We start from the raw sequence: 45,878 nt of genomic DNA, 5'->3' as shown, positions 1-45,878 counted from the left end.
CTCAATCCTCAAAGAGCTGGTATAGAATTGGTTGATCAGATTGGGGAAGGACGACAGGAAGACGTCAGGACGACAGGAAGACGTCAGGTCTTGACTCTTGACAAGGTATCAATCGAGAGTGGGGCGTCGAAGGGGTCGGCTATCGATGTTTGGTATGAGAGCTATCGAATCCTGTAATTGAGTACCTCAAAAAAATCTCTTGGCCTTTAGCTGTCGTTTGCCAGTTTCACCAATGTTCAAGGGTTGAACTTTTCACTCTTCCCCTGCGGCGTGAATTTCGGGAAGCTGCGGTTTACGTTCAGCTCAACCGACTGAAAAGCATTGAGGAATGACGCTTCTGCATGGGGCCCAGTTTGAGAAAATCATGAATTCTTGGACCGACCCCTGCTTAGTCGACTTGGACCGACCCCTGCTTAGTCTACCCTTGGACCGACCCCTGCTTAGTCTACCAATCGTTAGTCTACCATTTGGTGATCCACCATTTGGTATATTTTTATTGACCCCTCCAAGACGCCTTCTACAGTCGGCCCCACATGAACAACCCTTTTGCTTATGGCCGCGTGGTGGATGCCGCCCAATATTGCGCCCGCCCCCAGGTTGAGAAGGCCTTGAAGTCCATGATGGAAGCGGGGCAGAACGCGGTTCTCTTCGGGGAACGCCGCATCGGGAAAACCTCCCTCATCCTGCATGTGGCCAAACGGATCAAAAAAAGCCGGGTGGTCTATTTCGATTTTCTGGCCTGCCATACCGCCGAGGACCTGACCGAACGTATCGCCCGGGGTGTTTTGGAAACGCCCAACCGCAGTTTCTTCAACCTGGCGTTGAAAGTATTTTCCTCTCTCAAACTCACCGTTACCATTGATCCGCAATCGGGTGCGCCTTCGGTTTCCATGGCAGCACACCCCAGTTCCGGCTCGGAAGCCATCGGGACATTGGAAACGGCTCTAGATCGGCTCTACACACTGCACAAGGAAAAGCCGTTGATCGCCGTCTTCGACGAGTTTCAACAAGTCCTTGGCATCCCAGGCGGAGACCGGATCCTGGCCCGTATGCGCAGCCGTATACAAATGCACGCCACCCTCCCCTATGTTTTTTCGGGAAGCATCCGGGAAGACATGCAAAAGATCTTCAGCGATTATAAAAGCCCATTCTACAAGTCGGCGTTACCTCTGGAGATCGAGGCCATCGACAGGAAGCGATTCGACGCTTACCTGGCTAAACGATTTGCCGACACGAATCGGAAGGTCGATCCGCCCGTGTTCGATGAAATTCATGATCTCGGTATCCACGTCACCGGCGACATCCAGCAGATGTGCTGGGCGCTCTGGATCTGCAGCTCGACCGGAGAGACTATCGGAACAGACAAAATCGACGAGGCTCTGGACCAGCTTTTCGCCATGGAGTCGCGCAACTTCGAAGACACGGTGGCCATTCTCGCACCGTCTCAACTCCGTATTCTAAACGCCCTGGCCTCCCACGAGTTTACCGGGCTTTACACCGCGGATTTTAAACAGCAATCCGGGGTCATCAACAACCAGACCATCAGCAAAGCCGTCCAGCGCCTAGAGGACCTCCGCATCCTCTTTCGTTTCAAAGGCCTGCCTCGCATTTCCAATCCCTTTTTTGCTCTCTGGTTAAAACGGAAGTTTTAAGCCATGCGTTGGAAGCCAGGGGAGTGTAATTTCCCAGGCAACGACACAGGGACCTCAAAGATTTTTACGCCACCCATTGGCCTTAAGCACTTCCTCTATCGACACCGGCGCGCCACCGCGACGCTTGCTTTCGTCGGCGGCTTCCATGAAGGCGTGGATTTCGATGGTGTTTTCGAGGGGGACGGGCGATTTGCCGGTTCGGAAAAATTGGACAATCTCTTGAAGCATGGGGACGTATTTTCCTTCACGCCCTGCCTCAGCAATCTGCTTGGTGCCGAAAGCGATTACCCGGTAGTCGGCTTTGGAATTCCGGATTCCATAAAGCACGCCCACGGCACCCGATTTCCATTTACCCGTTATTGCATCATTGTCCGGGGTGTAGCTGCGGCTAACCGTTTCCACTCCTGGACCCATGACGGTGAAGAGCGCTTCGGTGGGATGAATGCCATACCAAAACAGATCGGGGTGATGTTCTTCCAAAGTCGCCGGACCATAGGAAATAGCTCCTTTAATTTCGCCAATGTCGGTTGTGGCAAGTCGGACAATTCCCGGATCAAACCGCAGAGAAGACGAGCTCCAGCAGGGAACGCCATGCTTCTTGGCCAAGCGATAAATCTCAATGGCGTCTTTTAAAGATCCCGCAATGGGTTTGTCGATGAACACGGGCAGTCCCGCCTCGAACACAGGAATGACCTGCTTTAAATGTGGTCGCCCATCCACGCTTTCCAGCAAAACAGCATCCACATGTTTGCACATCTCTTCAATGCTGTCGTACAATTGAACCCCGTACTCTTCCACCAGAGTTTTGGTAAAGCCATCAATGCGGTCGGCGCTACTGGGAATATCGGGACTACCTCCCTTGAATGCCGCAACCACTTTGGCACCGGACACGTGGTCTTCGTTCCCGGGTTCGTTGAAAGATTTGGTAAAGGCTATGACATGCGAAGTGTCCAAGCCGATTATTCCAACTCGAAAAACCAGTTCGGGCAGCGCTTGTTCAAGCGTATTTACAACCTGGGTACCGAGGAGCTGGTATCCCGCCGGGACAAAATGAACATCACCTGTTGCTTTGAACAGGGCGGGATCGAAAGCTGCGGTAAGTGAGCGGAGATCGTTCATGGGGATATTGTGACGGGACATGACTTTCGCGGCGACACGGTTGTACTTGAGTTCGTCTCCTTTGATGCGACCCAACTCATCGTCCGGAACGTAAGAGGTATTTGCCCAAATGAGCTTGGCTCTGGTTTTTTTCAGCCGGGCTACCAGTTTCTCCAAATTGGATTCGTAGACGTCAAGCGTGGTCGAAATGGTTCCCCGGACCTTATCACGTCGCCCTTGATTTTTACTTTCCGGGTGCCGGTAACAGAGGTCGTGCAAGCCCCAGTTAAAATGAATCACATCCCAGTCGCCATCCCCCAACCATTCATCGATCTTCTCCAGACCATTTCCTGTTGGTCCGGCATTGCCTTTGTTGTGAACCACCTCCGCCCTTCCCTGGAACATTTCCACCACATAGGGCGTGTAGCCAATCGAAATGGAGTCCCCGATTATAAAAATGCGGGGCAAAGTTTCTGCAGCCGACAATGACATGCAAAATCCATACCAGCAAAAGACGAAGAGAAGAAGGCGAATGTGTTTCATAGGGTTTCGAAGAGCGTGCTCAAGAATAGCGAGAATGACAAGATTGGAGAAATCACATTTGTTTTCCCTTGTGAGCTTTGATTTCAAGGAGCAAATTTCATACTTCACTGGAATCATCCAACCTTATATCCCCATGAATAATCATACCCTATCTCGAAGAAATTTTGTTAAAACCGCCGGAGTCGCGAGTGCCGCGACCTTTGCCATACTTCCGGCAATTCACGGCCAACAGGCTCCCTCCCGAAAATTGCGCGTGGGAGTCATGGGACTGAAACGGGGATCCGCTCATATCACCGGATTTCAGGCAGTTCCCAATGTGGAGATCGCCTACGTTTGCGACGTAGATAAACATCGCGCCGCAGAAGGAGCCGCTTTGGCAAACAAAGGACAAAAGAACTCGACCAAAATGGTTGGAGACTTTCGACATATTCTTGAAGACAATGCCGTGGATATTTTATCGATTGCTGCTCCCAACTTTTGGCATGCACCGGCAACGATTCTGGCCTGTGCAGCCGGAAAACACGTGTATGTTGAAAAACCCGGCAGCTACAGCGCAGAAGAAGGTGAATTGATGGTCAAGGCTGCTCGAAAGTACAACCGCAAGGTCCAACAAGGTACTCAGCGCCGCAGTTATGAGTCGATGATTGACGGTATGGAAAAACTTCATGGAGGCGCGATCGGCAAGGTTCGTTATGCAAGGACCTGGTATGCAAATACCCGTGAATCCATCGGGCATGGAAAGCCAGCGACCGTCCCGGATTATTTGGATTATGATCTATGGCAAGGACCTGTTCCGGTCAGTCCATATAAAGACAACCTCGTCCACTACAACTGGCATTGGCATTGGAACTATGGGGGAGGTGAGCTGGCGAACAACGGGGTGCACGCCCTGGATATCGCACGCTGGGGGTTGCAAGTGGACTACCCCACCAAGGTAACTTATCTCGGCAGTCGCTACAACTTTGATGACGATCAGGAAACACCGGACACCGGAGTGGCGCAATTTGATTGCGGCGAGGTGGGGGCAACCTGGGAAGGAAGCAGTTGCCAACGACGCTCCGAAGAGAACCTGGCCTTTTGCACCTTTTATGGGGAAACCGGATCAATGGCATTCGATACGGCGGGTTTTAAAATCTATGATTCCAAAGGCAAAATGATCGACGACCGTGCGGGTACACCGGGCGACGTTCCTCACTTTCAAAACTTTTGCGATGCAATCCGTGACGATGTTCCTTTAAACCAGGACATTGAGGAAGGCCAGAAAAGTACCCACTGGTGCCATCTGGGAAACATGGCATACCGGACAAACTCGGTTGTGGAAGTTCATCCTAAAACCGGTCGCATCAAAAACAATCCGGAAGCACAAAAGTTTTGGAAACGGAGCTACCGCAAAGGTTGGCAACCGAAGGTGTAAGCTGAGGTTGAAAGCACCGAGGGTTCAAAAGGTTCCAATCTCGAGAAAATTGTCAGGCGGTATTTTCGCATCGCGACTGAAAGAGAAAACGCACTAGTTGATTAGCAAATTATGGATCCAACAGTAATGACAGAAAATCCTTTCGGGGCTTTGACCTTCATTGACGCACCGGCGTTGCTGACCAACGCATCAAGTGTATTGGCGATGAGTACCATCACGCGCATGCTTAGAACGCGCGACAGGATGCAGGAACTCTTTGCGCTTTCCGAGGCGGATGGGCAATCGGAGGAGGAAGCGGCCCGTTTGATCGGCCAGGCCAATCGAGTGGAAAAACAAGCGATACAACTCCTCCGAGCACTCCACTCCATCTATATTGCACTTGGCGCATTTGCCGGTGCAACCCTGGTAACACTCGTAGGCGCCGGTTTGGCAATATTCCACAGCACAGTCTGGAATCAAATTTCCGCATTCGCAGGAATCGCATTGGGCACTGTTGGAGTAGGTGGTTTAGTCTATGGAAGCATGAATCTCTTGGCAGCAACCCGGCTTTCCCTCTATAATCTCCGAGAAGAGGCGGAGTTGATCCGCGATCGTCAGGGGAATAAGACCAAGCGAATTAATCCTGAAACTGAGTAATTAAAAAAATACATGGTGGTTCCGGCTGTCAATTGAACCAAACTATTCCCAATAATCCGATGAAAGCACTCGTCTATAACGGTCCCTGGGATATGTCCCTGGAGGAACTCCCGAAGCCAGAACCCCGAGCGGGTGAAGTTCTTATACAAATGGAAGTAGTGGGGATTTGCGGAAGCGATGTGCACGGTTTTACTGGAGAAAGCGGACGGCGAACACCAGGCATGGTCATGGGCCATGAGGCCGTCGGAAAAGTTGTGGCTCATGGAACTGGGGTGACTAGTCCTGAATTGGGACGCCGGGTGATAGTTTACAATATTTTGTCTGATGACCCACCCACTCCGGAAGAAGGTGATCCCAGTTTCTTGAACAAACAGGTGGTGGGAGTCAACCTGGGTAGGCGTGGTGCCATGGCAGAATTTCTCGCGATTCCCGCCAGCAATGCCATTCCGGTTCCGGGAAATCTTGCGCCTGACGTCGCCATACTTGCCGAACCCATTGCAGTAGCTACTCACGGGTTCAATCGCCTGAAGGCCAAAGCGGTCCAACTGTCGTCCGTCGCAATCATAGGTGCCGGAACGATTGGATTGTCGGCATTGCTGGTGGCGAACGCCAACGGCGCAAATGCTGTGGCGATTCTGGATATAGTGGCAGACAAGCTGAGAAGAGTCCCTGATTTTGGTGGTCGTCCAATTCTGCTGACTAAAGCAGATCCTCCCCAGATGGTGAGTGACAAAGTCCAGGAAGTTATTGGTACCAAGCCGGACGTGGTAGTGGATGCCGTCGGAAGCGAAGAGTCATTTTCCTGGTGCCTGGCAACCGTCGCAAAAGGGGGAACCATTTTACTTATAGGAAACCTTTCCAAAGAAGTTACGTTGCCACTGCAAACAACGGTGAGTAATGAAACTACTTTAATTGGCACTTACGGGTTTGATAAATCCGCTTTCGAGGAGGCCCTGCAAATGGTTCCAAACAGGGTGCAGCCATTGGCGACTCTGATTGAAGGGCGCTGCAGCCTGGAAGAAACGCCTGAGGTAATCACACGCCTGGCCAAAGGTGAACAACAGGCTCTCAAAGTAGTAATAGAGTTTTAGAAATCCCATGAGATCAGCCATCTTTTCAAGTATTCTGAGCAGCGTAATTCTCCTGAATCTGGTGGCGGGAAAACCGAATCTTGTTTTTATCCTGGCCGATGATTTGGGGTATGGGGATGTGGGTTGCTTTGGCGCGCCAGACATTAATACACCCAACCTGGATCGATTGGCAGAAGAAGGCATCCGGTTCACCTCGAATTACTCGAACAGTGCCATTTGCTCACCGACTCGGGCGGCTTTTATGACCGGTCGGTACTTCCAGCGCATCGGCCTGGAGTGGGCGGTGTGGTATCAGGCTCCGGGCGAAGGGCTGCCACCAACAGAAACTTCGCTCGCAACCATGCTGAAAGCTGCCGGTTATAGCACGGCCCTTGCCGGGAAGTGGCACCTTGGTTACGAAGATGGTTGGCGACCGAATCAACACGGCTTTGATCATTTTTTCGGCTGCCTGGGTGGGAATGTAAACTACTTCGAATATTACGACAAAACAGGGACTCATGATTTATTCCTGAATGACGAGACGCTCCAGATCGAAGGTTACATGACAGATCTGACGGCAGAATATGCGGTCCAGTTTATAGAAACAATGAAGGAGCAGCCGTTCTTTCTATTCGCGTCGTTCAATGCACCTCACTTCCCCTTTCAAGGGCCTGAGGATAAAAAAACGGAATTCAGTTGGAGTGAAGGGACAAGAGAGAGGAATTACATCCCTATGGTAGAAAGCCTCGATACCGCGGTCGGCCGCATCGTGGATGCGATTGATTCTGCGGGTCTCGCTGAAAATACTTTGGTTGTGTTTACGAGTGACAACGGTGGTGAAAAGCTCGCACGCAACTATCCACTTCGGGGAAGTAAAGGCTCCCTTTGGGAAGGTGGCATTCGCGTGCCTGCCATTGCCCGTTGGACCCATCACATTACCAAAGGCAGGGTAAGCGACCACCCGATTCAAACCATTGATTGGTCAGCTACTCTACTTGGACTTGCATCGGCAGTGCCTCCCAAAAATCGACCTTTGGACGGCGTAGATCTGACACCGCTTTTAACCGAAAACAATCAAATCAAAGGCAGCCCGCTATTTTTCAGGCGGGCGCTGGATCCTCATCGAAGTCGAGTGAATTCTCAACGCGCAGTGCGGGTCGGACAATGGAAGTATATAGATGAGCCCGATGGCGGACGTCAGTTATTCGATCTCGAAAACGATATGGCAGAAACGCAAGACCTGATCGACCAACACGCTTCCCGTGCTTTGGAAATGCAAGATCTGCTTGATCAGTGGGAATCTGAGATAGATCCTCCGCTCTATGATCAACGCGCACAGGCTCTAAAAAATAAAGCAGCACGAGACGCCTCAAACTAAGCAATGGTCAATTCACTTAAGCATCCAGCCGTCTGGAAAGGAAACGAGCTCTCAGAAAGAAACGATTGGCTTGGAGATGTGTCCTCTGCCTCCATCGAACACATTCGAGATCAATTGGAAACTGGGGGCGGTGCGGTGCTCTTGCGTGGCTTTCCAGTAAAGGACAAGACAAAGGACAACGCGGGAGAAGCCTTTCGAGAATGGTGCGCCGGACTTGGAACCCTGCTCTCTCAGAACGAAACAGGCGACACCCTGTTCGACGTGGCGGATGCCGGTCTCGGGAAGGATGACCCTCGGACACGTGGCCCCAATACCAACAAGAAACTCTCCTTTCATACGGATCGCTGCGATGTGATCGCTTTTCTTTGTTGGAAACAGGCTAAGGTAGGCGGGGAGAATGAACTGATTAGTTCAATGCAGCTGTACAATCAGATAGCTCAACGACGGCCCGACTTGCTGGAGGAATTGATGCGATCGTTCGTTAATAAACGCCATACGGTAGATCTGGGAAACAAACTTCCCTACGTTGAGCAACCGATCTTCTCTTTTCAGGACGGTCACTTTGCCTGCAGCTTTCTTCGTGTGCTCATCAATCGCGCGCATGCGGATCCGGAGCTACCGAACCTGACACCCAAACAAATCGAAGCCATGGATTTTCTGGAAGCTGTAGCGGAGGAACGCGAATTGGCTTACCATTTTCGTCAGGAGCCAGGAGATGTATTACTGCTAAACAACTGGGTGACTCTGCATCGACGCTCGGCATTTGAGGACCATGAAGAACCCGCAGAAAAACGTTGTCTGTTTCGTGCCTGGTTAAGCATGCCCAACAGTAGACCGCTGGATCCACGATTCGCAGACAACTTTGGTGCCACCGGTGCAGGTGAAGTTCGAGGTGGATTTAAAGTGGGTTAAGGCTATCGAAATTGTAATTCTCGAAGTGCCGTTTATTCAGCGACCTCCCTGAGCATTTTCAAAAGAGCCCGCCTGACTTTTGGTTCAGCATCCACAGCGAGGTAACTTGATTTAGCACGCCAGGTTTCATAGCCGCCCAGAAGGTGCTGTTCGACGGTGGGAAGATAGCCATTGTAGCCATTAGCCAACTCGATCGTGAAGGTGGGCTTTAGAGGGCTGATCTTCTTTATGGCAAGACCGGTTTCAACGAATGTTTCGGTTGGCGTTGCTGCGATACCCAGATCTCCAATACGAAGCACCTGCAACTTAACACTCACGGTATTCGGAAATGTTGCGAGAGCCACTGTTTCATTCGCGTAGATCAGCACTTGATCCGTATAAGGCCCTTTCCCAGCTTCGACCAATCGTGTCTCGGCGATATCGAGTTCGGCTCGAGTTGGTTTGCGAACTCCCAGTTCGATTTCCTGCTCCATCATTTTAAGAGGTACCCAATCAACAAAATCGATGCGATCGTAAGCGTACTTGGCTGACTCGGCAACAGCGGCTGCGACCAACTTTATTTGCTCAAAGGATGGCTTCCTGTCGCGGGGTTCAAAAAAATTGATGTTATTAATGTCCCCACTCGTTCCGTTGGACATGATCCCTACAAAGCCCGACCCCTTGTCAGCTCCCAGTAACAACCCCATCTGGTTGGCAAACTCACCAAAGTAATCTGCCGAAAGCATATCGGGCGGGTTCCAGACGCATGTATGCTTCAGCGATTCCCTGTCCAATACGTTGTGTTAGAAATTCCTGATAGTCTTTGTCCGGAATACCTTGAAACCCCGGATAAACGCAAACCGCAGTATGCGTATGGGTGGCCGCGCCGAGCATGTGGGAAACAGGAATGCCGGTCTTTGTGGAAGCTATAGTTTTTGCAGCATCCCAAATTTCCCGCGGGATCAGGCAGCTGTCTACAATGGCGAAAGCAATTTGAGTTTTCCCGTCATCGAGTACCAGACAACGAGCGTGCAAAGGATCGTGAGCTGATGTAGCCATTTTTGGGGTCATGCTCCCCACCATCGGCACCGGAAATTTCGAAGGCGTAATATCGATGGCATAGGCACCAGCCCGGAAGCTGTCTTCAGCATCGGCGGCAAGTTGGAAAGTGAATATGAGGAACGAAACCTTCACGAGCAATCGGGGCGTAAAGCCCCTCCTACAATTACTCACTCGAACTGTAAGAGCGGCTTTACGCCGCGATCTCATTGGGGCTGCTATAATACTAATCATTACCAAGAAATAATTCATTGTTCATCCTTCAGTTCTTTCAACATTTCCAGCAACGTGTTTCGAATTTTTCTTTCGGCTGTAACTTCGAGTAGACTTGAACGGGCTGTCCAAGTCTCATATCCGCCGAAGCCGTGCTGCTCAATGGTTGGCAGGTACCCGTCAGAACCATTTGCCAATTCAATGGTAAAGGTATCTTTGAAAGGGCTACGTCGCTTAATAGCCAATCCCGTCTCAGCAAAGGTTTCACAGGGAGAAGACACGATAGACAAATCGCCAATTCTTATGGCCTGAAGAATGATTTCTTTTTTATCCGGATATTTCGCCAGAGCCAGAGTCTCTCGAGCATACACTTGTGGATTCGTGCTACCACCAAACTTCTGATCCGGGTTCTTTTCATAATCGTCCCACACTTTTCGAGCCCAGGCTATCTGATTCGGCGATGGCTTTCTTACACCCAGTGAAAGCTCTGTCTCTTTCATATCCAACGTGGCATTCACATGGTATTTGATATCGGGGTACGCGCTCATCACATCCTCAGCCAGACTCTCTGCCACTATGTTCATTTGTTCCCAGGGTGCCACTGGATTGCTTTCTCTTAAATCACTGGAACGAACGTCTCCACTGGTTCCATTTGACATCATGGCAACAAAGGACGGAACACCGCCTTTGGGGTCATCCGACCCCAGCAACGCTTCCATACGTTTTGAGAATTGTCCAAAATAGTCAGCGCTGATGTGCCCGCGCTCGTAACCGCCGACATAATGCGTCCCATAATTGGCAAGTAACGCCAGAGGACGCCCGTCCAGGTGCTGAACCGACACAACAAACACTTCAGGATCTACTGGCCCCGCCGGTTTAACGAGTCCGTCGCCACGGGCGTTCATTTTCACCTGATCCCCGGACTTCCCAAAGGGATTTCCCATATTACTCCCTTCTTTCATGAACCAACGTCGGTTGTGCACAAACTCTGGCTTATTGAACTGCGTCCAGCCAACTTGCGCCGGTGCCAGGTTAGCAATGGCTTGCTGCACCGCATCGGCGATACGACGAATCAGAAAAGTCTCGTAATCATGGTTGAGTGGGTTGCTGTGGAGCCCAGGCATCACGCGCGGAGCGGCATGCGAGTGGGTGGCTGATATGAGAACTCTGCTTGAAGGAAGTCCACACCGCTTCTCAACCAGTTGTTTCGCCTGATCCAGGATAGATCGATCGATCATGGTGTTATCACAAACGATAATCGCCAGACGTTCCTCCCCATCGTCAAACACAATACAACGAGCGTGCAATTCATCGTGTACTTCAACGGCTGGCCCATTTATCGAAATGGTTCCATCCAATGCGATCCCCAGATGCGGGGTAATGTTACTGGTTGCCGCGCCTGCACGAAGCGCTGCATGTATCTGGTCGATAGGTACGCAAACCAGGCATCCTAGAAAAATAATTTTAAGAAGTATCTTCATCGGGTTGTTAGAAAAGCTATGAGATCCGCCATATCCGTTTTGCTGATGATGCCTTCAAGACCCACCGGCATTAAGGAAAGACCTTGGGTTTCCAGTTTGACCAATTGATCACGTGAAATGATTTCCGAATGACCTCCTGCGATTTTAAATTCCATAGCCGTTGAAGTTTCCGACGAGATTAAACCTGAGTAGCTCTGGCCGTCCCTGGTTTGAACTGAGTAAAGAGCCCAACGTTCTTCGACGGCACGATTTGGATCCAGAATATCTGAGAGCAACGCATCAGTGAGTTTAAATCGAACGTCATCGAGAGTGGGGCCCACATCGACACCTACATCACCGATGCGGTGACAAGTGCTGCAGGCAGCCTTTTCGAATACCGCCCGACCACGTATTGGATCTCCTGCGTGTTGATTCACTGCAGACGAATAATCTGCGATCACTTTGGATCGGTCTTGATCCATCGCACCGAATAACTTGTAGGCGAGTGCTACGATTTCTTTGTTTTCACGGCGATGCATTCGCCACCGGTGGAACGCAGGCATAATGGCAGGATTAATCTCACCTTGTTGCATACGCTTCATGAGCTCGAGTGCTGTTTCATCGTTGGTGGACATCAACTCCAAAGCTTCGCGGCGAGGGATCGGCCCGAGTGACTTCCATTCGTCGAAGTAAAATTGGGCAACCTCCTTTCGATTGAGTCGGGATAATAGCCTGCATGCCAGGGATTGAATTTCAGGAGGCTCCGATTGAACAATCAACTTCCGTGCGACCTCGAAAATGATTTCCTTTCCCAGCTCCTGAACCAATGAAAGAGCCCCCAAACGTTCCTCAGTTGGCAAACTTCGATCCATAGCCACAACAGAAGCGGAATCAATCGTAGCCTGAATGCCAGACAGGTTATTTTGAGTTAACGGAGCTGGTGGCTCCTTCAACAAGGCAGCCATAGACTTGGTGCGGAGTGAACTGCGTTTGAGACCTTGAGAAAGACCTTCGACGATGGGAGCGTCAGTGGGGCGAGGGTTTCCTTTCACCACTTGAGCTGCTACTTGGCGTATGCCCTCCAAATCACCCCGCGCCCCCATTTCGGCAGAAAATTCTCTCAAAAATTCCGCCACCTCATTTGTGGATTTTTCAGCAAAACTGCTTTGTCCATCAAGCGCTTTAAGGATTGAGACCACCATTTCTGCTGTCGGTGGATTGGCTGCGGACAGAATTGCTTTTCGAAGCCACGGATCAGATAGGCCGCCGGTCATGAGCGACTTCAGCGACGCCTCTGAAAAGGTTGAACCCTTTGCCTCGGTAGATCCCAAAGCCAGGATTGCGAGAAAACTAACCCGTGACGGTCGCGATCCTGCCAACCCCGACAAGCGATTGGAATGAACAAGTGGATCGGCCAACCGGATGGCATTTTCAACGACACCGGGTTCGGGGTCGTTGAGTGCAGCAGCGATCTGTTCATTTGAAAGAGCACCCAAGCCATGCAAGGTCCATAAAGCATGGAGACGTCCTTGAGCTGAGGAGGAATGTTCAAAGACGTCTTTGATTTTCGGAACCATTTCGTTCGCGTCTCTTTCAACAAGTAGCCTTTGAGCATGAATGCGTTGCCAGCCAATCGGGCTTTCCAAGAGTTTGACCAGCTCGGAACTCTTCGTTGGCAGTGGTTCAATTGCAGGGGAGACTCCTCCTTTGGAAACCAGACGCCAAATTCGACCATGATCGAGCCCGGCTCGCAAATAATTCGTTTCCTTGAAGTCCTCCGGGAAAAATTTGGAATGATCGATGAAACGCCGGTACATATCACAAATGTAAAGCGCACCATCCGGGCCGTTACGAATTTGAACCGGTCGGGTCCATTCATCGGACGAGGCCAGAAAATCCCGTTTATCCCCTACCCGCTTCGCAACGAAGCTGGCGCCATTGGGAAGTAATTGGTTGCGGGTCACCAATTGCCCAGTCGGGTCGCATACAAATATGTTCCCGCTTAGCTCCGGCATCAAGTGACCCCGGTAAACTCCGAGACCACAAGCAGCGGTATGGGTACCCAAATGCGCAGAGGACGTCGTGTGGCTGATATGTATGGGATATATCGGCGAAGCCTGAGGCTGAATGTCCTCATATCCAAGAGTTATGCCAGCAGCCGGATTGCGTTCCAGAGCTTCTATTGGCATGACAGGATGAATGATCGGATTGCGATTGGTTGTAAAAAACCGTCTGCCCCAATCATCCAATGAACCTCCAAATTGCCCTCGACCCGTGGTGACACCGATTTCGTTTTTACGAGGATCGTACCGCAAATCGCGGCCACGAAACTGCATTGCTTCGGCCGGTGAAGCGCTCGGGTAGATCTCGGTTCCTTCGAGTCCGTTGTTTAAATAAACGGTGTTGTCCAATCCCCATCGGGGCGAGGAAACCTGCAATTGATTATGTCGAGGTTCATTGGAGGTAAACAGTGATTGTTGTTCATCAGCCATCCCATCTCCATCGTTATCCTTCAAAAACAAAATAGCCGTCCGTGTTGTGATTAAAAGACCTCCATTCATAGGAAGCATACCCTGCACATGATCCAGGTTATCCGCCCAAGTTGTCGCCTTGTCCATACGCCCATCGCCGTCTTCGTCTGACAGTAAACGAATACGGGACATCAAAGGACCTGTTTCAGTTGGTAAGGGATAGTCACCCATTTCGGCAACGAACATTTGCCCCTTCTCATCCCAGACCACGTCGACTGGATCCCGCACAATCGGTTCCGCCGCGACGAGCTCAATATCGTAATCACCATCAATTTGCCAGGCTGCCTGAGACTGTTCCGGTGAAAAAGGAAAGCGCCTTGGAAGAAGGCTCTCACCCGTTTCAGAGATTCCAGTATCTGTGGACGGAACCTCGGGAACCCAGAATTGCTTGAAACTATCGAGCGGCCAAAGTTCAAAACGTCGGATGAAATACTCCGCTCCCTGTGTTTGGAGAGCTACTGCACCTTGCCTTCTCCCGGTATCCGTCCATTGCTCGACAGGGTGGCCGTTGAGCAGGGTACTTATTTGTTCGCCCCGACAGATGACTTCCAGACGATTCCATTCCCCCACCGGATTCTCAAGATCGTTCTCTTTTAGAAATCCCCGTTCATCTTTCCATTTTGTTGGCTTACGGTTCTTTCCGAAAACTCCAGTGGTACCTTCTTTGAGAAGAATAGCGACACCCTCGTTTGCGGGTTGAGCGTGAATCAACAGTCCGCTGGACCGTGCTTTGTCTGCCCGTTTGCCATAGCTGTGCTCACCCCATTTAAATTCAACGACCAGATGGAAGTCCTGGTAGCTCTTGTGTGTCGAAAGAGACCCCCATCCTTTCCCGCTGACATGCAGCAAACCATCATGGAAGGACCACACTTCCTCCTGTTGATTACTCAGGGAGAGTTCAGAATCGATGTAGAAAGCAAAACCTTCGATTGCCGATTCACCCAGTAAATCAATCGGTTTTGTTGGAACGGTCGATTTTTGTGCGAGTACGTCGCAAGAAAGAAAAGGAAGGAAACTTAAAATCAGGGGTAAATATTTCATCAGGGCTGCTGAAAGTTATCATTGAGGCATCGAAGCGGGGATGTCACTCCAATGATTTTAGAACCTGAGGTTTGGGATTGGGCACATGACCACGCGTTCGTTGACCACTACCAGGTCGATTGAGATCGCCCAAATCGTTGCGACCTTTCTCTGCAAGTAATTCGAGTCGTGCGACAATATCCGGATGTTGATCGGCCTTATTGTTTTTACTGCTTATGTCTTCTACCACATTAAACAATAGAGGTTTGGTAGGACCGGTGTCAGATCTGGGAAAGTGCGGATGGCCCAACGAATTATCAATGGAGACAAAAAGCTTCCAAGGACCTGAACGGACGGCTTGAAGTTGATCACGTTGGTAGTAATAAAATGCCTCATAAGGCGTTTCACTATTTTGCTCACCGAGAATCAAGGAACGTATATTATGACCGTCGATAGTTCGATCCGTCGGAGGATTCGATCCGGCTAAACGAGCGAAGGTTGGAAGAAGATCCATGGTGGTGGAGAGTTCCTCGCAAACGGTGTTGGCCGGAATTTTGCCAGGCCACCAAAAAATAGTCGGGACCCGGAAAGCACCCTCGGCAGTGGTATAGCCCCGCCCAAATAAAGGAGCGTTAGTCCCTCGATAAGGCCCGTTGGGTGTGGTGGTCATCGGAGAGCCGTTATCGGAGGTCCATAGAACCAGAGTATTTTTATCAATGCCAAGCTCGACGAGCTTATCGAGTATTTGTCCAAGAGACCAATCCAACTCTTCCACGGCATCACCCCAAGGACCTGCTTCGGATTTGCCGCGAAACTCAGGCGACGCATAAGGCGCACGAGTGGATCCCGGCATCGCCTGCGGCATGTAGATAAAAAAAGGCTGATTCTGATTCGATTCGATGAAATCGAGCGCGCGTTCCGTGTAGCGCTTGGTGAGATAATCACGGTCGACTGGCGCTTCGATAACGTGCTCGTTTTCCATGAGAGGAAGTGGCGGCCACACCGAACCGTCGGGCTCCCAAGTTCGGGCGGTCATGTCGTCGGAATAGGGAATTCCAAAATAGGAATCAAACCCTTGTCTTGTTGGCAAAAACGGTGGCTGATCTCCCAGATGCCATTTGCCAATGCAGGTTGTGGCATAACCTTGACCCTTGAGAATCTCGGCTACCGTAATCTCCTCGGGATTTAGTCCATAAGGAGAAATGGGGCGAAGCACATGCACGTCCCGTTCATTCTGGTGCATTCCAACTCTTTGAGCATAACAGCCAGTCATGGCGGAAGCGCGGGAAGGGGTGCAAACACCAGCAGTCACACAGAAGTGTGTAAACTTCCTACCTTCCGCCGCCATACGATTCAGGTTCGGTGTCTTTATTGTTGTGGCTCCAAACGGTTCGATGTCTCCGTATCCCAGGTTGTCGACATACACAAAAATGATATTGGGAGGATTTTCGTTTTCAGAAACAACGGAAAGAGCTTCTTGCTTTTGACATGAAATAGTCAGAAGACCCAACACGACAAAAAAGAAAATCGATAGTATTATCCTTGTGGAATTTGTTTTTAGGAAAGGTGCCATGGTTTGAGCCTTTATTCAAAGCGAACAAGTAGCAGTGGGCGAGACCATTTCTTAAAAAGGCAAAATGTTTAACCTATATCCGCGGCGATTTCTGGTCTTTCAATTTTGGCCAAAAAAGGTACTGTACCGAATTTCATGAAGTTCACTCTTTTCAGCTTAGTTTTCGCGATTGTGGCTTTACCTGTGGTCGAAGTACCTCTTTTGGGGGAGAATTCTGACACGCTAAAACTGCAATTGAGAACACGTGCGAAAAGTCCAGATGGGCGAGCGTCCGAAAACCAGGAAATCAACGCCGCCAATTGGGCACCTGAAAAGACAGCTATGATCATTTGCGACATGTGGGACGATCACACGTGCAAAGGTGCTGCAGCGCGGGTTGCTGAAATGGCACCTTCAATTAACCATTTCGCAAAAACCGCCCGTGATCGCGGCGTGTTCGTGGTTCACGCACCGAGTGGTCGCATGGATTATTATCAGGACACTCCCCAACGACAACGAGCAGTCAACGCGCCCGAGATGAAGGCCTCCGTGCCGATCCAGTGGAACAATTGGGACCCCGACCGGGAGGGACCGCCGATGGAAGAAATATTTGAAGGTGGATGCGCCTGTGCGGAGCCCTGTTACAATTTCGAGGTAGACGAAAGCGGATTCCGGCATTGGAAACGTGGCCCAGAGCTCCCCTGGACCCGGCAAATAGATACGATCGAAATCCATCCAGAAGATGCGATCAGTGATAAAGGCGAGGAGATTTATAATCTGTTGCAGCAACGAGGCATCGATAATGTGATCCTCTTAGGCGTCCACACCAATATATGTGTCAGTGGCCGTCCCTTTGGCTTACGCCAGATGACTTACCACGGGAAGAACGTAGTGCTTGTTCGAGATTTGACGGATGGCCTTTTTCAACCTGTTGATTCCGATCTGGATCACATCGCAGGGAATGAGCTAATCGTAAAACACATTGAGGCATCAGTCGCTCCAACCATGCTGTCATCGGATATTACCAATACGCCTCCTTTCAAATTCCAGCAGAATTAAGAAGGCAAAAAGGAAATTTTCCAAACTGCCCCTAAAGCCGCCGCCCACGCACATTGGTAAGTCGGCGATTCCGATCCTCTTTTATCCAGGAAATCGACTTTGGCAAAAAAAGGAGCTCAGAGCCAAAGTGATTTACCTGGAGCAATTATGCAGGGGAACTCAGGGGATACCCGAGGCTGATAGTCCAAAAACTAAACAACCTCCCATTATAAATCCGATAATAAAATAGATTTTGCGACGGATAATACTTTGTGCGGTCCATGACAAAAATTCAAACACAGGCAAGGGACCAAGGAGTCTGGAAAAAACAGACATCCAAGAATATTGATTGATGAACAAACCAGTAATCAGCGGCATTGGGAAAAGGATCGAATATCTGCTTTGGTAACACAAACAAATTGCTTGTATACGCACCATGATTAAGCACTAAGGGAATCCCCCAGGCTGTTTTCATTCCCGATTGAAACGACCAGAGGTCTCAGAGGAATTTTTCAATATCCAGGCTCTGAATACACGTGAAGTTAGCCCTGAACTCTTCCAGCATTTGGTCTCTTACACCCGTCGGCAGCTTTGCAACCAATTTGTCGATCTCTTCCTGATGCGCACGAAGTTCGGCATGTTCCGATTTTTTGGGCACTTTCGCCTCAGCGGCAATGTCCTCGCCCGGAAATGATGCAGCCAGGGTTTCCGCTTGAGCGTCAAGACTGGCCTCCAGGGATTGAGGCAATTCGTTCTTTTCGTTTGATTGAGGCGAATCCTCAATCGCTTCAATAGCCGGAGCCGGTTCAGCTATTTTTTTTTTGATCGGACGCTTCCGGAGCGGCCTTGGCGATTCCCGAGAGTTCCTTGATCAAGGAGTCAATGGCCCTCGTTCGGCTCTCCTCGACAGCACGAAGCAATGTCACTTCAAAATTAACCGTTTGAGATAAGCCCATCTTTACACCGCCTTCACCCCGGTGTAGGGCATCATTCATTCGCATGATGCATTCAACGAGAATGGGAGGGCCTAAAAGGGATGTCTTTCCTCCATTGCGGATACCATCAATGAGCACTTCCCGAAGGTAGGTCTGCAAATCAACCAGAATTCGATAGAGGTCTTTTCCGCCCGAGGCAAATTCTTCTACGGTGGATAGGATCGCCGGGAAGTTGGCCTGGGCAAGCAAAGTTGCGAGCCTATGAATCTGATCCTGGGAAGCGAGCCCATACACTTCCAGCACATCGGCTTCATTTATACTTTCGCCACAAAAGGAGATGAGCTGATCCAAGGTCGATTGCGCATCGCGCATTCCCCCATTAGCCAAACGGGCAACGGATTTCAGCGCAGCGTCGTCGATCGTGATTTTTTCAGCCTTGGCGATCATTTGCAACTTATCGCAAATCACCTGGTCGCTAATCGGTCTAAACTCAAAGCGCTGGCAGCGACTAACGATGGTCGGCAATATCTTGTGAGCCTCCGTGGTCGCAAAGAGGAACTTAACGTGGGATGGTGGCTCTTCCAGGGTTTTCAACAATGCATTGAATGCACCGGTCGAAAGCATGTGTACCTCATCGATGATGTAAATTTTGAAAGGGCACTGAGCCGGCGAATACTGGCAATCCTCTCGAAGCTGGCGGATTTGCTCCACCGAATTGTTGGACGCACCATCAATTTCTATCACATCCATACAGCTGCCATCCATGATGGATTTGCAGATATCGGAACTATCATCGGGTGTTATGGATGGACCGCCCTCGCAATTGAGAGCTTTGGCAAACATACGCGCTGTGGTCGTTTTTCCAGTGCCACGAGGACCTACAAATAAGTAGGCGTGCGCAATACGGTTGGACGTGATGGCGTTCTTAAGAGTCCTCGTGATATGGTCTTGCCCTACAATTTCATCAAATTGTTGGGGCCGCCAGCGGCGAGCAATGACCTGATATCCGTCTGCCATAAAGTGATTGAATCCAAAGAAATTAAAAAAGTGACCAGGTTACCCACGGCTAGCACGATCATGACTACCGTTGCTACCTTCCGGTCCTGGCGGAGTTCGTCTGTCGAGCACCCATGGGACCCGGCCAAGGATCAAGGTGGGAAACACGGCCCCCTATTTCAACTCCCTTTTTAAAAATATTTGTCCGGGCGTTTTCAGACTGGATTGTAACCTGGAGTTCACTGAAACTAATTAAATGTTGGAAGAAATAACCCGCAGGTACCAATCCGCTCTAAACTACTTCGAAACTCCAGGTTTCCAGTGGGAAAGCGGCATCATTCTCACAGTGTTGCTTGTAAGCTTCCTTTTGGCATCCTTTTTAAAGAGGACTCTTTACAAAAAACTAGGTAATTTGCCCTCGCCATGGATATCGAAGACACTGGTGCCCGCGTTTGTTCCCCTTACGATGCCAGCAGCCTATATCCTGATCTGCTCAATGGTGCAGGGAGGGATAATCCAAAAGGGAATTGATGACGTCCTGTTGACCCCTTTTACCAACCTGGCGGTGGGTTGGTTCCTGGTAGTGATGGTAAACCGAATGACGCAGGAACGGTTTTGGCAGCGGATACTGGGAACTCTGATCGTTGCCGTTACCTTACTCGAAATTTCAGGACTTCTCGAACCAACCCTTGCTGGCCTCGAACAAATCGGCTTTGGGCTTGGAAGTATTCAAATCACACTGCTGGGAATCATAAAAGGGATTCTCATGCTCCTTTTCCTCATTTGGATGAGCATTTGGCTTTCGGGTGCTGCGGAGTCCCAGATGCACAAAATGCCCAACATTACTCCTTCCATGGAGGTGTTGTTTTCCAAAATCCTCAAGGTAACCCTTATTACTCTTTCAATCCTGGTGGGGCTGAGCTCGTTTGGGATTCAGCTCTCCTCATTGACCGTCCTGGGAGGTGCCATTGGCCTCGGTCTTGGTTTTGGTCTTCAAAAGGTCATTTCAAATCTCATTAGCGGAGTCATCCTTCTGTTGGATAAGTCGATAAAACCGGGTGATGTCATTTCTATAGACGATACGTATGGTTGGATCAATAAATTGAGCGCTCGTTACGTTTCCGTGATCACACGGGATGGCCGGGAAACCCTGATACCCAACGAAAACCTGATCACCAATCAAGTGGAGAACTGGTCCTTCTCGGACACCAAGGTTCGTCTCAGGTCTCCTATCGGGATATCTTATAATTCCGATGTAAGAAAAGCGATCGAACTTTGCAAGCAAGCCGCCCTCAATGTCGATCGTGTTCTAAAGACTCCACCACCCCAATGCCCGGTCAAAGGATTTGGGGATAATTCGGTGGACCTTGAGCTGAGATTTTGGATTCAAGATCCAGCAAATGGTATTACAAATATCAAAAGTGAAATATATTTAGAGATCTGGGATCTCTTCCATGAACACAATATTGAGATACCGTACCCACAAAGAGATATTCACATACGTGGAGGAGAACCGTTGAAGGTTCAGATGGAAAAAGAAAGTAAAGGTGATGAATGACCCACCAATTGCTCACAAAGTTGGCTTGACTCACACCGCCCTTTTGGAGGAAAAGTCGTATCTCTTTTCGAGCAATGAATATTATTTGCCCATCATTAGGACTATTCCTAAACGGCCTACTGCTGCTACTCCCTTAGGGGGAGCTAATTAACTATGCCCATAGTTTACCGGGCTTCGTAAGGTAAACTAAAAGAGACCTGAGAATTTATTCTTAGAAACAAACAGCAGAAGAATTATTTTAAAATTTAGGCCCAATGCAAAAAGCACCCATTACAAAGTATCAGCCATTTAAAGGCGTGGCATTGCCAGATCGCCAATGGCCCGAAAAAACTATCGATAAAGCACCCATTTGGTGCAGCGTCGATTTACGCGATGGCAACCAAGCCCTGGCCATCCCGATGAATATCGAAGAAAAGCTTGAGATGTTCAACTTGCTCGTGTCTGTAGGATTCAAGCAAATCGAAGTAGGGTTTCCCTCAGCCAGCGACACGGAATACAATTTCTTGCGCCGCCTGATTGAGGACAAATTAATACCGGAGGACGTTACTCTTCAGGTTCTTGTTCAAGCTCGTGAACATCTGATTCGCCGAACTTTTGAAGCCATCAAGGGTGCGCCCAGGGTGATAGTCCATCTCTACAATTCCACCAACCCTCTGCAAAGACGGGTAACTTTCGGTTTGTCAAAAGAGGAGATCAAGGACATCGCGGTTACGGGCACAGCTTTGGTTCGTGAGTTGGTAGGTACGGTTCCGGAAACTGAAGTGTTGTTCCAGTATTCACCTGAAAGTTTTTCGGACACTGAAATGGAGTTCGCTCTGGAAGTGTGCGAAGCCGTGTTCGCTACGTGGAATCCAGCGGCAGATGAATCCATTATTCTTAATCTGCCAGCCACGGTTGAGTTGGCCACGCCGAACATACACGCTGACCAGATAGAATGGTTCTGCCGCAATTTTTCAAAACGGGACCAGATTATCGTAAGCTTACATACCCATAATGATCGTGGGACCGGGGTCGCTGCGACCGAGCTGGGGTTGATGGCTGGTGCGGATCGCGTGGAAGGGACCCTGTTTGGCAATGGTGAGCGCACCGGTAATCTGGATATCGTAATAGTAGCGCTGAACCTATATTCCCAGGGCATCGATTCGGGACTTGATTTTACTAATCTGACGACCATTCGCAACATCTACGAAAGATGTACACGCATGGATGTTCATGATAGGCATCCCTACAGTGGTGACCTCGTCTTCACTGCCTTTTCCGGCTCACACCAGGATGCGATTAAAAAAGGGATGGAACAAATGGACCCTGCCGATGGCGCATTGTGGCAAGTCCCTTACCTGCTGATCGACCCCAAGGATATCGGGAGAGACTACGAGGCTATCATCCGCATCAATAGTCAGTCGGGAAAAGGCGGCGTATCATTTGTCTTGGAGAATGAATTCGGCTACCTGATACCGAAATCGATGGGGCCTGAATTAGGGAATCTGGTTTCGAATTTGGCGGATAAATTATCACGGGAACTTACTCCCGGCGAAATCCTGGAATCGTTTTTGAATGAATACACCAAGCAAGAAACGCCTTTGAATGTGAAAGCATTCAATGAGGTAGCCCGTTTTGCGGAAACCAGAGAAATTGAATTGGTTGCAGATCTATCCTGGAATGGACAAGACAAGAAAATCCAGGGTCGAGGCAACGGACCGATCAATGCGTTTTGTAATGGTCTTGGGGCAAATGAATTGAAGCACTTCCATCTCGTATCATTTTCTGAACATTCAATCGGGTTGGGTTCTGGAACGAAAGCGGCGGCCTATGTGCAGATTCAAAAATATAATGCAGGCCTTTTCTGGGGGATCGGTGTCGACAACGACATTGAGCTGGCGAGTTTAAAAGCACTCGTTTCAGCAATCAATCGCTCAGAAACTTCCTGAAATCGAAACAACTCTACTCATAAAAAAGACCGGTCTCAAAAGGGCCGGTCTTTTTTTGTATGAACGATTAAGAAACCAAGGGGTTAGGGCGTTAATAAGGAAACAATCATTTAACCCGAACATTCAACAGATCATGAGACACCCACCTAGCCCCATCTATGAAAGTAAGTCCGGAAGAACAACTCTCAGCCTGGTATTCACAATTCTGATAACAGGCGGACTGTTTATTATTCTTCCCCTATCACAACTATCGTCTGAACCAACGGTTCCCAAGGATGAAGAGGAGAGAAAGCCCTTTTTGATTAACGTACCTCCAAAGCCACCAGATCCGCCCGTACCTGATAAACCTGAGGATAAGCCAGACGATGAAATCGAATTGAATGCTCCTAAAGAAAAACCCAGTATTCGTGATGTCACTGATTTTTACAGCGGAGTCAGAGGAACGGGCGATGGAGGTGTAATGAAGAATTTCCGGGTCCCCGATATCGATATAAAAGACCTGATCTACGAACCTGAGGATCTTGATTCACATCCCCAAGCTCTTGTGCAATCAGCCCCTGCTTTCCCATCCGCATTAAAACGCGGACGCATCGAAGGATTTGTTGAAGTTGTCTTTGTGGTGACTGCCGATGGCAAGGTCAGGAATATCAGAATAAGTAAAGCCAGCCATAGAGAATTCGCCGAGAGTGTGCGCGATTCAGTCAGGCAATGGAGTTTCGAACCTGGAAAACTAAACAACAAAGCCGTCGCGACACGTGTGCGACAAACCTTTCATTTTACCCTCAAATAATCGAAGAAGATCCTACTTATGATCCCAGGGAAGTTGAACCTTCTCTGGGATTTTATCCCATACAACATAGGGCTCGAAAATCTTTCCAGGATTCATAATGTTGTTCGGATCGAGCACTTCTTTGATGGCACGCATGGCAGCAATTTCCGCTTTGTTGTGTTGAAACTTAAGGAAGGGAGATTTGGCAAGCCCTACTCCATGTTCGCCGGTGATGGCACCCCCCATTTCGACAACCGTCTTCATCAGTTTTATTACGGCCTTCTTGGCAATTCGCTCCTGAACTTTATCTCCCCGGTTGAACATGATGTTCACGTGAAAGTTCCCATCCGCAGCATGACCGAAAGTAGGAATAGCCAGGCCGGTTTCCCGCTTCAATTGTTTGATGAACCGCATAAAGACCGCCTGGTTTCTGAGAGGAACCACGATATCTTCATTCAGCTTGGTGTTTCCCATTTCATACATGGCAGGGGATGATTGCCGACGAACCTGCCAAAGCTGTTCCGCTTCATCGAAGTCATAAGTTTCTGAATACTTGAGACCGCGTTCTTTTGCCCAGGCCAATACTTTCTCTCGATCGCGCTCAACCGATTCCTTATAGCCATCCAATTCGAGAAGCACCATCGGTGCCTGCCCAACGCCGGGGAAAAATGCTTTACCCGTCCTACGTTCTGCGCAGAGCACGGTTTCGTCGTCCAGAAATTCCAGAATGGAAGGGATAAGCCGGGCTTTCATCAATGCCTTGACGGCGGCCAATGCACGGCTGTCATTTTTAAAGGCAGTAAGCAGGGTCCATTTCAAAGGCGGTTTGGGAATCAGTCGCATAACTGCGCGGGTGATTACGCCCAGAGTACCTTCACTGCCGATCCAAAGGTCCTTCATATTATAACCGGAAACATACTTCCGCACGTCGGCTCCCCAACGAACAAATTCGCCATTGGGTAAAAATCCCTCCAAGGCGTAAACATAATCCCGCGTAACTCCATACTTTGCGCCGGTCATGCCACCGGCATTGCAGGCGATGGTTCCACCAATGGAACAAAATCGTTTGGAAGAAGGATCCGGCGGGTAATACCAACCCACCCGTTCGGCCTTTTTCTTAATCGTTTCCAGAACAGCGCCCGTTTCCACGTAAGCCATGCCACTCTCGCTATCGATCCTGACCTTCTTCCACCCGGACAGGTCGAGGACCCATCCACCTTGTACCGGAGACGCAGCACCAGTCAGGCAAGTTCCAGACCCGCGGGTCGTCACCGGAACCTTGTATTGATTGGCCAATTTTAGAAGGACTCCGATTTGCTTATCGTTCTTGGGTTGGATCACCGCCTCAATGGGAAACGACAGCTTACTGCTATCAAACGATTTCCAATATAAACTGTCGGCATCCGTCTTTACGGAAGCACCCAGTCTTTTCTTCAATTCCTGTAGGGCCGACTTTTTTGGCATACTCAATGAATTAGCAGTTAAACTTTGGTCCACAAGATAGATTTTCCCGATTGATCCTAGGACAGTAGGTCGCCTTAGTGAACGAACATGGAGAATTCTTTCTATACGCCGTTCGATGAGGCTAGCATACCGGAGAGACAGCCGGACGATTATCGGAACTGTTTTGAAGTGGACCGCGACAGGATTATCCACACCTCGGCCTTTCGTCGACTACAGGCAAAAACCCAGGTGTTTCAATCGGGAGAATACGATTTTTACCGGACACGTCTCACTCACTCAATTGAGGTGGGTCAAATCGGTCGCTCCATTTGCAGTTTTCTTAAAAAATCGAGTGAGCACTTGGGAGAAGACTTTTATGTAGATCCAAATCTGGTGGAAGCGGTTTGCCTCTCCCACGACCTGGGGCACCCACCCTTTGGCCACAATGGGGAAAAGACGCTCAATCGTCTGATGCGACCCTACGGTGGGTTTGAAGGAAACGCCCAAACCCTTCGGCTTTTGACTGAAACGATCTACTCTGATCTAAAGAAACGCTCCGGCATGCGTCCGACAAGGGCACTGCTAGACGGGATTCTGAAATACAAATCCCTGTTTTCGGAAAGAGACAAACCGGAAAACCATTTTCTTTTTGATGACCAGAAGCACTATCTGGATTTTGTGTTCGAAGGAAAAGATCTCCACCAGGAGCTTCCAACCTTCAAGGCCAAGAATAGTTTTAAGAGCCTGGAATGCCAGATCATGGATTGGGCGGACGACACCGCCTACAGTATTCACGATATTGCTGATGGCATCCGGGCTGAATTCATCACCATTGATAAAATTCAAAGGTGGGCTTCCAATGTGGATCTGAGTGAGGAGGATGCCAGCCATGTGGAGACTATTATCAGTATTATCCAAAAAGGGAACGTGGACGCTATGCTGGGAATCAAGATCGGTCAGTTCATTCAGGCAAGTTCTCTGGTTAAACGCGAAAATTTCATGAGCGACCTCACGAACCGCTACCGTTTCGAGCTCAAGGTGGAGCCTGCAAAACAAAGGGAGAGCGAGCTCTACAAACGCATAGCGTTCGAGATCGTTTTCTTAAGCACTCGAGTCAAGCAGCTTGAATATAAAGGAGATGGCATGCTCGAACGCCTTTTCGAAGCGCTTCTAAACAATTACACTTCGAAGGAGAAAAACCCACCTCGCCTGGTTTCCCCAAAACTCGAGGGCCGCTTAAAAGCAGCCGAAACAGAAACTGAAAAAGCCCGGCTTCTTTGCGACTACCTGGCCGGCATGACAGATAGCTTTGCCATCAAGACCTACCGACGTTTGTTCGATCCCGGGTTCGGGTCGATTGTGGATATTGTGTAGCGATGCTTAGTGGCAAAAATTAATTTCCACGGATTGTCACGTTGATTAGCTCACGAGGAAGTATCCGAACAAGATCACAATAAGGGAGCGGATTCAGATCATCAGCACATACACCGAGATCGCACCGTCTCCGATAAGGAGGCCAAAAAACGGCATGCAAGATTATTCCTAGAAAAAAGCGCCGTCGAAGAACAACGGCGACGCTTTCAATAGTGAGATGGAGTTAATTGAACTTCTTCGGTCCGTGGTCCTTTTGCATCCCTTTCATCATTTTACATTTCTAAGACTCGGGCATGCCGCATCCCGGCATCTTTTGGCCCATGTAGGGATTAGAGACTTTATCGTCACTTTGCAGCCAGCGGCCATTCTCCACCATGGGACAGGTCATAACCGTATAGTCCGAGTTTCCCTGGGACAGTTTTATAACTTGGCTGCTCAGATTTCTAAAAGCCCCGCGAGCATCCTCCAGCGATTTTGCTACAGCAACCTTAGAAGCGGTATTGGCAATACTTGGGTTTCCCGCGTCTCTTGCTGATGCAGCCAGTTTAGACGATGCGTTTTTCGCTGTGTCCAGATTGTCTTGAACCAACCCTTCGGTGACAGCCTCGTACTGGTCGATAATGGTAGCGTCCAAGGTTTTTACATGCTTATCCAATCGAGAGCCCGAGTTCGCAGTTTCGGCTGAAAGATTCACCATTCCCAGTGTAAGTATGGTGAAGATGATTGCGGGTGATAGATAGTTTTTGGTTTTCTTATGCTGCTCGTCCCGATAACACCAGCGATACGGCGTTGTCCTTGAATTCTTTCGTATACTTTCGTCTTTGACTCATTGTTCTCATTTTATGCATTGTTTAGCACAACATGTCTCCCATTTTTCGGGGCAGGCTCAACATCGCGTCATACAAGGAAAGGCCACGGAGAGAGGCTTCAATTCAGCGGGGACAAAGAAATACGGTCCTTCGGGAGGAGCCATATGGTGTAGCCCGACTGTCGATGCAAAACGAGGAACGCTTTACGTTGGCACGGGCCAGAATTACTCTAATCCGCCTACCGAGAGTTCAGACGCCCTTCAGGCATTGGATCTTAAGACCGGAAAACTGATTTGGAGTTACCAAGGGACAGCAGGTGATATTTACGTGCGCGGATGCCCAAATCCAGATAATCCAAATTGCGAAGATGCGTCAGGTCCGGATTTCGATTTCGGCATCGCCCCTATCCTTGTGAGTCAGAAGGACGGAGTTGAGGTTTTGATTTCCGGCCAAAAATCAGGAGTCGTTCATTGTTTAGATCCTTTTGATGGTCGACTTATCTGGAAGAAAAGGATTGGCCGTGGCGGAACCATGGGGGGGGTCCATTGGGGTATCGCATCGGATGGAGAATATGTGTATGCGCCAAACTCCGACATTTTCGAAGCCAGCGACGATTCGACTTTTCCGGCGAGCCCAGGAATCTATGCCCTAGACTTGATCTCGGGAGAGGTCATATGGAAAACGACATCAGATCCTGAAATTTGCGAAGGCAGGCCTGGTTGCTACAATGCCAACTCATCGGCTCCGACAGTTATTCCAGGAGTAGTTTTCGCCGGAAGCCTTGATGGTCATGCAAGGGCTTACGATAGTAGAGATGGTCAGGTCTTATGGGATTTCGATACTAGCCGGAAATTTGATACAATTAATAACGTAGAGGCTAAGGGAGGCTCCATTGATGGTCCTGGTCCTGTAGTCGCCAACGGAATGGTTTTCTTCAACAGCGGTTATTCAATCGGAGGTGCGATGCCGGGCAATGTGTTATTGGCATTCTCCGTTGAATGAGGATCCATTAATTCTTCACATGGCCTTCATGCAACACGGCAACGTAACCAAAGCTATTTCCCTAGACGAACATTGAATGAAAACAAACCCGAACATGACGAGCGAGGCAACGGCCTGCGGCCGTGCCTCCTCTTAGCGTTCGGAGAAAGTAACGAAGTGCCAATAATGAGCATGAAAAAGCAAACATACATTGCAGTTTTTCCGTTTGTACTTAGTATTTTTTCGGTTGCTATCGCCACGGCTCAAACATCTGGAAAGACGGTGTCGGTTGACGGAGCTGACATCTATTTCGAGGAACACGGATCTGGAGAGCCCCTGGTGCTGCTCCATGGCTTCGGCGGAACAGGAAAGACTTTTGAAACGATAATACCGGAGCTCGCTCAACAGTTTCGGCTTATTGTTCCAGATTTGCGAGGTCACGGTCGTTCCACTAATATGAGAGAAGATTGGACAAACCGTCAGGCGGCATTAGATATCGTAGCGCTGCTGGATCATTTAGACATCGACAAATATTCCGGACTGGGAACCAGTGCCGGTGCAATGATACTGCTCCACATGGCAGTGATAGAGGTAGACCGAACACAGTCGATTGTCCTTATATCTGGGACGACTTATTATCCGGAAACGGCCCGGGAAGTTTACCGCAATGCAAAAGACCCAAATGAAATGTCTGTCGAGGAACTCGCGCAAATGGCAGAAGAAGGAGGGCATATTCGCGGAGCCGAACAAATGAGAGCAATTAGACAATACTTCTCAGATTTCCAATTCAGCTATGATGATATGAATTTCACTCCTCCCTACCTCAGTACTATTAGAGCAAAAACCCTAATCATTCATGGAGATCGAGACCGCTTTTTTCCCGTTTCAATTGCTGTAGAAATGTATCAGTCAATGCCAAACGCTTATCTTTGGGTGGTCCCCTACGGCGGTCATGGTAATCCTTTCAGGCGACCCGGCTTTATGGAGACCATACTGCCGTTTCTTCAGGGAAAATGGGGGGAAACCTAGAGGGTCGGCCCTTGAAGTTTGGTAAAGGAGGGCTAGAGCGTCCCCGCTATGCCGCCGAATGCTCAGAAAATACACGGCACTGCGGGGACGCAGTAGCCCTACCCACGCTGGTTGCAGGGGATCTTTCGCCAAGTAAGTCGCTCGAAAAGAGATCAGAATCCAACTAGACTTTTTACCAGCACGATTAGAACAAGGTCATTCTTCAATATTGCACCGACGGATTCCAATACCCACACTTTGGAAATGAGAAAGCGCGCCCCTATTGTGCTCCGAGTCACTTGCTTGTTCTTCACCCTTTTGGGATTAGCCGCAACCTATGCAGCCGAAAAGACCAACGTGGTCTTCATTCTAACGGACAACCACGGTGCCTGGACGCTTGGTTGTTACGGCAACCCGGATATTAGAACACCCCATATCGATCGGATGGCGGCTGAAGGGATTCGGTTTTCTCATGCCTTTGCAAACAATGCGGTTTGCTCGCCGACCCGTGCGACCTACCTTACCGGGCTGATGCCGTCGCAACATGGGGTACACAACTTCCTGACCGCTGGTCGGCTCCAGGTCGGTCCGGACGCGCGCAACACTTTGGAGCACTTTACGTCGCTTCCCGAGATCCTGAAAGCAGAAGGCTACAAGTGTGGGCTGGTTGGTAAATGGCACCTGGGCGATAATCTTCATCCCCAGGAAGGACTCGAGGATTACTGGATCACCATGCCCCACGGCGGGACCAACACATTTCACAATGCACAGGTCATCGAAAACGGAGAGACGCGTAACGAGCCGACTTACCTGACTCAGTTATGGACGGACAACGCCTGTAATTTCATCGAAACGAATAAGGATGATCCATTCTTTCTCTACCTGGCTTACAACGGACCCTACGGACTCAGCGGTTATCAATTGGAATCGTCGGGCAACCAGCATGCCAATTACTACGCTGATAAATCGTTGAGCTCATTTCCCGGCGGGGTAATTCATCCGTGGCAGTTTTCAAATCGTCAATACTTCGGAAACCCGGTGAGCATCCGCCGTTACGCGGAAGAACTGAGTGCCATCGACGATGGAGTCGGTGCTGTTTTGCAAAAACTAAAGGAGCTGGGTCTGGATGAAAATACACTGGTCGTATTCGCGGCGGATCAGGGCTGGGCTGGTGGACAACACGGACTCTGGGGAATGGGAGATCATACAAGGCCGGTAAACGCCTTCGAACATTCGATGCAGATACCACTAATCCTGAGACATCCCTCCGGAAAGGATAGTACCAGGCAAAAGATTCCCGGCGGAAGGGTAAGCGATCACATGGTTAGCAATTATGATTTTATGCCATCGATTCTCAGCTATCTGGGGTTGAAAGAAAAAACACCGGATTCCCCGCAGTCGCCCGGCAGGGACTATTCAGGAATCCTTCGAGGAGAAACGATGTCCGATTGGGATGACACGGTTTTCTACGAATACGAAAGCTTGCGCTGCATCCGGACCAGGGATTGGAAATATATCGAACGTTTCGAAGACGGTTACGATGAACTCTATCATCTGGCTGAGGACCCCGGAGAACAACAGAACTTGATATACCAGGATTCCGTTGCTGCGATAAAACAGGAACTGCAATCGCGATTGAACCAGTTCTTCAGTGACAACGCTTCTCCGGAATATGACTTATGGAACGGAGGTGCTTCCCAGACCCGCTACCATGTTTGGGGCAAAGAAACAGTTAGGGGGCAAACCGGCAATCACCCTTCAACGGTCCAAGTTCTGCCAGCAGTAGATCTATCGGTGACCGTCCCTGAAATGACTTTGCCGGAAGGCCTGATCGCAGAGGTGGCCGCCGCTCCCCCACTCACCCGACATCCGATGATGGGAAACTTTGACGATCGTGGAAGACTGTTTGTGGCCGAAGCCGCCGGGTTGAATCTGAAAGCGAGTGTGCTTGATGTGGAGAAACCGAACTTCATTCGAATGTTGGTTGATAACAACCAGGATGGTCTATTCGACCACTCCACTGTATTTGCCAAAGACCTGACTTTCCCATCGGGCACCTTGTGGCACGACGGCGCTCTTTGGGTCACCGCAGCTCCATCCATCTGGCGACTGGAGGACACGGACGATGATGGCGTTGCCGACAAACGGGAAGAGATCGTCAACGGTTTTGGGTACACCGGAAATGCCGCCGATTTGCACGGGCCTTTTCTGCATCCCAATGGCCGTATATTCTGGTGCCACGGGCGCAAGGATTTGGATGTGCACGACAAGAACGGAAACCTGATCCACAAAGGTAAAGGTGCCCGCATCTGGTCCTGCGAACCGGACGGCAGTGACGTGCAGATTTACGCAGGTGGTGGAATGGATAACCCGGTGGAAATTGTGTTCACTCCGGAAGGCGAAATTATTGGCGATATAAACCTCATGTATGGGCGACCGCGTGGAGACACGCTGGTCCACTGGCAGTATGGAGGAGCCTATCCGCGCTACGACCAGGAAACCGTTCTCGAGGAGTTTACACGGACCGGTGACCTTCTCAAAGAGTTTCACAACTTTGGTCATGTCGCCGTATCCGGAATCAATCTCTATAGATCGGGCACCATTTTGGGCGACTATGCCGGAAATCTTTTTACCACTCATTTCAATACGCAAAAGGTAACACGCTCGGTAATCGAGAAAAACGAAGCTACCTTTGGTCATGTGAAGGAAGAAGACTTTTTGGTCATCGATGATCCCGATGTGCATTTAACAGACATCATTGAAGGCGCCGATGGCAGCTTGCTGGTGATCGATACGGGCGGCTGGTTTCGCGATGGATGTCCGATTTCCCAGATTGCGAAACCAGAGATTGCCGGAGCGATCTACCGAATTCGAAACGCAGGAGTCGTTGACCAAAAAACCGATTTTCGGGGCTTGGATATTGATTGGTCAAACGCTTCTCCCACAGAGCTTGCTGCATTCCTGGACGACCCACGATTCGCGGTTCGAGATCGCGCAATCGCATCGATGGCAGAATTAGGAAATGGTGGAGTCGGCGACCTGAAATCCGTTTTAACAAACGGAACCGTGGAAGCACGACGCAACGCCATATGGGCGCTCACTCGAATTGGATCGTCTGAGGCCATGGAACTAGTCAGAGACGCATTGAAGGACGAAGAGACAACCATCCGACACACCGCCTGTAACAGCATCTGGAAAACCAGAGATACACATGCGATTAAGGACCTCGCTCACCTTTTACTCCACAATCAGCAAGCGGCTGTTCAAATGGCAGCAGCACGTGCCTTGGGAAGAATCGGCGATTCAAAAGCGATCGAAGCGTTGCTGAAATTTATAGAACGACCCATGGATCGAACCAGGGAGCACGCGGCGATTTATGCTTTGATTGAAATCAACGATTTCGGTCAGACGAAAAAGGCGTTGGGGAAAAACTTGGCTGACGTTCAACGCCGATCTCTCTGGGCTTTGGACGGGATGCAGGATTCCCAGTTAGGCGCCAATCAAGTCGTACCCTTTTTAAATTCGGTTTCAATCCCACTGCAGGAAACGGCAATCACTATCTCCAAACTTCATCCCGAATGGGCGAGCGACATCGCGACCGCGTTTCATCAATGGAAAAATAACGGCGATTTAACCGGGCAACAGAAGACTGCGGTAAACGCGCTCGTCCCCTTCTATCTCACAAACGCGGATATACAGAATTTCGTGAACCGCATCTTCGAGGCGAAAGATGGGGAAGAATCAGTTCATGCGTTTCGGCTCATCTCCGAAAGTCTAAAGCCGGTAAAACTCAACGAGCGTTGGGAACGCGAATTCGAATCTGCTTTGTGGAGTGCCCATGTCGAGACCATGTCTCTGGCGATCGATGCCCTCGCGAAAATAGACACCGATCATTTCGATAATGAACTCACCAGGATCGGCGACAACACCTCTCACCCCCCTTTGATCCGGATCAAAGCACTTGGGGCTATCTCTCAGGCAAAGGGGCCGATGAGCCCGTCCGCGTTTTCAATGCTAAGCCAATTGCTGGCTCCAACGAGCGGGTCTTTGCAACGTCTGGATGCGGCACAGATCTTATCCAAAGCGACCTTCACAAAGGAACAAGTTCGAGAGGTGACCGAATTAATGAAAACTGTAGGCCCCTTAGAAATTCCATTGCTGGTAAGCATTTTTGAAAAACACAGGGACGCCCCTTCCGGCATTGCTTTGGTGAATGCACTGGAAAGCTCTGCCGCCGCCAATGTTCTTTCCCCATCCGAACTGCAGCGGATGCTCGCCTCCTTTCCTCCCGACGTTTATGATCGCGGCAAGCCGTTAGTGAAACAGCTCTTCGCTCAAGAGGAACAACGCGAAAAACATCTGGCTGAGGTGAGCTCGAAATTGGAAACAGGCGACCCAACGCGTGGCAAAGCAGCTTTTATTTCCGGCAAAGGTGCCTGTATAACCTGTCATCAGATCGGTAACGAGGGTCACGAAGTCGGCCCGAATTTAAGTCAGATAGGACAGATACGAACGAAGCAGGATCTCCTTGAATCGATTTTGTTTCCCAGTATCAATCTTGCCCGGGATTTTGAATCGTATGTAATCGAAACTACAGATGGCCAATCTCTGCTCGGCGTGGTTCAACGAGAAACCGCGGATACCATTTTCTTGTTGGATGCCACCGCCGTGGCTAAACCCATTCCGCGATCTTCCATCAAAACGATTCAACCGGGAGTCGTATCTCTGATGCCGCAAGGTCTGGATCAAACCATGACGCAAGAAGAACTCATCGATCTCGTTGCTTACTTGGATAGTTTAGAATAAAAACTCTACCCTCTTCGATGGAGTCCGTTTAGCCAGGACAGCTCATTATAATTATCTGTCTAGCTGTTCCCCGAATCGGAACAAAACCAAAGCTTGTTTCCTTCGCTGTCGAGGAAACTGCCAATGGGATTGTCAGTGTAAACGGTGACCGGATCGGAAACAGTGACACCTCGCTCACGTAATGCCTTTTCGGTTGCATAGGCATCCTTCACCTCGAGCGTGATGCGGGCGTTCAACTCTTCAGTTGGTTTCCCATACCATTCTTCCACAGGCTTAAGAAGGATGATTACGTTACCAATCAACACGGCTCCGTCTATATTGCGGGCGGTATCGGGCGGAAGGCCGAGCGTTTCTCTATAAAACCGCTTTGCCCGCTCCACGTCGGATACGGCTAAGGCTACGGCTTTAACTTGGACAAAATTTAAATCATTCATGGTCATTGGATTTTCTATGGTGTAATTAGATGGCCTGACTCAATTCGAGCAGGCCACATTGAAAAACTGTTTAATGCTTCGGACCAGATCCCTTCGCAGGGGATCATTTCATTACCCTAATCGTCGCAGAACGCGCATCCGCTCTCGACCTGCGCGACCTTCAAAAGCCGTGTCCGGTTCATAATCCTCCACGATTTCGTAACCATCCGCAAAGAGCGCCGTCAAGTCAGTCACGCTGAAAGGGAACGGAGGTCCCTCTTCACCTGGATCCAGGTCCGGGTTAATGAACCACACACCGATCAATAGCCCGCCAGGTCGAAGTGTCAGGTCGATGCCACGTCGGTAGTCTGCACGCAGTGTCGGATGCAAACCGCTCATACATGTGTGTTCCAGCACGACATCGAATATGCCGCGTAAATTTTCTGGCGGTTCAAACAAGTCCCCCGCGACGAAGCGCTCTGCCAGCTCCGGATACAACGTGCGTGCTTCAGCCACCCCTGTTGGTGCGATATCCAGCCCTGTTGCATCCAATCCAAGTTGAACGGCCAGCGCCACTTCATGCCCGTGGCCACAGCCCGGCACGAGCGCGCGACCCTGCACCGCATGACGCTCGAGATACTGTTTCATCGGTGGCGACGGCGCACCTTTATTCCAGAACACTTCTTTATTTTGGTATAATTCTTCCCAGTTCATAAGAGACTATTTTCCTTTTATTGGTACAATAAGCTAATGGTTTATTTGGACTATTATAAGGTTAGAGACGCGCTTCAAGAATTAGATTAAGGCGCGTATGGGTTGTGTGACCTCAATCACCAAAACCACTCCTTCCAAGACTGGCTTTAGTATGTGTTTTGTGGTGAACATAGCTTGAGTCTCCCATAAATCTCAGTAGGCTGTATGTTCGGTGAAATATGGTATCGGAAAACTAAAATGCTTCTTGCTGAATGAGTCCGTAATTGAATTAAATACCATCAATGCGACTCGATATGAAGCATGACCCTAGACTAATTATTTTTTGGATAGGACTTTTCTATGCGGTAACCTCCCTCTCAACAAACGGCACACCATCGCTTTCCTATCAACTAGGAGATGTGTTGTTTGAGGATAAGTTCGAAGGCCTCTCCAATTGGGTTACAGAGCAGCAGCCGGGTGGAACGACTCAAATCAATGACGGCAAGTTGGAGATCAACGATGCCAATGGGTGCACGGTTTGGTTTAAACATAAAATGGAATCGCCAGTCCTGATCGAGTATGAGGTGAAGATGATTAAAGCGGGAGGGGCCAATGACAACACGCGTGACCTGAACTGTTTTTGGATGGCTTTGGATGCAAATTACCCAACGGACATTTTCAAGAACACTGAGCGAACCGGACAATTTCGGACTTACGACTATCTGCGTTTGTATTATGTAGGTTATGGTGGTCACAAAAACACGCAGACGCGTTTTCGGAAATACAACGGTCTCGGTGAAAAGCCTCTACTTCCGCAACACGACCTGAGTCGACCCGAGTATATGATTCCTCCGAATCAGACGATGAAGATTCAGATCATCACGCTAGGGAATCGTACGCAGTACATTCGGGACGGAGAGGTGATTTTCGACTTCGCCGACGAACAACCTTACCAGGAAGGCTGGTTTGCGTTCCGCACAGTGAGTAATCACATGACGGTGGATAACTTTAAAGTAACCCGGCTCATTCCCGGAGAAGGCGTTGATCAAAAACTTCCATTGATGAGGCTAGGAGCTTATGGGGAGGGCTACACGGTTAGGCAGGTTTCCGCCGGAACAGCTCCGTCCATGCACGCTTATATGGATATTTGTCCGGAGAGTCCGGATGCGACGCGTATTACTTATTTTGAGTTTGATGACAAAGTCCCCGGTTGGGGACGGGTCGTAGTTGCCAACCGTGACGGCAGTGAACCTCGCTATGTCTCCGAACGAGTGCGTGGAGGCGACCACGACGGGACACGCCAGCAATGGTTGGACAACGACCACCTGCTCTACGGGATCGAAGATGAGGAGTGGTCGATTATCGTGAACGTGAAGGATAATTCTACGAGAAAAGTAAAAGGCTCTATCGGGATGGTTTCAGAAATTAATGGCAAAGGACTCACCCATAACAACTACCCTGCGAGTAAATATAAGGGAGCGGCTCGAAAGCCATCCGAAGTCATGCTCATGGATTTAGCCAAAGGAGACGTCCAGGTTTTACTAAACAAAGAGGAAATGATTCCGATGCACCCTCGCAGGAAAATCATCGAAGACCCGAAGTGGAAAGATATGGGGACGTTCAAACACCCGAAATGGTCTCCCAATGGCGAGAAGTTTTTCTGGGTCTACATGTTGGAAGTTAAAGGGACCAACAAGAAGCTGGTGAAGTCCGCGCTTTTGGCGGACAAGGATGGGAATGGCATGCGTTATGTTTCTGAAGTTGGACAGCATGCCATGTGGCAATCGAACGACACGCTGCTCTCTTACATTCGCCGGGATGATTTCGATCTGGTAAACAACCCAGCCGCCCAGGATGTCATGATACATCCGATCCATGGTGACCCCGATTACCCGCTCATTAAAAATGCACTCGGAATTCACGGATCGCTCAACCCGGAAGGGACCTTGTTTGTGACCGACATTTTTGACTGGCCGGAAAAAGGAGCTCACGCCGTACTGCTTTATGATGTGGCGTCAGGCGACTACCGGGAGCTGGTTCGCATGCGTGCTGAAAAAAATGACCCAACGAATACGATGCACCCCCACCCTGTATGGTCACGGGATGGAAATGGCATATATTTCAACGGATCTGATACAGGCGAACGCCGGGTTTACTTTATCGATCTGTCGAAGTACCGCTTTAGGCCGATTGCGCGGAGGTAATCAAATTCCACATACGCCTCTGTTACGTCCAAGTCTCAACCTTGAGACTTTCAATTCGATTGAATTCTTTGATATTGTTAGTGACCAAGGTAACACCTAAGCTCACCGCATGAGATGCAATTAAAGTATCTAGCGGACCAATAGGTTGACCTGCATTTTCCAACTCACTCCTTACTTTGCCATAGGCAAGGCAAGCAGGTTGCTCGTAAGGAATAATTTCCAGAGGTGCTACAAATCCCCCTAAGGCTTCCAGATTTTTTTCGACATTTTGGCTCTTATAGACACCAAAGCATAATTCTGCATAGGTGATGGAAGAAATTCCGATATCACCAATCGCACATTTTCTAAATCGAGCAAACACAGATTCAGGTCTCTTTTTGATAATATAGATGCAAATGTCGGTATCGAGCAGGTACTTCATTCAAACAACGATTCCCTTTCATCGACTTCACCTTGCTCCCGAGCCGATGAAAAATCATCGGTAAATTGGTGAATGCTCTCAATAAGGGTATCCCATGATCCCACTTCAGGCATAAGCACGATACCCTTTCCTAGCCGACGGATGAAAACCTGCTTACCTGGAAGCCGATAATTTTTCGGTAAACGGACCGCCTGACTACTCCCATTTTTAAACAGTTTAGCTGTATCCATTCTCAACACGTATAGACTTTTAATATATATTGTCAAGTTCCCGTTTTGAATCAGTGTCCCAAACAAAAAGGCCGAACCCTTGCGGATTCGGCCTGAAATAAATGTTATTTCTGCGAACTAAAAGAAGCGAATCGGTTTGGCTTCCTGCTCTTCGCGCATTTTCACGTGTTCTTCGTCAGAACATCCGCGGTCGGTTGGAACTCCAACCTCAGCGTCGTTTTGACCGACCAGCTTGTTGGAAAGCAAATAAGCTTCGACTTCTTCCCCGCTCACATCAGCAAGCATGATGCCGTCGACTTCTACACAGGGAGACAGCGGTTGACCTGATTTGCGGACCATTTCGGCGTAGTTTTCAGCAGAATTGATAATATCAATATCTTGGTATTCGAGACCGTGCTTTTGCATGATAGCGCGCACGCCCATGCTCCATCCACATTGTGGTTTTAAGTAAGCATTAATTTTCATAATCGTTTTCTGGTTTAAATTTTAGGCCTTGTATTAAGGGAAGAGGATTAAAAAAGCAGCTTTATTCAAGACAAGAATCAAAATAGCGGGATATATAAGGATTATTAACAGGTCTCACCTAACATCCGAAGGGAGTCTCCTCACTTGATTCACCATACGCGTATAACCTGTTTGGAGCTGCAATATGGTATCGGCTTGACCAAGCGTGACTGTTTCGGCGGGTACAAAATTATCGATGTGAACGGCGTATTCTTTGTTCACCAATACTCCGAGGAAATCGCCAGTTTTACTGAACATAATATCTGATTCCTTGGGTGAAAATTCGCCCATGAGCCTATTTAAGAAGCGGCTATCGATCCTAAAGTGGTCGGGTGTGCTGATATCCACTTTGAATTTGGCTTCTCCTGAGGTTCCAGTTTCAGAATCGATTAGAACAGCATATTCAAATTTTAAGGGATCGGTAGCAATGTAAAAAGGTTCTGTTTCCAAAAGGCTCGCCCAAGTAGATTCCAGGGGAACAACCAAAATGCGCGTATCGGTGGAAAGAAAACTGATTGTCGTTAAGGGGTAGGTGTAACGTCCAAGCCGAATGTCCCCGCGCAAATTCAGACTCATGTTGCGTAAATCGTTTTCTGACAAGCCTGTGTCCTCCCAGGTGATAAGAGCTTTAAGTTCTTGGCCATCGGAGACCATGACGGGGCGAATCGTTACTCTTCTTTCGTCGCCGCCTCGAGTCGATTTCTGATAGCGAAGATCGACGGTCACACCACTTCCAACAAAGTCCGTAAATATCTGATTCGGGTTTCTGGGTTGGGACTTGCGAACTTCCTCGGCGATTTCAGAAAGACGGTCACTCTGGGCATTTACGCCCGCAGTAAGTTGAGTAGCGAGTTGAGAAGCGTGTTCCTGCAAACGAACGTTATCGTCGCGAACGGTGGCCGCTTCCACACGAACCTGTTCCAGGTTTTCACGAACCAAACGACTTTCTGCCTCCGCAAGCTGAAGTTGCGTGTCCAGGGTTTGCGCCTTCCGTTCTGCTTGGCGCTGGCCCTCTTCCAGTTCTTTCTGACGTGTTTCTGCTTGGGCGATTGCAGCTTGTTTATCTTGAAGTTCTTTTTGGAGCGTTTCCATCTGACGAAGCTTTCTATCGGCCTCCCGTCGCTCTTCCTCCAGAACGGTACTCAATTGCTTAACATCCGCTTCGGTTCTTTCCAAAACAGCAATGCGTTCCTGTAGGTTTTTCTCCAATTCTTTTTTTGCCAGAGCCAGGGTTTCCCGTTCTTCCTGAGTTAGCTGCAATTCTTTTTCACGGTTTTCCAGTGTACTGGAGGTCGTTTCCAACTCTTTTTGCGTATCTTGAAGGGAAGCAACAATATTCTGATTCGATGCTTCCTCGAGCTCCAGTGAAAGCTTCAGCACTTCAATAATGTCTTCCTGTGCCTGGATGGGATCCTCCGGAAGTACTTGTTGCTCGGACTGCTCCTCTTCCGGCGCGTCAAACCGGGCTAGAGCCAAAAGGCTTAGCAGCAGAAAGTCACAGATGATGAGAAGCAGTGTTTTATTCATGACTACTTGTGCACGAGTAAAAGAAGGGTCTTACGAAAAGGTCGCACATGTAACACCTTGAGAATGGCGACAAAGATGATGCCAAAAAGGGTAGACGAATACGCGGCCATCAAGCTGGCCTGGACAACGCCCACCGCAAGAAAGATCAAAGAAAGAACGGTTCCTGTGAGTCCCAAATAGAGTCCACTATCAAAGAGTTGATCCTCATTTTCAATGAGCTGGAGTTTGAGAGTCGGTGAAGCGTCCATCTTTCTGATTTCGGTAAGCTTAATGAGCCCAGCCATGTAAAGGGCCGTTTGCATAAGGAAGAAGATCGAGAGTGTGATGATTGTGATCTGGTCCATGGTATCTTTTCGTTCTGTTGGAGTGAATAAGGATTCTACGGTATCTTGAAACGCCCACTCAAGTCGAACCTCAGGTTGAGGTGTTTGACTTTGCCGAAGCACGCCAGGTTCCGTTATCAGGATAATTAAAAAGGCAAGAATCAAGGTTAGAGTGAGCGTTCTTAAAGCGTTTACAAGGATTGGTGGTTTGCGAGTTCGCTTGAATGTATGAAATAGTAAGGGAAACGCCTGCATCGCGAAGGAGGTCAAACAAAACGCTGACAGAGCTGTAAAGAGACCTTTGAAAATGAGAAACGCGCCAGGATTTCTGGCAGCGGGAAGAAGGAAAGCAGGATTACCCAACAACCAAGGCACCCGCTCAGCCAATTGCATGCGGAGTCGAGGTTCCTCCACTTTCTTCATCTGTAAGAGTAAGTAGTCCAATGCCCCCTTCCCAAAGCTAAGAGACATTCCCAGATTGTCTAAACCTTCCTTGGGGTAGGTCTCCAGATATTGAATAACTGAACGAGAGCTCTGCTGTTGAATAATCGCCGCATAGATCCAGCCAAACGTTTCGTCATGGTTTCGGGCGTAAGCTGCTACATTTTCCAGCAACTCTGTATCTTCCAAAAAGGGCAGTAGTTGAACCAACTGATTCCAATTCATGCGTTTGCCCAAAGAAAAGAGTGCGAAGTAGATCCGTTCCAAATCAGAGACGGCGTAGGCGTCGGCTTTGTTGTCAGCCAAGGTACGAATATTGGCAGCTACTTCCGGGGACAAATGGTTACCTTGCATCAACAAAGCGGTGAGCAGAATGGTCGCTTCCAAGGGTTGGCCAGCCGCGGAGTAGACGGGCATAAATTGACGGGTTCCAGCCATGTCGCGCGTTGCGATAACGGCTTGAACGGACGTACTCCGGGAGTTTTCTAAAAATGATAAAAGCGTTGTTCGAGTCTGAGAAGGAATCAGATTGAAGATCAGTTCGGTGCGAGTCGCCACTCGTAGCTGCGGATCCAGGCGCAGGATTTGATCAAAATAAATATCGGGTCCACCAGAAATGGCGTACTCCGGAAAGAGCTCAATTGTCCTGGCAATACTCTGCCTGACCGGGGTCACACCTTCCACTTCAAGCGATTCAGCAGCATCGAGAAAAATAGCTGCGACGCCAAGATGATCCAGCTGCACCTGGCTTGTGGCCGAATCGACGAGGCTCGGGGTTCCTATTCCTACCGCTTCCAGCAACTGGCTATTAACCAACTGCCAGTAAACAGGTACAGACCAACCCAGGATTCCCAGGATAAGGGACAGGATCAGGAAGATAAACGGTCGAAACATATAGGCGGTAAATGAGGATCTCCAATACAGTGGACAGGTCTTTTAGTAATCTCAACGAGGGAATTGATCCAATTAAAGGCGTAAGCCGCGAGTCGAAAGGCCAAAGTCGGGGCTGGCGTTACAGGTTTGGCAGAACGAATGGAGTTGGAAGAGAACCAAGGTTCGTGAATACGACCGTCAGATTTGATCCGGTTCTACCAAGGGTGAGAATGAATTTCGTGCCCACGAAGGAAACCTCGCCTGAGAATTTCAGCCCTGGTTGGGTCGGATTTACAATATCGAGATCCAGGTTCAAAAGTTTCAAGACTCCATCCGCCTTACCATCCAGTTCATCAAAAATTCCGAAGGCGGTATTCTGGACGTTGATGGACAACGAGCCCGAGATTCCGATAACAAAGGATCCGGTGCTGGCGGCCCGCATCGATAGCAGAAGTCCGTTCCCACCTGTGTAACTCAGTGATTCATTGTCGATGAGGAGTTCGATCGGATCACTTGCTGAATCCCTTTTGAAGGCCATACCAAAGTTGCCAAGGGATGCTCCATTCACCGTCAGATTATGACTGAACGATTTCTCAAATGCGCCGGTCTGGTCGATGGTAAATCCATCCAAATCGAACCCATCCAATAATGTTCCGGAAGATACGGGATTACCCAGGAAAGACAGCTCCAGGTTATTTGGCATGGTCAACGAAAAGCTTCCGGTCTGCACATTCCAGCTAAAGGGCAGACGCGACCCAGCCACAAGCTGCATCAGGCCCTGCCCGCTTCCAAACTGGAAGGTCTTCGCTCCCAGTCCGCCTCCAGTCACGGAAACAACGCCGTTACTGGAAGCACTCATGCCCAGATCCGTGTAACCCTGATTAAATAGATCCAGATCGTAGCCGCTCACCGCCAGATTGAACACACCTGCACTATAACCGACGGTAAATTTGCCTTCACTACCACCACCGTTAGGGACGAGCGCCAGCCACTCCAGGTCTACGGACGGCAAGGAGTTCGTAATTTCCACCGGACTGAATACTCCATCGCTGTCAAACTCGAGGTTGATATTAAACGACTTACTCAACGTCGTGGCAGGATTGGCTGGGTTCGGGTAAACCAGGTTTAGCATGCCCAAGGCAGACAGGCCCACACGGAGCAGAGGATCTCCGAAATCACCGAAGAAGGTATGGGTCCCCGACCTCAATTCAATCAGCCCATTTCCAAACAGCGAAATATCGTCACTCGTTTCCAAAGCGGCTATAAAACTTCCTGAGCCGATAAAGGACCGGAGTTCAACTTTCTTAATCTTATTGGAAGGCAAACTTACTCCAACAAAGCTTCCCTTGGGAACGCCCAGGGACAGGGTTAACGCACCTCCACCGAAGCTCAGGCTATTTCCAGAGTTGGATGCTTCCGATTTTAAACAAGGGTGGGTTCAGGCCTGTCGCAGGAAACTGTATGCTACTCGTGCTGATACCCCGGAGTTCAAAACCATCCTCATTGATTTCGAGGTTGGCCCCACCTGAAATGGAAGGGAAACCGGGAAACTGAATCAGTTCGTCCGGCTTGGACACGCTAATGGAAAAACCATCCTTGATGTCCAGGCGCATGGTCAGGGTGCCCGGATCAATCGCATCCATAGAGGTTTCCAGCGCGGATTCCGGGAACCAGGTCAGGTCGATTTTTCCACTGCGAACTGCTTCAAAGGAAAGGGAACTTGTGCCCACCCCATTCAGTGTCGCCGAGAGCAGGCTTTCTGATCCGGTCGATGGAGCTATTGTGACGATGGATGGCAATGCGCCGCCGCCATCGGCATCCAGAGTGAGCTCCGTCAGGGTAATTCGTGCGGTCCAATCGTCATTCTGAGAAAAAGTAAACGGTGACAATAATCCGGGGGCCTTTTCCTTAACTCCGCCATCGATCGTGAAAAGCTGGGCTACCCCAACATTACTCAACAGGAGAAAGGCTGGATCCATGAGCACGTCCCAGCCATCCTCAAGAGTATAATCCAGGGAAAACTCAATATTTTCATCGAGCTTAGCGGTCAGGATTACTCCAGGGGCCAGTACAAACTTGTCGGACGAACCCACAACTTCAAGACTCTCGTGAGTCAACTCCAACATGAATCCTTCAGCGAGCACACCGCCCCCCAGGGGATCGAAGCCAAAGGCCTTGTTCACTTGGGCCACCAGTGAAAATCCTTCCGACGATAGGGTAAGACTGGCGGATCCACCTGCCCCCACCGTGAATTCAAGCTGGCTTAAATTGCCAAACGGCGGCTTGGGGAAGCGCACGATAGCCCCAAGAGGCAGTTCATCGAAGCTGAATTCTGTAACAGAATATCCAAACCCTTTCACCTCGGCACCAAATTTTCCCCAGTCTCCACCCGCAGGCTGGACACTGGCCCAAACAACATCACCGACCTTCAACTCCAGAACTCCTGATCCATCAAAATGAGCCGTAGCGGTCCAGCTGTCATCGGAATAAAAGGTAAAGGGGTCCACTACAACCTGCACGGCATCTCCCAGGAAATGACTGCGTAGGATCATTGCTTCGTTTAACGACAAACCCAGGTTACCCCACTCGCCTGCCGGAGCTTCCAAGTCCAGACTGACTCCTATTTTCCCATCGGCATCATCCTCAAGCGGGATCAATTGAAGACCTGCGAAGTCAATCAATTCGATTTCGGCACCGATACTCAGCATCGCCGAGCCGGATTCAAGCATGAAGCTACCCTCCAGTGCTCCCTTGCCGGGCAACAGGTTTATGCCATCAAAATCAACCGCATCCGCCTTGAAAGAACCGATAACATCCGGGAAAACGAGTGGGTTCACCGAATTACCTATCACAGCCAGCTCGGCTTCGGAGATGCTAATAAGCCCTCCTCCCAATGAAAGGGACCCTGAGAAACCGATGCCGCCCTCGCGGCGCACGCGGTCGAGCGGGTTATCACCATCCGCGCCGGCAAGGTTGAAATAGGGCGAATAGATTTCGAGACTGGCACCTTCTACCTTTGCAAGGGGCAATTCAGGGGACACACCCGGTATCGTCAATTCACTGAAATTCAACACAGCCGACATCTTGGGCATCGCGTAAAGCAGTTCCATCATGCCCTCAAAACCGACATCAGTGATGGCTTGCGCCACAAAATCATCTTTCATCGCCTGTCGCTCCTCGTCGGTTGCCGTTCCTTCCTTGATGGAGGTGATCAGCTCAGCCGACAGTTTCCAGAATTTTAGCGGCAGGTCCTCGACCGCTTTATGGTTTCCTTCAAGCCCGAGTGTAATACTCGCTTCGCCTACCAGATCACTGAACCAACTGTCTTCAGGAATCTCGGCAGTTAGTTCCATAACTCCCGTATCTCCGTTGTAGGCAAACGCCGCACGTCCGGTCGGCACACCCAACAAGGGCGTATCCACCCAACCCCGCATGAAGGTTTTGTCGACGGGATAAAAATCTCCATAGAAGGGTCCACCCGGTTGACCGAAACTATTGAATGATTCCAGCAGTCCTTCGAAATCATCCGGAAATTGCGCCAGAGGTGGATTCGGCGCGGGAAGGTAGAACGCCAATTGTCCCACGGTTTCGGTTGTCAACAAATAGTCCAGCAACTCTGCGGCTGCGGCAGCTAGTTTGGCGAAATCCTCGCCGCCATCCAGCAACGTCCCCACGGCCGCAGGCGGTGCACTTGTCAGGAATTTTGGAAACGCAACGGTTGAGGCACCAATAAAGCCGCCCTGAGGGAAGAAATGATCTGCCAGGAGGAAACGACCCGTGCCGAATGCTCCTTCGAATTCCGTTCCCTCAAACAGTTCCTCGAAGTCGGAAGCGTGGTGGCCTAGCCAGGTAAAGTCGGAAAGGCGATTTTCGCTCGACCCCACATCCCCCAATAAGGCCAACAACAGCGTCGCCCGATCCGGCAGACCCTGGGCAATCAATTGGTCATCAAAAGGTGTTCCTTCGACAAGGTAAGGATCCAGCCCCAGAGGGTGATGCTTAAATGAGGGCATTAGAATCGGGTGCAGGACAAATTCTTTCCGTATCGCTGAAACCCTTTATTTTGGGCTTGAAAGTGTCTAGCTAC

34 protein-coding genes and 1 other RNA gene are annotated in these 45,878 nt (G+C 49.6%); 15 read left to right on the top strand and 20 right to left on the bottom strand.

The annotated features are described in order from the left end of the window. The first annotated feature begins 533 nt into the window (after positions 1-533). Entirely contained in the window at positions 534-1,652 is a 1,119-nt protein-coding gene (locus tag O3C43_11655) for a hypothetical protein (GenBank protein ID MDA1067148.1), read from the top strand. 54 nt (positions 1,653-1,706) lie between these two features. Here O3C43_11655 and O3C43_11650 read toward each other — a convergent pair whose 3' ends face one another. Continuing rightward, positions 1,707-3,293 carry a GDSL-type esterase/lipase family protein gene (locus O3C43_11650; protein ID MDA1067147.1) on the bottom strand — a complete coding sequence of 529 codons (1,587 nt, stop codon included), beginning with the start codon at positions 3,291-3,293 and terminating at the stop codon, positions 1,707-1,709. Between the two features lie 133 nt (positions 3,294-3,426). On the opposite strand from O3C43_11650, the gene O3C43_11645 reads away from it, so the two are divergent. The 5 genes from O3C43_11645 to O3C43_11625 all read left to right on the top strand — a co-directional run bounded on the left by O3C43_11645 (position 3,427) and on the right by O3C43_11625 (position 8,703). Next, positions 3,427-4,707: a Gfo/Idh/MocA family oxidoreductase gene (locus tag O3C43_11645; GenBank protein MDA1067146.1), complete on the top strand. Its 1,281-nt coding sequence runs from the start codon at positions 3,427-3,429 to the stop codon at positions 4,705-4,707. Between the two features lie 111 nt (positions 4,708-4,818). Beyond that, the gene (locus tag O3C43_11640; protein MDA1067145.1) at positions 4,819-5,343 is read left to right on the top strand and encodes a DUF2721 domain-containing protein; all 525 of its coding nucleotides are present in this window, start codon (positions 4,819-4,821) and stop codon (positions 5,341-5,343) included. Positions 5,344-5,402: 59 nt separating this feature from the next. Next, positions 5,403-6,434: an alcohol dehydrogenase catalytic domain-containing protein gene (locus O3C43_11635; GenBank protein MDA1067144.1), complete on the top strand. Its 1,032-nt coding sequence runs from the start codon at positions 5,403-5,405 to the stop codon at positions 6,432-6,434. 7 nt (positions 6,435-6,441) lie between these two features. Next, positions 6,442-7,791, top strand: a complete 1,350-nt coding sequence (locus tag O3C43_11630) for a sulfatase-like hydrolase/transferase (protein MDA1067143.1) — start codon at positions 6,442-6,444, stop codon at positions 7,789-7,791. 3 nt (positions 7,792-7,794) lie between these two features. Further along, a complete protein-coding gene (locus tag O3C43_11625; protein ID MDA1067142.1) occupies positions 7,795-8,703 on the top strand; it encodes a TauD/TfdA family dioxygenase in 909 nt (302 codons plus the stop codon). Between the two features lie 32 nt (positions 8,704-8,735). Here O3C43_11625 and O3C43_11620 read toward each other — a convergent pair whose 3' ends face one another. The 5 genes from O3C43_11620 to O3C43_11600 form a co-directional block, all read right to left on the bottom strand. Further along, positions 8,736-9,428 carry a hypothetical protein gene (locus O3C43_11620; protein MDA1067141.1) on the bottom strand — a complete coding sequence of 231 codons (693 nt, stop codon included), beginning with the start codon at positions 9,426-9,428 and terminating at the stop codon, positions 8,736-8,738. Next, entirely contained in the window at positions 9,403-9,876 is a 474-nt protein-coding gene (locus O3C43_11615) for a hypothetical protein (GenBank protein MDA1067140.1), read from the bottom strand. The genes O3C43_11620 and O3C43_11615 overlap by 26 nt, the downstream gene beginning before the upstream one ends. Positions 9,877-9,989: 113 nt before the next feature. Beyond that, positions 9,990-11,435 carry a neutral/alkaline non-lysosomal ceramidase N-terminal domain-containing protein gene (locus O3C43_11610; protein MDA1067139.1) on the bottom strand — a complete coding sequence of 482 codons (1,446 nt, stop codon included), beginning with the start codon at positions 11,433-11,435 and terminating at the stop codon, positions 9,990-9,992. Continuing rightward, on the bottom strand, positions 11,432-14,986 hold the full coding sequence (locus O3C43_11605; protein ID MDA1067138.1) for a DUF1080 domain-containing protein: 3,555 nt from the start codon (positions 14,984-14,986) through the stop codon (positions 11,432-11,434). The genes O3C43_11610 and O3C43_11605 overlap by 4 nt, the downstream gene beginning before the upstream one ends. Before the next feature lie 43 nt (positions 14,987-15,029). Then, positions 15,030-16,538 (bottom strand): sulfatase, encoded by a 1,509-nt coding sequence (locus O3C43_11600; protein MDA1067137.1) that lies wholly within the window; start codon positions 16,536-16,538, stop codon positions 15,030-15,032. 135 nt (positions 16,539-16,673) lie between these two features. Between O3C43_11600 and O3C43_11595 the strand changes: the two genes are divergently transcribed. Then, positions 16,674-17,576 carry an isochorismatase family protein gene (locus tag O3C43_11595; protein ID MDA1067136.1) on the top strand — a complete coding sequence of 301 codons (903 nt, stop codon included), beginning with the start codon at positions 16,674-16,676 and terminating at the stop codon, positions 17,574-17,576. Between the two features lie 478 nt (positions 17,577-18,054). Here the strand turns inward: O3C43_11595 and O3C43_11590 are convergent, their stop codons facing one another. The 3 genes from O3C43_11590 to ffs form a co-directional block, all read right to left on the bottom strand. Continuing rightward, positions 18,055-18,303 carry a hypothetical protein gene (locus O3C43_11590; GenBank protein ID MDA1067135.1) on the bottom strand — a complete coding sequence of 83 codons (249 nt, stop codon included), beginning with the start codon at positions 18,301-18,303 and terminating at the stop codon, positions 18,055-18,057. Positions 18,304-18,361: 58 nt separating this feature from the next. Next, positions 18,362-19,507, bottom strand: a complete 1,146-nt coding sequence (gene dnaX, locus O3C43_11585) for a DNA polymerase III subunit gamma/tau (protein ID MDA1067134.1) — start codon at positions 19,505-19,507, stop codon at positions 18,362-18,364. A 29-nt stretch (positions 19,508-19,536) separates the two neighbouring features. Beyond that, positions 19,537-19,633: signal recognition particle sRNA small type (ffs, locus tag O3C43_11580), an RNA gene on the bottom strand. Between the two features lie 109 nt (positions 19,634-19,742). Here ffs and O3C43_11575 point away from each other — a divergent pair. The 3 genes from O3C43_11575 to O3C43_11565 all read left to right on the top strand — a co-directional run bounded on the left by O3C43_11575 (position 19,743) and on the right by O3C43_11565 (position 23,762). After that, positions 19,743-21,044: a mechanosensitive ion channel gene (locus O3C43_11575; protein MDA1067133.1), complete on the top strand. Its 1,302-nt coding sequence runs from the start codon at positions 19,743-19,745 to the stop codon at positions 21,042-21,044. Positions 21,045-21,298: 254 nt separating this feature from the next. Further along, complete coding sequence (gene leuA / locus O3C43_11570; GenBank protein ID MDA1067132.1) at positions 21,299-22,972, top strand: 2-isopropylmalate synthase; 1,674 nt, start codon at positions 21,299-21,301, stop codon at positions 22,970-22,972. Between the two features lie 133 nt (positions 22,973-23,105). Continuing rightward, positions 23,106-23,762, top strand: coding sequence for an energy transducer TonB (locus O3C43_11565; protein MDA1067131.1), 657 nt, complete (start codon positions 23,106-23,108; stop codon positions 23,760-23,762). 12 nt (positions 23,763-23,774) lie between these two features. Here the strand turns inward: O3C43_11565 and O3C43_11560 are convergent, their stop codons facing one another. Further along, complete coding sequence (locus O3C43_11560; GenBank protein MDA1067130.1) at positions 23,775-25,205, bottom strand: FAD-binding protein; 1,431 nt, start codon at positions 25,203-25,205, stop codon at positions 23,775-23,777. Between the two features lie 87 nt (positions 25,206-25,292). Here O3C43_11560 and dgt point away from each other — a divergent pair, with 87 nt between their 5' ends. Continuing rightward, complete coding sequence (dgt, locus tag O3C43_11555; GenBank protein MDA1067129.1) at positions 25,293-26,558, top strand: dNTP triphosphohydrolase; 1,266 nt, start codon at positions 25,293-25,295, stop codon at positions 26,556-26,558. A 280-nt stretch (positions 26,559-26,838) separates the two neighbouring features. Here the strand turns inward: dgt and O3C43_11550 are convergent, their stop codons facing one another. Then, positions 26,839-27,255, bottom strand: a complete 417-nt coding sequence (locus O3C43_11550) for a DUF3347 domain-containing protein (GenBank protein ID MDA1067128.1) — start codon at positions 27,253-27,255, stop codon at positions 26,839-26,841. A gap of 145 nt (positions 27,256-27,400) precedes the next feature. On the opposite strand from O3C43_11550, the gene O3C43_11545 reads away from it, so the two are divergent. The 3 genes from O3C43_11545 (at position 27,401) to O3C43_11535 (ending at position 34,162) form a co-directional block, all read left to right on the top strand. Then, positions 27,401-28,369, top strand: a complete 969-nt coding sequence (locus tag O3C43_11545) for a PQQ-binding-like beta-propeller repeat protein (protein MDA1067127.1) — start codon at positions 27,401-27,403, stop codon at positions 28,367-28,369. 171 nt (positions 28,370-28,540) lie between these two features. Next, on the top strand, positions 28,541-29,377 hold the full coding sequence (locus tag O3C43_11540) for an alpha/beta hydrolase (protein MDA1067126.1): 837 nt from the start codon (positions 28,541-28,543) through the stop codon (positions 29,375-29,377). 243 nt (positions 29,378-29,620) lie between these two features. Further along, a complete protein-coding gene (locus O3C43_11535) occupies positions 29,621-34,162 on the top strand; it encodes a sulfatase-like hydrolase/transferase (GenBank protein ID MDA1067125.1) in 4,542 nt (1,513 codons plus the stop codon). Between the two features lie 59 nt (positions 34,163-34,221). Here O3C43_11535 and O3C43_11530 read toward each other — a convergent pair whose 3' ends face one another. After that, the gene (locus O3C43_11530; protein ID MDA1067124.1) at positions 34,222-34,596 is read right to left on the bottom strand and encodes a VOC family protein; all 375 of its coding nucleotides are present in this window, start codon (positions 34,594-34,596) and stop codon (positions 34,222-34,224) included. A gap of 111 nt (positions 34,597-34,707) precedes the next feature. Then, a complete protein-coding gene (locus tag O3C43_11525) occupies positions 34,708-35,289 on the bottom strand; it encodes a methyltransferase domain-containing protein (GenBank protein ID MDA1067123.1) in 582 nt (193 codons plus the stop codon). Between the two features lie 293 nt (positions 35,290-35,582). On the opposite strand from O3C43_11525, the gene O3C43_11520 reads away from it, so the two are divergent. Further along, entirely contained in the window at positions 35,583-37,472 is a 1,890-nt protein-coding gene (locus O3C43_11520) for a DUF6250 domain-containing protein (GenBank protein MDA1067122.1), read from the top strand. A gap of 22 nt (positions 37,473-37,494) precedes the next feature. Here O3C43_11520 and O3C43_11515 read toward each other — a convergent pair whose 3' ends face one another. The 7 genes from O3C43_11515 to O3C43_11485 all read right to left on the bottom strand — a co-directional run bounded on the left by O3C43_11515 (position 37,495) and on the right by O3C43_11485 (position 45,804). Next, the gene (locus O3C43_11515) at positions 37,495-37,893 is read right to left on the bottom strand and encodes a type II toxin-antitoxin system VapC family toxin (GenBank protein MDA1067121.1); all 399 of its coding nucleotides are present in this window, start codon (positions 37,891-37,893) and stop codon (positions 37,495-37,497) included. Further along, positions 37,890-38,123 (bottom strand): type II toxin-antitoxin system VapB family antitoxin, encoded by a 234-nt coding sequence (gene vapB / locus O3C43_11510; GenBank protein ID MDA1067120.1) that lies wholly within the window; start codon positions 38,121-38,123, stop codon positions 37,890-37,892. Before vapB ends, O3C43_11515 begins: the two co-directional genes overlap by 4 nt. A gap of 117 nt (positions 38,124-38,240) precedes the next feature. Continuing rightward, on the bottom strand, positions 38,241-38,588 hold the full coding sequence (locus tag O3C43_11505) for a glutaredoxin (protein ID MDA1067119.1): 348 nt from the start codon (positions 38,586-38,588) through the stop codon (positions 38,241-38,243). A 114-nt stretch (positions 38,589-38,702) separates the two neighbouring features. Beyond that, the gene (locus O3C43_11500) at positions 38,703-40,154 is read right to left on the bottom strand and encodes a hypothetical protein (protein ID MDA1067118.1); all 1,452 of its coding nucleotides are present in this window, start codon (positions 40,152-40,154) and stop codon (positions 38,703-38,705) included. 2 nt (positions 40,155-40,156) lie between these two features. Further along, complete coding sequence (locus O3C43_11495; protein MDA1067117.1) at positions 40,157-41,812, bottom strand: hypothetical protein; 1,656 nt, start codon at positions 41,810-41,812, stop codon at positions 40,157-40,159. A gap of 118 nt (positions 41,813-41,930) precedes the next feature. Beyond that, the gene (locus O3C43_11490) at positions 41,931-43,115 is read right to left on the bottom strand and encodes a hypothetical protein (protein MDA1067116.1); all 1,185 of its coding nucleotides are present in this window, start codon (positions 43,113-43,115) and stop codon (positions 41,931-41,933) included. 70 nt (positions 43,116-43,185) lie between these two features. Continuing rightward, a complete protein-coding gene (locus O3C43_11485) occupies positions 43,186-45,804 on the bottom strand; it encodes a hypothetical protein (protein MDA1067115.1) in 2,619 nt (872 codons plus the stop codon). Between the last annotated feature and the right edge of the window lie 74 nt (positions 45,805-45,878).

This window comes from Verrucomicrobiota bacterium (assembly GCA_027622555.1).
Taxonomy (GTDB): Bacteria; Verrucomicrobiota; Verrucomicrobiia; order Opitutales; family UBA2995; genus UBA2995.
Note: the sequence above shows the minus strand (reverse complement) of the source record. Positions and strands in the feature narration are given on the sequence as shown.

Excerpts from the sequence above, each read along its gene's own strand:
- O3C43_11655 (MDA1067148.1), top strand. The coding sequence starts at position 534 with ATGAACAACCCTTTTGCTTATGGCCGCGTGGTGGATGCCGCCCAATAT.
- O3C43_11650 (MDA1067147.1), bottom strand. The coding sequence starts at position 3,293 with ATGAAACACATTCGCCTTCTTCTCTTCGTCTTTTGCTGGTATGGATTT.
- O3C43_11645 (MDA1067146.1), top strand. The coding sequence starts at position 3,427 with ATGAATAATCATACCCTATCTCGAAGAAATTTTGTTAAAACCGCCGGA.
- O3C43_11640 (MDA1067145.1), top strand. The coding sequence starts at position 4,819 with ATGGATCCAACAGTAATGACAGAAAATCCTTTCGGGGCTTTGACCTTC.
- O3C43_11635 (MDA1067144.1), top strand. The coding sequence starts at position 5,403 with ATGAAAGCACTCGTCTATAACGGTCCCTGGGATATGTCCCTGGAGGAA.
- O3C43_11630 (MDA1067143.1), top strand. The coding sequence starts at position 6,442 with ATGAGATCAGCCATCTTTTCAAGTATTCTGAGCAGCGTAATTCTCCTG.
- O3C43_11625 (MDA1067142.1), top strand. The coding sequence starts at position 7,795 with ATGGTCAATTCACTTAAGCATCCAGCCGTCTGGAAAGGAAACGAGCTC.
- O3C43_11620 (MDA1067141.1), bottom strand. The coding sequence starts at position 9,428 with ATGCTTTCGGCAGATTACTTTGGTGAGTTTGCCAACCAGATGGGGTTG.
- O3C43_11610 (MDA1067139.1), bottom strand. The coding sequence starts at position 11,435 with ATGAAGATACTTCTTAAAATTATTTTTCTAGGATGCCTGGTTTGCGTA.
- O3C43_11605 (MDA1067138.1), bottom strand. The coding sequence starts at position 14,986 with ATGAAATATTTACCCCTGATTTTAAGTTTCCTTCCTTTTCTTTCTTGC.
- O3C43_11600 (MDA1067137.1), bottom strand. The coding sequence starts at position 16,538 with ATGGCACCTTTCCTAAAAACAAATTCCACAAGGATAATACTATCGATT.
- O3C43_11595 (MDA1067136.1), top strand. The coding sequence starts at position 16,674 with ATGAAGTTCACTCTTTTCAGCTTAGTTTTCGCGATTGTGGCTTTACCT.
- dnaX (MDA1067134.1), bottom strand. The coding sequence starts at position 19,507 with ATGGCAGACGGATATCAGGTCATTGCTCGCCGCTGGCGGCCCCAACAA.
- O3C43_11575 (MDA1067133.1), top strand. The coding sequence starts at position 19,743 with ATGTTGGAAGAAATAACCCGCAGGTACCAATCCGCTCTAAACTACTTC.
- leuA (MDA1067132.1), top strand. The coding sequence starts at position 21,299 with ATGCAAAAAGCACCCATTACAAAGTATCAGCCATTTAAAGGCGTGGCA.
- O3C43_11565 (MDA1067131.1), top strand. The coding sequence starts at position 23,106 with ATGAGACACCCACCTAGCCCCATCTATGAAAGTAAGTCCGGAAGAACA.
- O3C43_11560 (MDA1067130.1), bottom strand. The coding sequence starts at position 25,205 with ATGCCAAAAAAGTCGGCCCTACAGGAATTGAAGAAAAGACTGGGTGCT.
- dgt (MDA1067129.1), top strand. The coding sequence starts at position 25,293 with ATGGAGAATTCTTTCTATACGCCGTTCGATGAGGCTAGCATACCGGAG.
- O3C43_11550 (MDA1067128.1), bottom strand. The coding sequence starts at position 27,255 with ATGGTGAATCTTTCAGCCGAAACTGCGAACTCGGGCTCTCGATTGGAT.
- O3C43_11545 (MDA1067127.1), top strand. The coding sequence starts at position 27,401 with ATGCATTGTTTAGCACAACATGTCTCCCATTTTTCGGGGCAGGCTCAA.
- O3C43_11540 (MDA1067126.1), top strand. The coding sequence starts at position 28,541 with ATGAAAAAGCAAACATACATTGCAGTTTTTCCGTTTGTACTTAGTATT.
- O3C43_11535 (MDA1067125.1), top strand. The coding sequence starts at position 29,621 with ATGAGAAAGCGCGCCCCTATTGTGCTCCGAGTCACTTGCTTGTTCTTC.
- O3C43_11530 (MDA1067124.1), bottom strand. The coding sequence starts at position 34,596 with ATGAATGATTTAAATTTTGTCCAAGTTAAAGCCGTAGCCTTAGCCGTA.
- O3C43_11525 (MDA1067123.1), bottom strand. The coding sequence starts at position 35,289 with ATGAACTGGGAAGAATTATACCAAAATAAAGAAGTGTTCTGGAATAAA.
- O3C43_11520 (MDA1067122.1), top strand. The coding sequence starts at position 35,583 with ATGAAGCATGACCCTAGACTAATTATTTTTTGGATAGGACTTTTCTAT.
- O3C43_11515 (MDA1067121.1), bottom strand. The coding sequence starts at position 37,893 with ATGAAGTACCTGCTCGATACCGACATTTGCATCTATATTATCAAAAAG.
- vapB (MDA1067120.1), bottom strand. The coding sequence starts at position 38,123 with ATGGATACAGCTAAACTGTTTAAAAATGGGAGTAGTCAGGCGGTCCGT.
- O3C43_11505 (MDA1067119.1), bottom strand. The coding sequence starts at position 38,588 with ATGAAAATTAATGCTTACTTAAAACCACAATGTGGATGGAGCATGGGC.
- O3C43_11500 (MDA1067118.1), bottom strand. The coding sequence starts at position 40,154 with ATGAATAAAACACTGCTTCTCATCATCTGTGACTTTCTGCTGCTAAGC.
- O3C43_11495 (MDA1067117.1), bottom strand. The coding sequence starts at position 41,812 with ATGTTTCGACCGTTTATCTTCCTGATCCTGTCCCTTATCCTGGGAATC.
- O3C43_11485 (MDA1067115.1), bottom strand. The coding sequence starts at position 45,804 with ATGCCCTCATTTAAGCATCACCCTCTGGGGCTGGATCCTTACCTTGTC.